The 57671-nt window shown below is 46.4% G+C and carries 54 protein-coding genes and 1 pseudogene (2 of these 55 only partly in view); all 55 read right to left on the bottom strand.

Going from position 1 to position 57671, the window contains the following annotated elements; all coding sequences use genetic code 11:
• Positions 1-350, bottom strand: partial view of an EF-P 5-aminopentanol modification-associated protein YfmH gene (gene yfmH, locus AAIH57_RS01210; RefSeq protein WP_430020275.1) — the 5' end (the start) only. 931 nt of this gene lie to the left of the window's left edge; 350 of the gene's 1281 nt are visible here — the first part of the coding sequence; its start codon is at positions 348-350; the stop codon falls past the left edge of the window.
• A 4-nt stretch (positions 351-354) separates the two neighbouring features.
• Entirely contained in the window at positions 355-1635 is a 1281-nt protein-coding gene (gene yfmF / locus AAIH57_RS01205) for an EF-P 5-aminopentanol modification-associated protein YfmF (protein ID WP_430020274.1), read from the bottom strand.
• A 130-nt stretch (positions 1636-1765) separates the two neighbouring features.
• Positions 1766-2593 carry a spore cortex-lytic enzyme gene (sleB, locus tag AAIH57_RS01200; RefSeq protein ID WP_175396019.1) on the bottom strand — a complete coding sequence of 276 codons (828 nt, stop codon included), beginning with the start codon at positions 2591-2593 and terminating at the stop codon, positions 1766-1768.
• Between the two features lie 187 nt (positions 2594-2780).
• Complete coding sequence (locus AAIH57_RS01195) at positions 2781-5510, bottom strand: DNA translocase FtsK (RefSeq protein ID WP_430020273.1); 2730 nt, start codon at positions 5508-5510, stop codon at positions 2781-2783.
• A gap of 90 nt (positions 5511-5600) precedes the next feature.
• Positions 5601-5831, bottom strand: a complete 231-nt coding sequence (locus AAIH57_RS01190) for a YlzJ-like family protein (protein ID WP_175396021.1) — start codon at positions 5829-5831, stop codon at positions 5601-5603.
• Complete coding sequence (locus tag AAIH57_RS01185) at positions 5828-6535, bottom strand: ClpP family protease (protein ID WP_246310890.1); 708 nt, start codon at positions 6533-6535, stop codon at positions 5828-5830. Before AAIH57_RS01185 ends, AAIH57_RS01190 begins: the two co-directional genes overlap by 4 nt.
• A 282-nt stretch (positions 6536-6817) precedes the next feature.
• A complete protein-coding gene (locus AAIH57_RS01180; RefSeq protein WP_175396023.1) occupies positions 6818-8497 on the bottom strand; it encodes a ribonuclease J in 1680 nt (559 codons plus the stop codon).
• A gap of 471 nt (positions 8498-8968) precedes the next feature.
• Positions 8969-9844, bottom strand: a complete 876-nt coding sequence (gene dapA / locus AAIH57_RS01175) for a 4-hydroxy-tetrahydrodipicolinate synthase (protein ID WP_430020272.1) — start codon at positions 9842-9844, stop codon at positions 8969-8971.
• A gap of 45 nt (positions 9845-9889) precedes the next feature.
• The gene (gene dapG, locus AAIH57_RS01170) at positions 9890-11107 is read right to left on the bottom strand and encodes an aspartate kinase (protein WP_430020271.1); all 1218 of its coding nucleotides are present in this window, start codon (positions 11105-11107) and stop codon (positions 9890-9892) included.
• A 233-nt stretch (positions 11108-11340) separates the two neighbouring features.
• Positions 11341-11477 (bottom strand): annotated as a pseudogene (locus AAIH57_RS01165) (Asd/ArgC dimerization domain-containing protein); the annotation flags it as partial.
• Positions 11478-11525: 48 nt separating this feature from the next.
• Positions 11526-12122: a dipicolinate synthase subunit B gene (locus AAIH57_RS01160; protein WP_175396026.1), complete on the bottom strand. Its 597-nt coding sequence runs from the start codon at positions 12120-12122 to the stop codon at positions 11526-11528.
• Entirely contained in the window at positions 12119-13018 is a 900-nt protein-coding gene (gene dpsA, locus AAIH57_RS01155) for a dipicolinate synthase subunit DpsA (RefSeq protein ID WP_175396027.1), read from the bottom strand. The genes AAIH57_RS01160 and dpsA overlap by 4 nt, the downstream gene beginning before the upstream one ends.
• A 143-nt stretch (positions 13019-13161) precedes the next feature.
• A complete protein-coding gene (dut, locus tag AAIH57_RS01150; RefSeq protein WP_175396028.1) occupies positions 13162-13608 on the bottom strand; it encodes a dUTP diphosphatase in 447 nt (148 codons plus the stop codon).
• Positions 13568-14851 carry a M16 family metallopeptidase gene (locus AAIH57_RS01145; protein ID WP_430020270.1) on the bottom strand — a complete coding sequence of 428 codons (1284 nt, stop codon included), beginning with the start codon at positions 14849-14851 and terminating at the stop codon, positions 13568-13570. The genes dut and AAIH57_RS01145 overlap by 41 nt, the downstream gene beginning before the upstream one ends.
• Positions 14852-14947: 96 nt before the next feature.
• Entirely contained in the window at positions 14948-15943 is a 996-nt protein-coding gene (locus AAIH57_RS01140; protein ID WP_430020269.1) for a polysaccharide deacetylase family protein, read from the bottom strand.
• 178 nt (positions 15944-16121) lie between these two features.
• Complete coding sequence (pnp, locus tag AAIH57_RS01135) at positions 16122-18224, bottom strand: polyribonucleotide nucleotidyltransferase (protein WP_175396031.1); 2103 nt, start codon at positions 18222-18224, stop codon at positions 16122-16124.
• A 231-nt stretch (positions 18225-18455) separates the two neighbouring features.
• Positions 18456-18725: a 30S ribosomal protein S15 gene (gene rpsO, locus AAIH57_RS01130; RefSeq protein WP_056700672.1), complete on the bottom strand. Its 270-nt coding sequence runs from the start codon at positions 18723-18725 to the stop codon at positions 18456-18458.
• 159 nt (positions 18726-18884) lie between these two features.
• The gene (locus tag AAIH57_RS01125; RefSeq protein ID WP_175396032.1) at positions 18885-19823 is read right to left on the bottom strand and encodes a bifunctional riboflavin kinase/FAD synthetase; all 939 of its coding nucleotides are present in this window, start codon (positions 19821-19823) and stop codon (positions 18885-18887) included.
• A gap of 70 nt (positions 19824-19893) precedes the next feature.
• A complete protein-coding gene (gene truB / locus AAIH57_RS01120; protein ID WP_430020268.1) occupies positions 19894-20817 on the bottom strand; it encodes a tRNA pseudouridine(55) synthase TruB in 924 nt (307 codons plus the stop codon).
• Positions 20811-21788 (bottom strand): DHH family phosphoesterase, encoded by a 978-nt coding sequence (locus AAIH57_RS01115; RefSeq protein WP_175396034.1) that lies wholly within the window; start codon positions 21786-21788, stop codon positions 20811-20813. Before AAIH57_RS01115 ends, truB begins: the two co-directional genes overlap by 7 nt.
• A gap of 19 nt (positions 21789-21807) precedes the next feature.
• Positions 21808-22167, bottom strand: coding sequence for a 30S ribosome-binding factor RbfA (rbfA, locus tag AAIH57_RS01110; protein WP_095287719.1), 360 nt, complete (start codon positions 22165-22167; stop codon positions 21808-21810).
• 25 nt (positions 22168-22192) lie between these two features.
• Complete coding sequence (infB, locus tag AAIH57_RS01105; RefSeq protein WP_175396035.1) at positions 22193-24799, bottom strand: translation initiation factor IF-2; 2607 nt, start codon at positions 24797-24799, stop codon at positions 22193-22195.
• Complete coding sequence (locus AAIH57_RS01100) at positions 24792-25121, bottom strand: YlxQ family RNA-binding protein (protein WP_029880929.1); 330 nt, start codon at positions 25119-25121, stop codon at positions 24792-24794. Before AAIH57_RS01100 ends, infB begins: the two co-directional genes overlap by 8 nt.
• Complete coding sequence (rnpM, locus tag AAIH57_RS01095) at positions 25111-25419, bottom strand: RNase P modulator RnpM (protein ID WP_095287722.1); 309 nt, start codon at positions 25417-25419, stop codon at positions 25111-25113. Before rnpM ends, AAIH57_RS01100 begins: the two co-directional genes overlap by 11 nt.
• Before the next feature lie 25 nt (positions 25420-25444).
• Positions 25445-26542, bottom strand: coding sequence for a transcription termination factor NusA (gene nusA / locus AAIH57_RS01090; protein WP_095287723.1), 1098 nt, complete (start codon positions 26540-26542; stop codon positions 25445-25447).
• Between the two features lie 123 nt (positions 26543-26665).
• Positions 26666-27127 carry a ribosome maturation factor RimP gene (rimP, locus tag AAIH57_RS01085; RefSeq protein ID WP_413033932.1) on the bottom strand — a complete coding sequence of 154 codons (462 nt, stop codon included), beginning with the start codon at positions 27125-27127 and terminating at the stop codon, positions 26666-26668.
• Between the two features lie 256 nt (positions 27128-27383).
• Positions 27384-31706: a PolC-type DNA polymerase III gene (locus AAIH57_RS01080; protein ID WP_430020267.1), complete on the bottom strand. Its 4323-nt coding sequence runs from the start codon at positions 31704-31706 to the stop codon at positions 27384-27386.
• 147 nt (positions 31707-31853) lie between these two features.
• A complete protein-coding gene (gene proS / locus AAIH57_RS01075) occupies positions 31854-33308 on the bottom strand; it encodes a proline--tRNA ligase (RefSeq protein WP_175396038.1) in 1455 nt (484 codons plus the stop codon).
• Positions 33309-33371: 63 nt separating this feature from the next.
• Positions 33372-34643 (bottom strand): RIP metalloprotease RseP, encoded by a 1272-nt coding sequence (rseP, locus tag AAIH57_RS01070; RefSeq protein WP_430020266.1) that lies wholly within the window; start codon positions 34641-34643, stop codon positions 33372-33374.
• A gap of 114 nt (positions 34644-34757) precedes the next feature.
• Positions 34758-35897: a 1-deoxy-D-xylulose-5-phosphate reductoisomerase gene (locus AAIH57_RS01065; RefSeq protein ID WP_175396040.1), complete on the bottom strand. Its 1140-nt coding sequence runs from the start codon at positions 35895-35897 to the stop codon at positions 34758-34760.
• 76 nt (positions 35898-35973) lie between these two features.
• Positions 35974-36768, bottom strand: a complete 795-nt coding sequence (locus AAIH57_RS01060) for a phosphatidate cytidylyltransferase (protein WP_175396041.1) — start codon at positions 36766-36768, stop codon at positions 35974-35976.
• A gap of 16 nt (positions 36769-36784) precedes the next feature.
• A complete protein-coding gene (locus AAIH57_RS01055; RefSeq protein WP_175396042.1) occupies positions 36785-37552 on the bottom strand; it encodes an isoprenyl transferase in 768 nt (255 codons plus the stop codon).
• Between the two features lie 89 nt (positions 37553-37641).
• Positions 37642-38196 carry a ribosome recycling factor gene (gene frr / locus AAIH57_RS01050; protein WP_175396043.1) on the bottom strand — a complete coding sequence of 185 codons (555 nt, stop codon included), beginning with the start codon at positions 38194-38196 and terminating at the stop codon, positions 37642-37644.
• On the bottom strand, positions 38196-38924 hold the full coding sequence (pyrH, locus tag AAIH57_RS01045; protein ID WP_095287801.1) for a UMP kinase: 729 nt from the start codon (positions 38922-38924) through the stop codon (positions 38196-38198). The genes frr and pyrH overlap by 1 nt, the downstream gene beginning before the upstream one ends.
• Before the next feature lie 232 nt (positions 38925-39156).
• Positions 39157-39807, bottom strand: coding sequence for a translation elongation factor Ts (gene tsf, locus AAIH57_RS01040; protein WP_175396044.1), 651 nt, complete (start codon positions 39805-39807; stop codon positions 39157-39159).
• A 113-nt stretch (positions 39808-39920) separates the two neighbouring features.
• A complete protein-coding gene (gene rpsB, locus AAIH57_RS01035) occupies positions 39921-40619 on the bottom strand; it encodes a 30S ribosomal protein S2 (RefSeq protein ID WP_047842496.1) in 699 nt (232 codons plus the stop codon).
• A 271-nt stretch (positions 40620-40890) separates the two neighbouring features.
• Entirely contained in the window at positions 40891-41520 is a 630-nt protein-coding gene (locus AAIH57_RS01030; protein WP_430020265.1) for an endolytic transglycosylase MltG, read from the bottom strand.
• A 3-nt stretch (positions 41521-41523) separates the two neighbouring features.
• Positions 41524-42093 carry a hypothetical protein gene (locus AAIH57_RS01025; protein ID WP_430020264.1) on the bottom strand — a complete coding sequence of 190 codons (570 nt, stop codon included), beginning with the start codon at positions 42091-42093 and terminating at the stop codon, positions 41524-41526.
• 66 nt (positions 42094-42159) lie between these two features.
• On the bottom strand, positions 42160-42474 hold the full coding sequence (locus tag AAIH57_RS01020; protein ID WP_430020263.1) for a hypothetical protein: 315 nt from the start codon (positions 42472-42474) through the stop codon (positions 42160-42162).
• Positions 42475-42525: 51 nt separating this feature from the next.
• Entirely contained in the window at positions 42526-43935 is a 1410-nt protein-coding gene (locus AAIH57_RS01015; RefSeq protein ID WP_430020262.1) for a DUF342 domain-containing protein, read from the bottom strand.
• Positions 43936-43995: 60 nt separating this feature from the next.
• A complete protein-coding gene (locus AAIH57_RS01010) occupies positions 43996-44784 on the bottom strand; it encodes a FliA/WhiG family RNA polymerase sigma factor (protein ID WP_175396049.1) in 789 nt (262 codons plus the stop codon).
• Positions 44785-44799: 15 nt separating this feature from the next.
• Positions 44800-45246 (bottom strand): hypothetical protein, encoded by a 447-nt coding sequence (locus tag AAIH57_RS01005; protein WP_430020261.1) that lies wholly within the window; start codon positions 45244-45246, stop codon positions 44800-44802.
• A 1-nt stretch (position 45247) separates the two neighbouring features.
• Positions 45248-45745 (bottom strand): chemotaxis protein CheD, encoded by a 498-nt coding sequence (locus AAIH57_RS01000; protein WP_175396051.1) that lies wholly within the window; start codon positions 45743-45745, stop codon positions 45248-45250.
• Positions 45738-46358, bottom strand: a complete 621-nt coding sequence (locus AAIH57_RS00995) for a chemotaxis protein CheC (RefSeq protein WP_095287977.1) — start codon at positions 46356-46358, stop codon at positions 45738-45740. The genes AAIH57_RS01000 and AAIH57_RS00995 overlap by 8 nt, the downstream gene beginning before the upstream one ends.
• A 9-nt stretch (positions 46359-46367) precedes the next feature.
• Entirely contained in the window at positions 46368-46829 is a 462-nt protein-coding gene (locus AAIH57_RS00990; RefSeq protein WP_175396052.1) for a chemotaxis protein CheW, read from the bottom strand.
• A gap of 41 nt (positions 46830-46870) precedes the next feature.
• Positions 46871-48937, bottom strand: coding sequence for a chemotaxis protein CheW (locus tag AAIH57_RS00985; protein WP_430020260.1), 2067 nt, complete (start codon positions 48935-48937; stop codon positions 46871-46873).
• 33 nt (positions 48938-48970) lie between these two features.
• Positions 48971-50383 carry a chemotaxis-specific protein-glutamate methyltransferase CheB gene (gene cheB, locus AAIH57_RS00980; protein WP_430020259.1) on the bottom strand — a complete coding sequence of 471 codons (1413 nt, stop codon included), beginning with the start codon at positions 50381-50383 and terminating at the stop codon, positions 48971-48973.
• 33 nt (positions 50384-50416) lie between these two features.
• The gene (locus AAIH57_RS00975) at positions 50417-51301 is read right to left on the bottom strand and encodes a MinD/ParA family protein (protein ID WP_175396055.1); all 885 of its coding nucleotides are present in this window, start codon (positions 51299-51301) and stop codon (positions 50417-50419) included.
• Positions 51298-52650, bottom strand: a complete 1353-nt coding sequence (gene flhF / locus AAIH57_RS00970; RefSeq protein WP_430020258.1) for a flagellar biosynthesis protein FlhF — start codon at positions 52648-52650, stop codon at positions 51298-51300. Before flhF ends, AAIH57_RS00975 begins: the two co-directional genes overlap by 4 nt.
• Positions 52647-54680, bottom strand: a complete 2034-nt coding sequence (flhA, locus tag AAIH57_RS00965) for a flagellar biosynthesis protein FlhA (RefSeq protein ID WP_430020257.1) — start codon at positions 54678-54680, stop codon at positions 52647-52649. Before flhA ends, flhF begins: the two co-directional genes overlap by 4 nt.
• Positions 54681-54704: 24 nt before the next feature.
• On the bottom strand, positions 54705-55787 hold the full coding sequence (flhB, locus tag AAIH57_RS00960) for a flagellar biosynthesis protein FlhB (RefSeq protein ID WP_175396058.1): 1083 nt from the start codon (positions 55785-55787) through the stop codon (positions 54705-54707).
• 24 nt (positions 55788-55811) lie between these two features.
• Positions 55812-56600 carry a flagellar biosynthetic protein FliR gene (fliR, locus tag AAIH57_RS00955; protein ID WP_175396059.1) on the bottom strand — a complete coding sequence of 263 codons (789 nt, stop codon included), beginning with the start codon at positions 56598-56600 and terminating at the stop codon, positions 55812-55814.
• Positions 56601-56610: 10 nt separating this feature from the next.
• Positions 56611-56880 carry a flagellar biosynthesis protein FliQ gene (gene fliQ / locus AAIH57_RS00950; protein WP_024630226.1) on the bottom strand — a complete coding sequence of 90 codons (270 nt, stop codon included), beginning with the start codon at positions 56878-56880 and terminating at the stop codon, positions 56611-56613.
• A gap of 25 nt (positions 56881-56905) precedes the next feature.
• Complete coding sequence (gene fliP, locus AAIH57_RS00945) at positions 56906-57661, bottom strand: flagellar type III secretion system pore protein FliP (protein ID WP_175396060.1); 756 nt, start codon at positions 57659-57661, stop codon at positions 56906-56908.
• Positions 57658-57671, bottom strand: partial view of a flagellar biosynthetic protein FliO gene (locus AAIH57_RS00940; RefSeq protein ID WP_413035212.1) — the 3' end only. 523 nt of this gene lie beyond the right edge of the window; the window shows 14 of its 537 coding nt (coding positions 524-537); its start codon lies beyond the right edge, outside the window — the gene reads right to left on this strand; its stop codon occupies positions 57658-57660. Before AAIH57_RS00940 ends, fliP begins: the two co-directional genes overlap by 4 nt.

Raw genomic sequence — 57671 nt, 5'->3', positions numbered from 1 at the left:
AATGTTTGTATATTTTCATTCACGTTTTCTGTGGCCGAGAACAAATAAACTGTCTGATCAAAACTGGTAAAAGCATTCGCAGATGCTCCATGAGAAGCAAAAGTTGCAAAAATATCACCAGTTGGTTCCTCGAACATTTTATGTTCCAGGAAATGAGCAATTCCGTCGGGAACCTGCACTTCTTCTTGCCCTTCGACCTGAAAATGATTGTCAACAGAGCCGTATTTGGTTGCAAACGTGGCAAAGGTTTTCTGGAATCCGGGTTTAGGCAATATATAGACATGCAGCCCATTATCCATCACTTCGTAGTACAGCGTTTCCTGCAGATGTTCATAATGTATGCTCTCCACTAGCTTATACCCCCTTCTCATCCCGCAAGAAGTAGATCGTGTCCAGACGGAATTGTTCTGCCGCCTCACGAACATTTTCTTTGCTGATTTGCTCAACCTGAGCCAGCAGCTCGTCAGCAGTTCGCTCTTTGCCTGATAATTGACGATTAAAATCGTATGCAATCATCTCGAAAGCGGAATCCTGCATTTCTTTTAGCAAATTGCGGATCATCGCCTTGGTCTGGGACATCTCCAGATCACTAATGGTTCCATTCTTCATTTCTTCTAACTGCTGCTTGATGATCGTAACGGCTTTCTCATAATTGGGAATTTCAATTCCGGATTGGATCGTAGCAATGCCTTTATGTCCGTCATACCGGGAAGAAGCATAGTATGCAAGACTCTCCTTTTCACGAACATTGACGAACAATTTGGAATGTGGGTACCCTCCCAGAATGCCGTTGTACATTAACGCTGCTGCATATTGTGGATCACCATACGTAATGGATGTGCGAAGCCCCATATTCAGCTTGCCCTGGTTAACATTCAATCGTTCAACAACCGTCTCCACTTCTTTGTCACCGAGCGTGGCTTTGTGAGTCTCATAATCAGCGGCTTTGGCACGTTCAACATGAAAATGTTTTTGCACCAGGTTTTCCACTTCTTCCAGTGTTGTGTCACCAACCACATACAGATCCATACTTGCCTGCTGCAGCCAGCTCTGATAAGCGTCAGTAAGCACATCGGGTTCAATGCCTGGCAGATCCTGACGCTCACCCAGCGGATGCAGGCGGTATGGCTCATTTTTGCACATTTCCTCAATGCAGCGCTCTGCTGCATAGCGCATTTTATCGTTAACAACGGACTCCAGCTGTTTGCGAACGGTCTCACGCTCTGCTTGTACATAGGAAGTCCGGAAATGACCCTTTTCAAGGGCAGGCCGAGTGAGCACTTCACCCAGAAATGCAAAGGAGCGATCCAACAGCTGCTCATCCCCGCCAACAAAGGAATCGTTTATGGTATCCATCCGGAATTGTACGATTTGATAGTCTCCACGTTTGTATACGTCAAACCCAAAACCAGCTCCATACAAATGCTCCAGCTGCTCACGAAACTCCGTTGTTTCCGGGTAGGACTCCGTTCCACGGCGAAGAACAAATGGCGTAAGAGCTACTTTGGTGACCGTATCTTCTTGCAGTGGGACTCCTGCATACAATGAGATAGCAAATGTCTTGAAACGTTTGGTGGGCAAAACATGGATACGAAACTCCTTTTGGTTGCCCCGTTCAAATCCTGATGTATTCAAATGTCAAAACCCCTTTACGGCGTCATTTGTTATGCAATATGTCGTTAAAGCTCAAGCGTAACAACCATTTTAACCCATGCAAAAGGCAAGAAGCAACCGAAGACACGTCTTCTGGTTGCTTCCAACATCATCACATACAAAAGATATGCTGACCGATTGTTTTCACCTGAGGACGGGTCCAAATCCATTTGGATGTAGCCGTCTTGGGATTAAAGTAATAGAGGCATCCGCCTGATGGGTCCCAGCCATTCATTGCCTGTTCAACTGCTTTACGGGCTTGGGCATTGGGTTCGAGATAGATCTGACCGTCAGCGACGGCCGTAAATGCACCGGGCTGAAAAATAACACCGGATGGAGTATTGGGAAAACTCGGAGATTTGACGCGATTCAATATGACGGCCGCTACGGCAACCTGACCTTCAAAGGGCTCTCCGCGGGATTCGCCATATACCGCATTGGCCATAATCTTAATTTCATTCTCTGACAGGCCCATCGAATTCGCAGAGCCCATATTGTCCTGTTCTTTATCGGCGTTGGTGTTTTTGTCTTTACCCCCGCCAGACGATTCTTTATGCAGCGGTGGCTCAGTTGGAGACCATTGTTTGGTTGCATTGTACAGCTTCAGCTTGGTTTTGGCCCCAACCACACCATCCGCCTTCATGCCAAATTCAGACTGAAACCATTTTACGGATTTTAATGTGCTGCTGCCAAAATTACTGTCGATTTTACCATTGTAAAATCCCAAGTACTTCAGTCTGCCTTGAAGTTCGTATACATCCTGACCATAGCTTCCATATTTCACGGCGTTGCTGCTGAAGGTGGGCATAGACTGCTCCTCCACCTGCGGTATACTTTGTTGCGAACTTTCGGTTGCCGATTTGTCAGGAAGCAAATAACGTATTCCCAATGCGGACATCAGCAAAATAGCAGTGAAAAGCCATATGTTCATTTTTCGCATCGACTGTGCTCTACCTTTCTCTTGTGGGATTAACAGAATCGCTAACGTTATTATGACAAGCCTGCTTACTTCCTATGCACCAAATCACCCGAACATTGGACAACATGGCAAACTTCAACGTCAATTGATAACAAAAAAGCCCCAACTTTATCGTTAGGGCTTCACTAGTTACGTATTCAATTTCAAATTAAGAACTTATTTTGTTTTGCTGATATTGTTCCAGCGAGATCAGTACTTCTCTAGGTTTACTGCCCTCATAAGGACCGATCACTCCACGAGCTTCCATAGAGTCAATCAGGCGTGCAGCACGGGTATACCCTACCCTCATCCGCCGCTGAAGCAACGATACGGAAGCTTGCTTCGCTTCCAAAATAATTTGCACAGCCTGTTCATACAGTTCATCCTGTACTTCATCTGCTGCTTGAACGGAATCGTCGACTTCAGGCACAATGGATTCATCGTACTGGGCTTCCCCTTGTCCACGCACATAATTCACAATATTTTCAACTTCTTCATCACTCATAAAAGCTCCCTGCACACGTACTGGCTTGGAAGCGCCCATCGGCATGAAAAGCATGTCCCCGCGGCCCAGCAATTTCTCAGCGCCACCCATGTCCAAGATTGTCCGGGAATCCACCTGTGAAGACACACCGAACGCAATCCGAGAAGGAATATTGGCTTTAATGACACCAGTAATGACATCCACGGAAGGCCGCTGTGTCGCAATAATCAGATGAATTCCGGCTGCACGTGCCATTTGGGCGAGACGGGCAATGGCATCCTCCACATCGCCTGCTGCGACCATCATCAGGTCAGCAAGCTCGTCCACAATAACTACGATGTACGGCAAAACTGCGGCCGGATTGTCCTTCATCAGGTTATTATAACCTTCGACATTACGTGTACCCGATTTGGAGAACAGCTCATATCTTTTCTCCATCTCAACCACAATTTTTTTGAGAGCCAATGAAGCTCTCTTGGGGTCGGTTACGACAGGAGCCATCAGGTGTGGGATGCCGTTGTATACATTAAGTTCGACCATTTTCGGATCGACCATCAGAAACTTCACTTCATCCGGTTTCGCTTTGTATAGGATACTTGTGATAATTCCGTTAATACAAACCGATTTACCAGAACCTGTAGCGCCTGCCACAAGCAAATGGGGCATACGGGCGAGGTTGCCGATGATGGTCTGCCCGGAAATGTCCCGTCCAAATGCAATAGTCACTTTTGATTCTGCATCCTGGAACGTTGATGTTTCCATAACCTCCCGCATCGTTACAACTGAAACTTCACCGTTAGGTACCTCAATCCCGATGGCCGACTTACCAGGAATCGGCGCCTCCATCCGAATATCCTTGGCTGCCAATGCCAGTGCAATATCGTCGGTCAAACTCACAATTCGACTAACCTTCACACCAATATCCGGCTGAATTTCATACCGTGTAACTGCTGGTCCTCTAACCACTTCAAGCACTTTCGCTCGAACACCAAAACTCTCCAATGTCGCTTCAAGCTTACGGGCTGTCTGCATATAATCTTTCTGATCCCCGCCCTTGCCTCCATTGTTTGGTTTCGCAAGAAGACGGAACGAAGGAAGCTTATATGGCTTTGGAGGCGGAGGAGGCGGTTTAACTGGCTCCTTGTCCTGGCCCTCAACATGTTCACTGTTCAACCCTGTAGGGGCACCGTTTGAGTCAGTTTGTCCGTCCGGGTTGCTTTCCACCTCATTCAGATCATCCGGGCCAACTTCAGATACTGGCCATTCCGCAGTATCCACCAGCTCATCACTAATCTTAATCGGTATATCGTCTCCTTGGGTTTGATCCGAAATATCATCAGGGAAAGGATACGCGTCATCCAAATCATCATCCTTGATGTTATCCTCCGCTCTGACATGTTCGAAGAAATCACGGATGATTGGAGCAGAACTGGCCTTGGGTTGGGAAGCTCCTCCCACTTGGCTCGGTACATCCGAAACGAACGCCGGCTCTTCATTCCATGACTCTGCAAAATGATCTGAATTCGCACGATACACAACCTCTTCTGAAGGGGTTGGCTCCTCCTGCTCCATCTCACGGGCAGACCTGGTCGATTCCCGATCCGCACCCCATTTTCCGAACAATTGAAAGAAGATAGGCGCTTTTCGTTTCGGCAGCTGCATCTCTTCCATGTCATCCTCTTCATCTTCCTCGACATCTGCAGGAACAGGAACCACCTTGCGTGCCGCACTACCTTTTTTCCCCGAAGATGTTGCAGTAGAGCGCGCAGCCGGTCTCGACTCCAGTTTTTTATAGATTGAGCTGCCTGCATCCCAAACCTTGGTCCTGAAAATGCGCACCAGATCAACATAGGACAGACTGGTAATCAGCATAAAACTGATAATGAACATCACGATCATGATCAAACGCGCACCCAAACTGCCAAACAGCCATAAAAACAGAGCAAATTGAGCAGCTCCGATGTAACCGCCACTTATGTCCTTATTTAGCATCGAATCATGCTCACCAGGCGCAGGCTGTAGCAGCTCGGTCTGCATATCATTATGTACTTGTGTAATAACCGCCCCCGGCTCAAGAGCACCAACAGGAAGAAGTTTCTGATGCATTGCAGATACGGTACTCATTAAGGTTAACGCAAACACCAGAAGTACAAGTCCTGTCTTGCGTGTTGTCCAGCCGCTTGGCCACTTTCGGTGAATCATCACCATTAACCCGTAATAGATCCCGATCAACGGAATAGCAAAATAGAATTTGCCGAGCAACAACCCGAACATTTTAGATAATGAACGTCCTACCGTTGCTTCACCGGATAAAGCGATAACTGCAAGGGTAATCAGAACAATTCCGTATATCTCATATTTTAAAACGCCGCTAAACGCAGCGCCTTTTTTCTTCTTCTTTTTTCTTCTGGCCAAAATCAGGTCACCCCCAGAAGAATATTATACCATACAAATATAATCCGTACATATGTTCTTTTCTTGCCCAATTTGTCTTTTTTCGTCGTGTTATGTTGGTCCAGCGTTACCTGAAAGTGGAACCTTGGCGCCAGGCATATTGGCTGGGTTCAGATAAGCTTCAAGCGGGCAATCAAGCAAACGTACAATGACAGCTTCACTCTCACTAACTGGTCTGACCTGCATCAATAAACCATTAACCTTGACTTCACGGGTATCCTCCCCTTCATTCCACATTCCGGACCAGAGATGCTCAGGCGGCATAACGGTATACATGGTCATTGTGTAAGCCCTCCTGCCTGCAGTGTTTGCCTCTTATCTCCCATAAGTTTATTTAACTGGGCAATTGCTTGCCCAATGCCGCCAACTGCGTCCATTAATCCATATTTGACTGCATCGGCACTTCCTACTGCTGTCCCGATATCCCGATTCAATTCCCCCGTCTTGAACATGAGTTCCTTGAACATCTCTTCCGAGATATTTGAATGTGTTGTGACAAAGCGTACGACACGTTCCTGCATTTTTTCCATGTATTCAAACGTTTGTGGTACTCCAATGACAAGCCCATTCATCCGGATGGGATGGATTGTCATCGTTGCACTTCCAGCAATTAGTGAATAGGTAGAAGCCACTGCGATAGGAACACCAATGCTATGCCCTCCCCCTATGACTACAGTAACAGTGGGTTTGCTCAGAGAAGCGATCATCTCGGCAATTGCCAAACCAGCCTCCACATCTCCGCCCACCGTATTCAAAATGATCAATATGCCCTCAATACGGGGGTTCTGCTCGGCAGCAACCAGTTGCGGGATAATATGTTCATACTTGGTCGTTTTATTTTGCGGAGGCAGAATCAAGTGTCCTTCAACCTGTCCAATAATCGTCATACAAAAAATATTTGACTCCCCTGCAGGCGATTGCGTCTGTCCAAACTGTTGAATGGCCTCTGTAACCGGAGACAATCCTTTATCATCTTGTACAGGCATGTTTGGAGTCTCTACCTCGGGTTGATTCGACTTGGAGGTCTGTTTACCGTTTATATATTCACTCATTATGTTAATCCCCTTCCCCAGAACCATTTTAATGTACTCCTTAGTATGGGGAAATTGCCAGTCTACTTATACCCGATTAGATGCCAAAAGCCTCGTAAAAGCCATGCAGTAAACCGTAAAACTAGAAAAAGCCCCTTATCTACGAGGAACCGTCCAATATTACTCGTAGATAAGAGGCGACTGTGTGCCTGAATATATGATTGTTTAATGTATTTATTAAACTTCCATGATGATTGGCAAAATCATCGGTCTACGACGAGTTTGCTCATACAGGAAGCGACCCAGTGCATCTTTTACATTGGTTTTGAGTGAAGCCCATTCGTTTACATTCTCACTCATCAACTTTTGCAGAGTGCTGCTGACAATACGGTTTGCTTCATCAAGCAATCCTTCAGATTCCCGTACGTACACAAATCCGCGGGAAATGATGTCCGGACCGGAAACAATTTTGCCATCCTGTTTGCTCAGCGTAACAACAACGACAAGAATACCATCTTGTGATAACAGTTTGCGATCACGCAATACGATGTTACCCACGTCGCCTACACCCAATCCGTCGATCAGCACGTTACCCGCTGTAACTTTACCCGCTTTGCGTGCTGCTCCACCTTGAATCTCCACCACTTCACCGATATCCGTGATGAAAATGTTATCCGGATCAATGCCTACAGATTCAGCAAGAACCGCGTGGCGGCGCTGCATACGGAATTCACCGTGAATCGGCAGGAAAAACTTCGGCTTCATCAGGTTAAGCATCAGCTTGAGCTCTTCCTGGCTACCGTGACCGGATACGTGTACACCGCTGTTTGCGCCACTGTAATGAACATTAGCTCCAAGACGGAACAGTTCATCAATGGTACGGCCTACGTACTTCTCATTACCCGGTACTGGTGTTGCCGCGATAATAACGGTGTCACCAGGGAGAATATCTACCTTGCGGTGAGTCGAACGAGCCATCCGGGTCAACGCAGACATTGGCTCTCCTTGGCTTCCTGTGCAAAGAATAACGACACGGTCAGCAGCCATTTTGCCTACTTCTTCAGGCTCAATGATCATGCCATCCGGGATTTCAAGGTATCCCAGGTCAGAAGCAATGCCTACAACATTGACCATACTGCGTCCAATGACTGCCACTTTGCGGCCCGTCACTTCAGCTGCATTGATTACCTGTTGAATCCGATGTACGTTGGAAGCAAAAGTAGCTACAACAACACGTTGGCTCGCTTTACGGAAGATATCTTCCAGAACAATCCCAACGTTTTTCTCGGAAGGCGTAAAGCCCGGTTTTTCAGCATTGGTACTGTCGGACAAAAGTGCGAGTACACCGTTTGTACCAATCTGTGCCATACGCTGAAGATCTGCATATTGACCATTAACGGGTGTGTGGTCGAATTTGAAGTCACCTGTATGCACTACAGCACCTTCTGGTGTTTCAACACATACACCGACGGAATCCGGAATACTATGGTTAGTAGCAAAGAATGTTGCTTTTAATACTGAACCGAGTTGAATCTCGGAATCAGCGTCAATCAGAATGCGCTTCGTTTCACCCAGCAAGTTGGCTTCCTTCAGCTTGTTTTCCACCAGTCCGAGTGTAAGCTTGGTTCCGTATACAGGAACATTAAGGTGTTTCAGAACATATGGCAATCCACCGATATGATCCTCGTGACCGTGAGTCAAAATAATACCTCTTACTTTGTCACGGTTCTCAGTCAGATACGAAATGTCAGGAATGACAATGTCGATCCCAAGCATATCTTCTTCCGGGAATTTAAGACCAGCATCTACGACTACAATGTCGTTAGCGTATTGGATGACGTACATATTTTTACCAATCTCGCCTACGCCGCCCAGTGCAAAAATCATCAGTTTATCGTTGTTATTTTTCTTAGACAAATGAATCTAAACCTCCTATGGTAGTTGGACGTCGTACCTTATTATTTTATTTATTGTAAGTTAGAAAAGTAGTCTCCACATTACAAACCAAAAGATAGGCATGTATGCAAAAGAACACCTTTATTCACGATATTTGGAAGAAGTTCTTCGAAGTAATTCCCCTACACCAACTAGTTGGATTGAAATGATTCCTTCTTAGCCGTTCCTTCCCTTTTCACCGCAAAGCCACATCTCGAAACGATGTCGCTTTCAATTTCAAAAAAATACCGCACCCAGTCACTTGACATCATTATACATGATTAAAAACAAAAAAAACAAGTCACTCTGTCGTTAAGCCATAGGTTTCCCTCTAACAGCGAGGATGAAACGAGCCAAAATGCGAAAAAAAAGAACCGCTTCTTCTGGTTTGAAGAGCAGTTCCTGTTCGATCTAATATGTTTAAAATTAACAAAATAACGATAATATCTGTAGTTAGTTAAACAGGTCGCGAATAAAGCTCTGCTCATCCTCAGTCGGCGCAATAAGAGGAAGACGCACTGAACCAACGTCCAATCCACGCAAGGTCAGCGCAAATTTCACCGCTACCGGGTTCGGCAAAGGCTGTGGACACTCGAATAGACCTTTGAATACCGGGAATAACTTCTGATGCAATTGGGTTGCTTTTTGAGCATCTCCCGAGACAAAGAAATCAATCATCTGTTTCATCTCGGCCCCAACCACATGACTGGCTACACTGACAATACCGTAAGCTCCCACCGCAATTGCTGGTAAGCCTGAGGCATCATCTCCCGAATATACCTTGAACTGTTCGGGTGCACCTGCAGCGACCTGTGTTACTTGCTCCAAAGAAGCACATTCCTTCGTAGCCACGATATTCGGAAGCTTAGCCAGGCGAAGTGTAGTTGAAGCAGACAGGCTTGCTGCCGTACGACCTGGTACGTTATACAGCATCACGGGCAGTTTGGTTGAGTTCGCGATGGCTTCAAAATGTCTGTATAATCCTTCTTGGCTTGGTTTGTTGTAATAAGGAACAACCAAAAGGACCCCATCCACTCCGGCACGTTCTGCTTCTTGTGTCAGATGAATCGAATGGGCGGTATTGTTAGACCCTGTTCCGGCAATGATTTTGCATCTTCCGGCAGCATGTTTCACTGCAAATTCAAAAAGTTGCACCTTTTCACTGTCACTAAGTGTAGGAGATTCACCAGTCGTTCCGGAAACCACAAGTGCTTCAGATTTTTGATCTGCAATTAGATAATCTATGAGCCTTGCCGTTTCCTCCCAATGAATCTCTCCTTGTTCGTTGAACGGAGTGACCATTGCTGTAATCAATCTTCCAAAGTCCACTTCGATTTCCTCCTTCAAAACAGGTCGGGCTCCGCTCGCTTCTAATTACAGATGAAGTTCGAATGAGGCATGAAGCGCCCTCAGGGCCTGAACCATATCTTCTTTTTTTACAAGTACCCAGATGGTTGTGTTCGAATCTGCCGATTGCAAAATCTGAATGTCAGCCAGCGTTAACGATTCAACAATTCTGGCCATAATTCCTGGCACACCATTTATGCCGCCGCCGATAACGGACACTTTGGCACAGCCAGACAGGCTATGAGGTTTAAGACCGATCTCTTGCAAAACTTGAATAGCTTTTTCAGAGTCACTGTCAAACACAGTATAGACGACTCCTGAAGGGGTAACATTAATAAAATCAACACTAATCGAATTTTCAGCCATGGTTTTGAAGACTTTCAGCTGCAGCCGATCCGCGCCTCCCGGCACGTCGACTGTGATTTGGGTTACATTGCTTACGTAAGCGATCCCGGTCACATAACGGTCTACAATGCCTGTCTGCACATCCTGGAATCCTTCCGGATGTGTAACCAAGGTTCCTTCACTATCCGCAAAAGTGGAACGCACTCGTACAGGAATTTGGGATTGCATTGCAATTTCAACTGCACGTGGGTGAATGACCTTGGCCCCCTGATGTGCCATATTACATATCTCGGCATAACTTACAACAGTCAACGGACGTGCATCTTCCACAATCCGTGGATCAGCGGTCAAAATGCCGTTTACATCCGTATAGATATCCACCATCTCCGCATGCAGAGCAGCACCTAATGCTGTTGCTGATGTGTCACTGCCTCCACGGCCAAGTGTGGTAAAGTCTCCACTCTCCGTTTGCCCTTGGAAGCCCGTAACAATGACAACACGCCCTTTTTGAAGCTGCTCCAGCACACGAACAGGACGGACATCCAAAATCCGGGCATTCCCGAAATTGTCGTCCGTCACAAAGCCCGCCTGCGCACCGGTCAGCACGGTTGTGGGGATGTTTTCGTATTCCAGCAGACTGCTAAGCGTCGTAGCGGATATGATCTCGCCACAGCATAACAATAAATCCTTTTCACGTGCAGATAGTGAATTACCATTTTGTGCTGCCCAGTCGAGTAATGTATCTGTAGCATAGGGTTCGCCTCGGCGTCCCATAGCCGACACAACAATGACCAGACTCAGTCCTGCTTCAAGCTCACGCTTAATATGACGGAGCACGTGCTCTCTTGCCTGAACCGTAGAGAGCGACGTGCCTCCGAATTTCTGTACCATGATGCGCATCTTAATTCCTCCATTTGTGTACGCAAGAAGACTGGACACGGTCAAATCAACAAATGGATCAACCTAGGGAGCGTTCCGATGCAATAAATTCAGCAATAATTACGACATTTCATGCCGTCCTTCCCCTGAAGATTGCCCTGGGCAATTCACAAAATGAAGGTCAGTTGTTACCGGATTACGACATGCATATCTCCATGAACGCATCCCGCTTGCCTGAACTTCTGGTGCAAGCAGGAATGCCCTTCAACGACAGGAACGCGTACACGGGTAGCTATTACCGCCCGATGTATCGTCCCCCATGATTTTCTTTGTTTACCTTAACCAAGTTCATTTCTTCAAGCGTATAACCGTTATCCTGGAACTTCTCCACTGCGAAATCGAGCTCTATAGCAAACCATGAAACTTGGGTCAACAAATATCAGGCCTGAGCAGAACGCTCCACAATCATCGGCTGCAATTGTTTGCCTTCCAGCGCACTCCAGCACGCCTCAGGTATAAGTTCCATTTTTGCGACTAACGAGTTCGGCTTCTTCACCGGATCATCCTGCCCGAACGGTACAAAATACATATATTTTGCTACAAGCAGTTTGGCGATGTTCGCGGCATTTAATCCCAGACCATCATTCGTGGAGATGGCAAGCACAACCGGACGCTGATTCCGCATCTGGGCTTTGGCTGCCATCAGCACTGGGCTATCGGTCATCGCATTAGCCAGCTTACTTGTTGTGTTCCCCGTGCAGGGAGCAATAACAAGTACATCAAGCAATTTGGAAGGCCCGAGCGGTTCCGCCTCAACAATTGTAGAAATAATATCATTCCCGGTTATATCTTTCAACTGTTTTTGCCAGCTTTGCGAAGTACCAAAGCGTGTGTCCGTTGTTAAAACTGAATTGGAAATAATCGGTACCACATTCGCACCCTCAGCCACAAACCGGCTAATCACCGGCATAACCTCTTCAAACGTACAATGAGATCCTGTAATAGCATAACCTACCGTTTTTCCCTGCCAGTTCATTGTTCAACCTCCCGTGCGTTTTGTTCTTCCAAAAGCAAACGGATCAACGCGTCGGCAATAATGCCGCCAGCCGTTTTGGGAGCAACAATGCCGGGGAGGCCTGGCGCAAGCAGCGCTTTAATACCGCGTTTTTCAGCATACCTGAAATCACAGCCGCCAGGGGCGGATGCGAGGTCAATAATGACTGCTTTTTGCGGCATTCTGGACAGGATTTGTGCTGTGATTATCATAGTCGGTATCGTATTAAAAAGCAAGTCAACCCCCCCGGTTTGAGCGGCCAAATCCGTTGTCATAAAAGGCTTCCAGCCCATTATGTTTGCGCGCGCCGCATCCTCTCCCCGCCTGATTCCCACCCGTACATTTGCCCCAAGACCCTGGAGCGTTTTGGCCATTGTAAATCCCGTTCTGCCCAATCCGAGCACGATACATTCCGAGCCGTGGATCGTGAAGTCCGTCTCCCGAATCGCCATAGCGACTGCTCCTTCAGCTGTCGGTATAGAGTTGTAGAGCGCGATATCATCACGATCCAGCACTTCAACTAGCCGTAAGCCGTTATCCACGCATAACTCACGCAAAAATGGCTTTGCCATTCCCGTAAAAACAATACAATGCTCTGGCAATGCCGCTATCTGTTCTTTTTTCAGGAAAATCGGCAAATCACTGAACGAGGTGCTCACTTTTCCCTGATCATCACATGCAACCACAGGAAGCACCAGCACATCCGCAGAAGCCAACACTTCTTCCTCCAGTTCATGATGTTCGATCCCCGGAATGGAACGCTCAAGCTTGTCGAAACCGACCACACTTACCGTAGCATCCAGCTCTGCGCATTTTTGAATGACTTCAAGCTGCCGCGCATCTCCGCCCAGGACTACAATCCGGACTCCGGTCAGCATCGGGACGTCACTCCTTTCACCACATGTATGCCTTATCGTATGCAAGGGCCCACAGGGGGGTGAAAACAATACATGCTTTCCTTTCTCTGAATACAAAAAAAGCCTTCCCACGTGGGAAGGCCCTCATTGTCTATAGCCATTGCTTACTTTCCGGTATGACCGAATCCACCTTCGCCGCGAACCGTTTCCGAGAGTTCATTTACTTCGGTTAGTTCAACAGCCGGCACAGTCTGGAATACGATCTGGGCAATGCGTTCACCCCGCACAATCGTGAATGGCTCCTGCCCCAGATTAACCAAAAGCACTTTAACTTCACCCCGGTAATCCGCATCAATCGTGCCCGGTGTATTCAGGCAGGTAATGCCGTGTTTAAACGCCAGGCCACTGCGCGGACGAATCTGTGCTTCGAGGCCGGCAGGCATAGCCATAGCCAATCCAGTCGGGATCAGTGTGCGTTGTCCCGGATGCAGCACAACGTCCTCCTGAAGCGCAGCAACTACATCAAAGCCTGATGCCAGCTCCGACATTTTTTGAGGCAGTTTAATATCTTCATTGCCCGGTAACTTTTGAATTTGAACGTAATGCAACAAAATCATCCCTTCTTAATCCAGCAATGGTGCGATCGGAAGCACCGACCATAGCGAGCGCAAACGGCTCCGCGAACATCAGGTCAAGTACAGCATCGATGTCATCCATCGTTACTTGTTCAATTTTGGCAATCATTTCATCCAGCGTGTGGTGTCTGCCCAGCATCAGCTCGTTTTTACCGAGGCGGTTCATCCGGCTTCCCGTGCTTTCCAAACTGAGAATCAGACTTCCCTTCAGCTGTTCTTTTCCTTTTCGCAGTTCATCTTCCGACAGACCGTTCACTGCAAGGTCATGCAGAACCTCTTTGGTCAGATCCAGCACTTCCTTCGTCTGTTTCGGTGCAGTACCTGCGTATATAGTAAACAACCCACTGTCCGCATGAGAGCTGTGGTAGGAATATACGGAATACGCCAGTCCGCGTTTTTCACGAATTTCCTGGAACAGTCTCGAGCTCATTCCGCCGCCAATGGCGTTGTTCAAAACCACCATGGCAAACTGCAGCGGATCTCCGATTTTACAGCCCGGAAACGAAATACAGATGTGATTCTGTTCCGTTTTCTTTTTGTGAAAGAGCTGCCCACTCTGGAATTTAGGAATGGTAATTTGTTCTGGCGCACCATGAACGTCAAATGATCCAAAATGCTTTTCCATCAAATCAATCACACTGTCATCAATGTTACCTGCGATACTAATGACTGTATTTTCAATTGTATAATGCTCTTTCATATATGCACGCAGATGACTGGAATCCATCGCCTTTAGGCGTTCCTCTGTACCCAGAATCGGGTAAGCCAGCGGATGTTCTCCATAGGCAGCCGTAGCCATCAGATCATGTACCATGTCATCCGGCGTATCCTCGTACATTGAAATCTCTTCCAGAATGACGTTTTTCTCCTTGATGAGCTCGCCATCATCCATTTTGGAACGGAAAAACATGTCGGACAACACATCTACGGCGATAGGCAGATGTTCATCCAATACTTTAGCATAATAGCACGTGTATTCTTTCGAAGTGAACGCGTTCACGTTACCGCCAATAGCATCAAATTCTTCCGCAATAGCCTTAGCATCATAACGATCCGTTCCCTTGAACAACATGTGCTCAATAAAATGTGATACTCCATTGTTCACAGGCTGCTCATTACGCGAACCTGTCTTGACCCATATACCAAAAGACACGGAACGACAGGTCGGAATCTGTTCCATGACTACCCTGAGGCCATTGCCCAGCTGAATTTTTTTCACGGTTGGCCCTCCTACATCTCTATAATTGCCTTGATCTCCAAGAAAAAGAAATCGACATTTGGTTCCAACTGTTTGATATTAACAAAAAAACGCCGCTCACTCAACCGTTGGAGCTTTAATACGCTCGGAAGATAACGTTTCGCTCACGGTACCAAGTACAAGCCCTTTGGACCGTATCGATTGAATCATGCCTTTCAATGCGCCGGATGAAGACGCCGTGGGATGCATCAAAATCAACGTACCGGCCTCCACCTTTGCAGCAATTTTATCTACAATCGAGGCTGAACTTGGTTTTCGCCAGTCTACCGTATCCAGTGTCCATAGGACCGTTTGCAATCCCATGCTTGACGCAATGTCCACTGTTTTCTGATTAAAATCACCTGAGGGGGGTGCAAACCAGCGATTTTCCACCCCCAGTGTTTCTTTGAGCAAATCCTCGGTTTTTCCAATCTCGAGTCTGGCCCGTTCTGCACTTAAACGGCTCATATTGGGATGGGAGTAAGCATGGTTGGATAGTTCATGCCCACGTTTTTGGATCTCTTTGGCCAATTCGGCATTTTTCTTCAGCCAGCTTCCATCCAGAAAAAAGGTAGCCTTCACCTTCTCGGCCTCGAGAATATCGAGCATCGGGATAATGTGCTCATTCCCCCAGGCCACATTGATCATAAACGAAACCATCGGTTTCGCAGGATTCCCCCGGTATATGGGATGAGCTCCCAAATCCTTAAGCTGGATTTCCGGCTCAACCTGACGGTAAACATATGAAATTTTTGTATTCAAGTTCCCACCAAGCGCCTTGCGATACGTGGCTTCCACATCAATCTCCATGCCATTATATCCTGGTATTGCTTTCCATACCCGATCTACTTTCGCATTGACCGGAGCAATTTTGGTTTCGGCCGCTTTATCCCGGATCGCCGACAACAATGCATCCTCTCCGGTCGCCTCTTTAAACATGTCAAATGCATTTTGTGTACCAGGGCCATCACGGATCTCCGTAATGTATGTACGTACACTGCCTACTTGTCCGACCAGTATGACAGCTGCCACACCTGCCAGAACTGCAACCAGCTTTTTGGATTGGTTTTTCACAGTTCCATCCTCCCGCCGTCTTTGTCCCCATCATATGAGGACAAGGGCAAGAATATGAACAAATTCAGGCGGTCTTTCGAAAACCGCAAACATTATGGAATTTTAGGCGTTAAAAAAAGAGCCAGAAATACACATTCTGTCTCTTCATTCAATCAATCTGTAGAACATACAGCAGGATTTAGGATTGTGCCGGAGCTTCAGCCGTCAATACTGCTTTGCGGGACAAGTTGATCCGGCCTTGTTGGTCAATTTCCGTCACTTTAACCGTAATGGAATCACCAATGGCTACAACATCTTCTACTTTAGCAACACGTTCTGTAGACAGTTGTGAGATGTGGACCAGACCTTCTTTGTTCGGAAGAACTTCAACAAAAGCACCGAATTTCTCAACACGTTTTACTTTGCCGACATAAATCTCGCCAACGAGCACTTCGCGTACGATTCCTTCAATAATCGATTTTGCTTTATCGTTCATATCCTGGTTGGAAGAAGCGATAAATACACGTCCATCCTGTTCAATATCAATCTTAACACCGGTTTCCTCGATGATTTTATTGATAATTTTACCACCTGCACCGATGACATCACGGATTTTATCCGGATTGATATGCATGGTTGTAATTTTAGGAGCATATTGTGACAACTGCTCACGTGGAGTTTGCATCACTTCGGTCATTTTGCCAAGGATATGCATACGACCTTCTTTGGCTTGAGCCAAAGCTTCGGACAAAATTTGACGATCAATACCATCAATTTTAATATCCATTTGAATCGCTGTTACGCCGTCTGGTGTTCCTGCAACTTTGAAGTCCATGTCTCCCAGGTGATCTTCCATGCCTTGAATATCACTTAGAATGGATACATGCTCTCCATCTTTGATCAGACCCATAGCCACACCAGCAACTGGCGCTTTAATTGGCACACCTGCGTCCATCATCGCCAGTGTACTTGCACAAATACTTGCCTGTGAAGTTGATCCGTTCGATTCAAGTACTTCTGATACCAGACGAATGGTGTACGGGAAGTCCGTTTCCGAAGGAATGACTTTAGCAAGGGCACGTTCACCCAGAGCACCATGTCCAATTTCACGACGACCCGGAGCACGCAGTGGACGAGCTTCACCTACGCTGAATGGAGGGAAGTTGTAGTGATGCATGAAACGTTTTGTTTCTTCCAGGCTAATTCCGTCCAGAATCTGAACATCACCCAGAGCACCAAGGGTACAAATGCTAAGCGCTTGTGTTTGACCACGTGTGAACAAACCGGAACCATGCGTGCGTGGCAGCAAGGATGTATCACACTCAATTGGGCGAATCTCCGCAAGTCCGCGTCCGTCTGGGCGAACCTTATCATGAGTGATCAGGCGGCGCACTTCTTCTTTAACGATATCGTGCAGCACTTCCTTCACGTCTTTGAGCAGTTCAGGCGTTTCAATGTATTTCTCTTCAAAGTGAGCAACAGTTTCGTCATTCACTACGTCAATGGCATCCTGACGAGCATGCTTCTCTGCAATCTTAACTGCTTCAACCAGGCGAGCGCTCGCAAATTCACGTACGCTGCTGTTGACTTCAGCATCCACGGCGTGCAGTTTGACAGCCATTTTTTCTTTGCCGGCCACTTGAACAAGCTGTTCAATAACAGCCACAATGTTCTTGATTTCATCATGTCCGAACATGATGGCTTCAAGCATGATTTCTTCCGGAACTTCGTTTGCTTCCGCTTCTACCATCATGATGGCATCCTTGGTCCCTGCAACTACAAGCTCAATCTCACTAACTTCAAGCTGTGCAATCGTAGGGTTAATGATGAACTCACCATCAATACGTCCAACTTTTACGCCACCAATAGGTCCGTTAAATGGTACGTCCGAGATGCTCAGTGCAGCCGATGTACCGATCATGGCAGCAATTTGCGGTTCACAGTCCTGGTCAACGCTCATAACGATATTAAGTACTTGTACATCATTCCGGAAACCTTCAGGGAACAATGGACGAATTGGACGGTCTGTCAGACGACTTGCGAGAATGGCTTTCTCACTTGGTCTTCCTTCCCGTTTAATGAATCCGCCTGGAATTTTACCTACAGCATACAATCTTTCTTCATAGTTCACCGTGAGCGGGAAAAAGTCCAAATCTTTCGGCTCGCTGGATGCTGTCACGGTACACAATACAACGGTATCTCCGTAAGTTACCTTAACGGCAGCATTAGCCTGTTTGGCCAAACGTCCTGTTTCAAGCACAAGCGTTCTTCCACCAAGCTGCATTTCAACACGCTTTTCCATGAAATCCCTCCTTCTAATCGTTCCTTACACAATGGATTCTGCATTTCATCAGTATTTCCTGCTTGTCCTGCATTCATTAACCTGCAAAACAAAAGCCCCTTGCGGAGCTATCATCTACAAATATATGGCAACATGTTCATCTACAAAACAACCCGGCTGTAAACTCCGCTTGTCCCTCTAATGAGGAATGACGGAAAACAGCCAGGTTGGTTTTGAAAACATGTACGATAATTAACGACGCAATCCGAGTTTCTCGATCAATGCGCTGTAACGTTTAACATCTTTGTTTTTCACGTAAGCCAAGAGCTTACGACGTTGACCTACCATTTTCAAAAGTCCACGACGTGAGTGGTGGTCCTTCTTATGCGTACGCAAGTGGTCTGTCAAACTTCTGATGTTTTCCGTAAGGATAGCAACTTGCACCTCAGGTGATCCAGTATCGGACTCGTGAGTTTTGTGCTCGTCGATCAGTTGTTGTTTACGTTCTTGAGTCAATGCCATCCTATTCACCTCCTTCATTATAATCGCCATTAGCCTCGTCACCGCCGGTGAGAGCATGCAACCAAGCCAAGGTTGTCTGTTGTCTAAAACGACAACGTAGTACATTATATCATAGTTGCCTAACGAAAGTAAATGTAAACATCCATTTTACCCAGAATTTCAACTTAAGAGTCGCGCAGCAGTCAGGGCATCTTCACGAATCTGACTGATCAAAGCATCAATGGAGTCAAACTTGCGTTCTGCACGGATGTAGTGAACCAGCTCCACCCTCAACTCCTGATCGTACAGATGCCCTTCAAAATCAAGCAAATGCACTTCAAACGTGGGTTTCATTCCACTATCATGGAATGTGGGCTTCACACCAAGATTCATTACCCCTCGCAGCAGCTGATCCCGATAATATACACGAACAGCATACACACCTTTTGCAGGTGCCACGTAATGATCCGTCAGTTCAAGATTAGCGGTTGGAAAACCAATTGTCCGTCCGCGTTTCTCTCCGTGAATGACTGTCCCCCTAATGCTGTATGGGCGTCCCAGCCACTGACTTGCTTCATCCATTTCTCCGCGTTTGAGCAATCCACGGATTAAAGAACTGCTGACTTTCTCACCATTGAGCAAAAATGGAGGCACAGTCTCTACAGACATTTGATCACTGCCCAGCGCCCGAAGCATCTGTTCATCCCCAGCTCCCTTATGACCAAAGCGGAAGTCAAAACCCACGACTGCTGTTCTGGTCTGAAGTGGAAGCAGCAGATCATGTACAAATTGCTCTGGTGTCAGCTGTGAGAATTCTTCATTAAATTCCACAACATATAACACATCAACGCCCATCTCTGCCAGGATATCTTCCTTATCTCTCAAAGGAGTCAGATAACCTTCGTAATCTCCTTTACGCATGACTTCCTTCGGATGCGGATGGAAGGTCATTACCGCTGCCTGCATGCCCGTTTCCCGAGCAATGCGCACAGCAGACAGAATGACGCTTGCATGTCCGAGATGCATTCCGTCAAATTGGCCGATGGCCAGCACCTGCGGCTGTCTACGCAATTCATCGGAATTTAATGTCTGCGGATACGTTAGCATTACGGTTTTCATACAATCAATCACCTGCATTTCACTTGATAGACCGAGCTTAACACCACACTAATCTAAACTCAAGGCCTCTTTATTCCGGTAAAAAAACCTTAACTGCTCGAACGGTCGGTTTAAGTTCATCCCGTTCAAAAATACCGAGAAATGTCCCGTCCTGTGCGTATAACCGCAGAAGCCCAGGCTGTTCCACGGGCGGATCCAGTAAACGTGCGGACAATTTCTGACCTTGAAGAGCCCCTTTGGTGTGTTCCTCCAGAACCTTATGTGCAGGCATGGAGTTAATGGCTTCATCTACCGGAATCAGCACTTCAGCCAGTGTACCTGCAGCCATGTGCTGTTCCACGTCCTCGAAGCGAAGGCAACGTTCTGCTGTAATCCCTGCAGAAATGGTTCGCTCCAGCTGAACCATGGTTGATGGGTAGCCCAGTTCTCGGCCGATATCCACACACAATGTCCGAATATACGTACCTTTGGAACACAATGCGCGGAAAGAAATATCTGTTGTGTCGCCCTGCGTTTCGATTCCCGTCAGTTCAAGCTCATAGATCGTAACCTCACGGCTCTTGCGCTCCACTGTTTTCCCTTCACGTGCAAGCTCATATAGACGTTTGCCATCGACTTTAACCGCAGAAAACATGGGTGGTACCTGGGAAATTGTACCGGTGAACTGCTTAAGGACCCGTAGAACCTGCTCTTCTGTAACATTCACTGCCTTTTCTGAACGCTCGACAATTTCTCCCGTCATGTCCTCTGTGTCTGTGGACAGGCCTAATCGGAGTGTTGCCAAGTACTCTTTGGGAAGTTCCTGCATGTACTCAACTACCCGGGTTGCACGTCCAAGACATAGTGGAAGTACACCCGTGACCTGCGGATCCAGCGTTCCAGTGTGTCCAATACGCTTCATTTTCAGAATGCGCCGCATTTTGGCTACAACATCATGTGAGGTGAAACCTGCAGGTTTGTATACAGGCAGAATTCCTTCAATTGGTTTTACCATTGTGAATTCACCTGCTTCAGCACTTGGGCAACAATATCATCTAAGTCACCTTCCACGCGGCACCCGGCAGCGAGTACGTGACCACCACCGCCAAACGTTTGAGCAAGTGCAGCGACATCAACTTTCCCAGCAGACCGGAGGGATACTTTTACAGCATTATCGTTGATCACTTTGAAAAAGATCCCCACTTCCACGCCTTGGATATTTCGCGGATAGTTTACGACACCCTCCAGATCTTCATTGGCTGCACCACAAGCGATCATATCTTCCGGTGTAATGACCACCCAGGCAATTTTGCCATCCTCGGTCATTTTCAGACTTGAAAGAGCCTGATTCAAGATACGGACTTGGGGAAGAGTAACCTGTTCGAGCAAAATTTGCGCGAGGAAAGGTCCATTCACGCCATGTTCAAGCAGTTTGGATGCCGTAGTCATTACATTAGGACTGGTATTTGCATAACGGAAACCGCCTGTATCCGTCAGCAAACCTGTATAAATAGCCGTTGCAGCATCTTTATTTATCGTCACCGGGAACAAGTTTACAAAATCAAACAAAATTTCCGCGGTAGCAGCTGCATCCGGTTTAATGATATTTACCGTTCCATAAGCATCATTGGTTGGATGATGATCAATATTTAATATAACAGCATCTTCTTCGAAATAATGACGAGTTAAGCCAACTCTTGCAAAGTCTGCACAGTCCACACAAATCACTGCTTTATATTTACGCTGCGGTGGTTGTTCGGTCATGTTCACGATTGAGTCGGCTTCCCACAAAAAACGCATACGCTGCGGGATTTCACCTTCATTTATCATCGTGAATGTCTTCCCCAGACATGACAGCAGCCAGCCCACTGTTACCGTCGAGCTGACTGCGTCACCGTCCGGCTGTACATGCGACACGACCAGGTAATCATCATGCTCCAGCAGAAATTGCTTTCCCGCCTGAAGCGCCTGTTCATAAGTGTGCATTGCCGTCTCCTTTATGCTGTTACTGGGATTCGTTCTTGTCGGTACCGATGTCACCAAGCAGCTTCTCAATCCGGCTGCCATAAGCGATCGATTCGTCAATCTTGAATATCAATTCGGGAACATGGCGAAGTCTGATCCGCTTGCCCAGCTCGGAGCGCAAAAATCCATTTGCTTTCTCGAGTGCTTTAAGCGAATTGTCCTTTTGCTCCTGTTCACCGAAGACACTCAGATAAACTTTGGCTTGCGACAAGTCGTTAGTCACGTCGACACCTGTTACGGTAATGAAGCCGATACGTGGATCTTTCAGTTCAGACTGGATGAGCACGCTCAATTCTTTCTTGATCTGCTCGCCCACTCTACCTGTACGAATCTTGGCCATAGTTGTTCACCTCATGCTTCCTTGCTTATCGTTGTACCGTCTCCATAACAAAGGCTTCGATAACGTCGCCTTCTTTGAGATCGTTGTAGTTATCAAGAGTAATACCGCATTCGTAGCCCTGTGCTACTTCTTTGGCATCGTCTTTGTAACGTTTCAGTGAATCAAGCTTACCTTCGTAAAGGACAATGCCGTCACGAATCAGGCGCGCTTCAGCTGAACGTGTAATTTTACCTGAGGTAACCATACATCCAGCAATGGTACCCACTTTACTGATTTTGAACGTGCTGCGAACTTCAGCGTGACCAATCACATTTTCTTTGTAGATCGGATCAAGCATCCCTTTCATCGCTTGTTCAATTTCTTCGATAACACTATAAATGACACGGTGGAGACGGATATCTACTTGCTCTTGATCTGCAGTTGTTTTCGCCTGATTGTCAGGACGAACGTTGAAACCAATCACGATGGCATTCGATGCAGCCGCCAAAATGATGTCGGATTCGGTGATGGCACCAGCACCGCTGTGAATGATCTTCACGCGTACACCTTCAACCTCTATTTTTGCAAGTGAACCCTTCAATGCTTCAACCGAACCTTGAACGTCACCTTTAATAATGACATTCAGATCTTTGATTTCGCCGTCTTTGATGTGTTGGAACAGATCGTCCAATGTTACACGTGTATTTGTACCCAAATCGGATTCACGTTGCGTGATCGCACGTTTGTCAGCGATAGAGCGAGCTTTACGCTCATCTTCAAATACCATGAACGGATCTCCCGCACCTGGAACTTCAGTCAAACCTGTGATTTCTACAGGTGTTGAAGGTCCAGCTTCTTTCAGACGACGACCTTTGTCATTGACCATCGCACGTACGCGACCGAAGCAGTTACCTGCAACAAAGGCATCTCCGACTTTCAAAGTACCGTGCTGAACCAAAATACGGGCAACTGGGCCGCGTCCTTTATCCAGCTCGGCTTCGATTACTGTACCACGGGCACGTTTGTCCGGGTTCGCTTTGTACTCGTTCACTTCAGCAACGAGCAGGATCATTTCGAGCAGACCTTCCAGACCCATTCTTTGTTTCGCCGAAACGTTAACAAAGATGGTGTCACCGCCCCATTCCTCAGGAACGAGTTCATAGTTAGTCAATTCCTGTTTTACTCTGTCCGGATCAGCACCTGGCTTATCGATTTTGTTAACCGCTACGATAATTGGAAGACCCGCTGCTTTTGCGTGGTTAATGGCCTCAACGGTCTGTGGCATAACGCCGTCATCCGCAGCAACAACGATGATCGTAATATCCGTTACTTGAGCACCACGAGCACGCATGGCTGTAAACGCTTCGTGACCCGGTGTATCCAGGAACGTAATTTTTTTGTTGTTGATTTCAACTTGGTAAGCACCGATGTGCTGTGTAATTCCGCCAGCTTCGCCGCCTGTTACATTCGTTGAACGAATGGCATCAAGCAATGTTGTTTTACCATGGTCAACGTGACCCATAATCGTTACAACCGGAGGACGGGATTGCAGATCCGCAGGATCATCATTCTCTTCCACCGTTTCGAAACGGTCGTCTTCAACCACAATTTTCACTTCAACCTCAACACCGAATTCACCTGCGAGCAGAAGAATGGTATCAATATCGAGCTCTTGGTTAATTGTAGCCATAACACCCATACCAATGAGTTTTTTGATAACTTCGGAAGCATCTTTGTGAAGCAGCTTCGCTGTTTCACCTACAGTCATATCACCGCGTACGATGATTTTCTTAGGTGTATTATCAATTTTCTCACGTTGTTGGTACTGTTGTTGATTTCTGTTACGGTTGTTCTTGCCACCGCGGTTGCCACGGAAGTTGCCGCCACGGTTGTCGTCATAACGACGTCCGCCGCCGCCACTGTTTGAACGGTTGCCGTTGTTGCTGTTATTACCGGAACTGCCTTGGCCGCCTCTACGTTGGCCTTGACCTTGGCTCTGTCCTTGGCCACCGCTACGGTTGCCGCCATTGCCAGTGTTGCTTGGTCCAGCGCTTCTCACTTGGCCGCCGCCACTGTTGTTCGGACGTTGTCCTGAACCTTGTGGACGTGAAGCTGTGCTGCTTGTTCCGCCTTGTGGACGTGAAGCTGTACTGCTTTGTCCGCCTTGCGAAGGTCTGGAACGATTACCTGTTTGTCCGCCCTGGCTGGAGCCTTGGGAAGAGTTTGTTCTGTTGCGGCTATCTTGGCCGCTGGGTCTTTGGGAGCCGTTGTTATTGTTTGAATTTGGTCTATTGTTCATACCTACCTGCTTTTCCTGTTGTATTTTTGTTTGTACGGGACTACCGGATGTATTACTGTTGTTCGGCGTGTTCGCTCCGCCGGCCGGCTTACTGCTGTCCACTGTTTTTTCACTGCGCACCGACGAAGTAGCGACTGGTTTTGCTTCGCTGCCTTGTTTGGATGCTGCAGTGGATTTTATATCTTTAAAAAATTGTTCCACCTTACCCACTGAACCATTCTCCATGACACTCATATGATTGTTTACGGGGATATCCAGTTTTTTAAGAATGGTTATAATTTCTTTGCTGCTCATATTAAGGGACTTCGCATATTCATAAACTCGCAATTTATCCTTGTTTTCCTGTTTACTCAATATACTCCACCTCCGACATTATACCGACTTGCTTGGAGATCATTTTTGCAAACCCTCGATCCGTTACTGCAAGAACAACCCGCGTTTCTTTACCGATACTTGAACCCAGACTATCCCGGTCAAATCCGATCACCAGAGGAACCTTGTATGTTCCACATTTGTCGCGAAATTTCTTTTGTGTATTGGCCGAGGCGTCACCCGCAACAATAACCATTTTAGCTTCGGAAGAACGGATCGCCTTAAGCACGATTTCTTCACCCGTCACCAGCTTGCCTGCACGCATAGAGAGTCCCAGATAAGACAACGTTTTGTTATTCATCATGATCACGCTCCTGCGCTGCGATGAAATCATCTTCAACAGAAGCGAAGTCAGCAGCCAATTGCTCGTAAATTTCAGGTGAAACCTTGCCTTTCAGCGCACGATCCAAAGACCGGTTTTTGAGTGCAAGTTTAAAACAGGATTCCTTGCCGCATAAATAAGCGCCACGTCCGGATTTTTTGCCAGTCAAATCGATCAGCACTTCATCCTCTGGCGTTTTAACGATACGGATCAGCTGCTTTTTGGGCATCATTTCTTGGCACGCCACACATTTGCGCAGCGGCACTTTTTTCTGTTTCATACGTTAGCGCCCCCCGTGCTTTACTTTAATCGACGGAGACGGAATCTTGATGCATTTCCGAAGAAGAATCTTTTTCTCTGCCGAATTCCTGTTCCGCCTGGCTCTCGCTCTTGATGTCGATCTTCCAGCCGGTCAGCTTCGCTGCCAATCGGGCATTTTGGCCTTTGATGCCAATGGCAAGGGACAGTTGATAGTCCGGAACGATGACCCGGGCCATCTTTTCTTCTTCAAACACTTGAACCTCCAATACTTTGGAAGGACTCAATGCATTAGCCACATATTCGTCTACCTGTTCGGAATAACGAACGATGTCAATCTTTTCACCGCGCAGCTCACCCACAATGGTCTGCACGCGCATTCCTTTGGGGCCTACACAGGATCCAACCGGATCAACTTCCTCATTGCGGGAATGAACGGCAATTTTGGAGCGAAAACCCGCTTCACGTGCAACAGAACGAATCTCAACCACTCCATCAAAAATCTCGGGAACTTCCAGTTCAAAGAGACGTTTCAACAGACCCGGATGTGTACGGGACAGAATGATTTGCGGCCCTTTGGTCGTATTCTCGACCTTGGTGATGTATGCCTTAATACGGTCACCATGAACAAATTTTTCGTTCGGCATCAATTCGGTTAACGGCAGAGCCGCTTCGATTTTGCCCAGATCGATGTAGATATTGCGCAAATCCTGACGCTGCACCACTCCCGTAACGATATCCTCTTCCTTGTCAACGAAAGCGTTGTAGATCAGGCCGCGTTCGGCTTCACGAATCCGCTGGGTCACTACCTGTTTGGCAGTCTGTGCGGCGATACGTCCGAAATCGCGCGGCGTAACCTCGATCTCCGCAATATCTTCCAGCTGGAAGTGTGGGTTAATTTCGCGTGCTGCAGGCAATGAAATTTCGGTGCGTGAGTCCAGGACTTCCTCCACGATTAACTTGCGAGCATATACCCGAATAACTCCAGTGTTACGATTCATGTCAACACGCACGTTCTGAGCGGTGTTGAAATTGCGTTTATAGCTGGAGATTAATGCCGCCTCAATCGCTTCAAACAGCACATCCTTGCTGATCCCTTTTTCCCGCTCCAATTCATTCATTGCTTCAATAAAATCCATACTCATGAATGTTGATCCCCCTTTCAAACATGGCATCTCATACGTAAAACGGCGAAAGGCTCAGAACTCATGAGCACCTTGCCGTTATCGTGAGATGTGTCTTTTTCATTAATAAAGTGAACAAGGCACTTAAAACAGAATGGCCAAGCGCGCACTAGCAACCTTATCGTAAGGAACCGCGTACTGCTTCTTGCCTGCTTCGATCACAAGCTCCCCGTTATCAAAGGAAAGCAGTTTGCCTTCAAATTCCTTCAATCCATTCACCGTTTCGTAGGTTGTAACAAAGACGTTTTTACCTACGGATTTCGCAACATCCTCCGCTTTTTTCAGTGGACGTTCAGCTCCCGGAGAAGACACTTCAAGGAAATAGACGGTTGGAATCGGATCGTTCTCATCCAGCTTGGCGCTCAGCTGTTCGCTGATCAAGACGCAATCGTCGATGTCGATGCCACCCTCTTTGTCGACATACACCCGTAAAAACCAGTTGCTGCCTTCTTTGACGTAATCGATGTCAACCAGCTCGAAACCTTGTTCATTCAAGTAGGGTTGGATCATTTCTTCCACGGTAGATTTAATCTTCGTTGTGCTCAAAACCGATAACCTCCAACTTAGGTTACACCGGCATATTAGGCCGGCAATTTCTTCATACCCAAGATTCTTGTATACCAAAGACTAAAGAGTGGGTTTCCCCACTCTTTAGAAATTCGTACTATCTCGTTCACTTCAGAAATTATAACATAGTCTGGTAATAGTGACAAGTAAGCGATCTTTCAGGGCATTTACGTACTAATGAAGAAAAAATTACGCATTCCTCTGAAAGGCAATCCTTTGACTAATTATGCATCCATTAAAAAAGGGAAAGCTGATTGCTCTCCGGCAAACCACGGAAACAACCCATGCCTGACAATAGTTCGACAATCGTTTTACTCGCCTTGGATTTTTGCTGGAAATCTTCAATGGAAAGGAATTCACCATGTTCTCTAGCAGCTGCAATATTACGCGCTGCATTATCACCAATACCAGCCAAGGCTGAGAACGGAGGAATCAGCGTTTTTCCGTCAACGATAAACTTCGTAGCTTCAGAACGGTACAGGTCAATCGGTTTGAGTGAGAATCCGCGAGCTGTCATTTCCAGCGCCATCTCAAGGACTGGCAGCATGTTTTTTTCTTTTGGCGGCGCCTGGAAACCCAACTGTTCAATTTCAACAATCTTCCGATAGATGGCATCGTATCCCTGACATACCAGCTCGATGTCAAACTCATCCGCACGAACGGTAAAATAAGTCGCATAGTACTCAATTGGATGATACAGCTTGAAGAAAGCAGTACGTACTGCCGAAATAACATATGCGGCTGCGTGGGCCTTTGGAAACATGTACTGGATTTTGAGACAAGAGTCAATGTACCACTGCGGTACTTTGCATTTTTTCATCTCGTCAATCCATTCCTGTGGCAAGCCGCGGCCTTTACGAACACTCTCTGTAATCTTAAAGGCCAGACTTGCATCCATACCCGCCTTGTATATAAGGAATAACATGATGTCATCCCGGCAGCCAATTACCGTTTTAATGTTACATGTACCATTCTTGATCAGTTCTTGCGCGTTGCCAAGCCATACTCCTGTTCCATGAGACAGTCCCGAAATCTGAAGTAGATCGGCAAATGACGTAGGCTGGGATTCGATAAGCATTTGACGCACAAACTTCGTTCCCATCTCGGGTACACCAAAGGTTGCAACAGGAGAACGAATCTGTTCAGGAGTTACTCCAAGGGCATCCGTGGAGTTGAACATGCTCATGACTTTCGGATCATTCATCGGGATAGTGGTCGGATCGATTCCTGTCAAATCCTGCAGCATCCGCATCATGGTCGGATCATCATGTCCCAGTATATCCAGTTTCAACAGATTTTCTTCAAAGGCATGATAATCAAAGTGGGTCGTTTTCCATTCTGCATTAACATCATCCGCAGGATATTGAACAGGAGTAACGTCTTCCACTTCAATATAATCCGGCACCACGACAATTCCACCCGGATGCTGTCCCGTGCTGCGCTTCACCCCGGTACAACCGGAAGCCAGACGATTCAGCTCTGCCCCGCGCCATTTCTTATGATGCTCTTCCTCATATTTCTTGGCAAAACCGAAGGCTGTTTTCTCGGCAACGGTACCTATGGTCCCTGCTCGGAATACACTCTTCTCGCTAAATAGCACTTTCGTGTAGTTGTGAGCATGTGGTTGATAATCGCCTGAGAAGTTCAAGTCGATATCGGGGACCTTATCCCCTTTGAAACCAAGAAACGTCTCAAACGGAATATCCTGTCCTTCACCTTTCAGTCTGCCACCGCAATTAGGACACTCCTTCTCCGGAAGGTCAAATCCACTTGGCACACTCCCGTCCAGGAACCATTCGCTGTGCTTGCACTCCGGGTTTACGCAGATGTAGTGTGCAGGCAGCGGATTAACTTCGGAAATGCCGAGGAATGTAGCTACAACAGAAGAACCAACCGATCCCCGGGAGCCGACAAGATACCCATCCTGATTCGATTTTTTCACCAGCCGCTCCGAGATCAGATAGTTGGCTGAGAAACCGTACTTGATAATCGGCTGCAGCTCTTTCTCAAGGCGTGCCACAATAACTTCAGGCAGGTCTTCACCATATATCGACTTTGCCGTATTATAGCAGGTGTTCCGGATCTCTTCGTCCGCACCCTCCAGAATTGGCGTAAACAGCTTGTCCGGGAACAGCTTAATTTCCTCAAAACGGTCTGCAAGTTCAATCGTATTGGTGACGACAACCTCATAGGCTTTATCCTGACCGAGGAACTGGAATTCTTCCAACATTTCTGCTGTGGTTCTAAAATGAGCATCCGGCTTGCGCTGGTCTTTAAGCGGACTGAAACCGGTAATCCCGTGGATGGTAATGTCACGATAGATTTTGTCCCTCGGCTCCAGATAGTGCACATTGCCTGTAGCAATAACTGGTTTGTTCAATTTGGCTCCGATATCAACCACTTTGCGTACTGCAAGTTTCAATTCCTCTGGTGTGGCAACAAGCCCCTTGTCCACCAGATGCATATACATCGTCAGGGGTTGAATCTCCAGAATGTCGTAAAACTCGGCGATTTCTTCGGCCTCTTCCAGTGATTTATTGAGGACAGCCTCGAAAAACTCTCCTTTTTCACAGCCGGATATAATGACCAGTCCTTCGCGCAAGCTTACCAGTTTAGATTTCGGAATACATGCGACACGCTTGAAATATTCCGTATGAGACAGGGACACCAGCTTATACAGATTCTTCTTACCCACATCATTTAATGCATAGATCCCGCAGTGGAAGGGACGTGTATTCGACAGGTCAACCCCGACGTAATCGTTTAATCGGTCCAGCATGGTTAATCCTTTTAATTGGGCTGCATCATTCACAAGACCATTTAATATACCTGCGAGTGCAATCGTATCATCAATCGCCCGGTGATGGCTTTCCAGCGCGACTTTGTATTTGTCAGCAAGTGTGTTCAATCGGTGATTTTTCATTTTTGGATACAAAAGCCGCGCCAGTTCCAGCGTATCCAGTACAGGGTTTGGCAGCTCTGGCATGCCCAAATTTTTAAGCGTGGCCTGAATAAAGCCCATATCGAATCGGGCATTGTGTGCGACCAGCACCCCATCCCCCGCAAATGCAACAAAGTCGCGAATGACGGGTTCAAGCTCCGGTGCGTCTTTGACCATCTCATCCGTGATGTTCGTCAATTGCTGAATATTGTACGGGATCCGTTCATGCGGGTTTACAAATGTGGCAAACCGGTCGATCTCTTTGCCATCCTGCACTTTAACCGCGGCAATCTCTATGATTTTGTTCTGGGTGACGGACAGACCCGTCGTCTCGATATCGAATACGATATAGGTGGCTGTTTTCAGCTCAATTGGCTGTGGTGCCATGACAACAGCAACAGAATCATTCACTACGTTGGCCTCGAGGCCGTATATCATTTTTATGCCGTTTTTCTTCGCTGCTTTGGCTGCCTCCGGATAGACCTGTACACCGCCATGATCTGTTACGGCAATGGCCTTATGTCCCCACTCTGCTGCCGTTTTCACGTATTTATCAATGGCTGTTACAGCATCCATCGTGCTCATGGTGGAGTGCAGATGGAATTCCACCCGTTTTTCCTGTGCTGTATCTTTTCGTGATGGAGGTGCTTTAATTTCGGTCAGATCCGAAGGAATCATGGCCAGTTCAGGTATTTGCATAAACCGGTCATACTCTACTCGTCCGCGGACCTTGACCCATTTTCCATTAGCCAGCAAGCTGAGGATTTTGACATCCTCTTTTGTTTTCGCAAACATCTTCATTTGCATGGAATCCGTAAAGTCGGTCAGGTAGAAGGTAAAGAGCGTATTTCCGTTTCGCAGCTCCTTGCGGTCCAGACCAAAGATCGATCCCTGAAGCGTGATCTTCTTCTCTTCATCCTGAACTTCCTGCATCGGTACAGCCGGCTCTTTGATCTCATAGCCCATCTGCAAACGAACATCACCCTGATCCTCGTCCTCCGGAGCTTCCATCTCGGTGACTTCGCTCATCATCTGTTCGATGACCTGCCGTTCCTCGACCTTCTTCTGAGCCTGGAACTGCTCCATCGCTTCCTTATTACTTCCCACTTCACCAACTTGTAGTTTAATCCGCAACGGCAGGTGGAAATACTTTTCATAGAAAGTCGTAATCGCCTGGTCAATCTGCTTCTTGCGCGCCAGTTCCATCGATGTGGAATCACTCATGGTCAATTGCAGCAAGTCTGCTTCACATTCAAAGGTAGCCCGGTTCATCCAGCCGTTTACGGATGGAATCTCGCGAGTGACCCACTCCAGAAACAGGTTCCAGTATTCGCTGACGATATCACCTGCCTGCACCTGCTCTGTATATTTAAAACCAAATGTAATTTTGGCGATATGATTCATTTTTTCCTGAATATGCAGGCTGAACGTACGATAGATCGGTGCAGGGACCAACGTATCCTTACAGATCAGGATATGCCATTCCCGGTTGCTGCGATTCGTCTCTACCCGTTCAATCCATCCATCCAAAAAATAGGGATCGGTCAGACCTGCCGGAAGCTCTGCCTGTTTCATCAACAATTCAAACCGTTTTCGTTTCTCCTCGAATCCACTCATCGTGTTCCTCCTTGTACCCCCTTAAAACATGAAAAGCTTCTGCAATCAAAAATGTCCCCGATCCGAACCCGCACCGACTCATTTTATCCGACAGAAGCCTTTCATTACTTACTCATACGGTGAATAGTGCTGGTCGTCCGTGATGACCTAGTAGGCTCTTGCAAACACTACCGTGTTCTTCGCCTTTTCACCACAAGCCAGACACGTATGCTTTTCTTCCGCAGGCTGGAACGGAATGTTCCGGCTTGTTGCACCTGTTACTTCTCTTACTTTATCTTCGCATGCTTCTGAGCCGCACCAGCCGGCCAGCGTAAAGCCTCGTTTGTTTTCCATCAATTCCTTCATCTCATCAAGCGTGTCTACAGAGTAGAAGTTGTCCGTCATAAACGTGCGTGCACGCTCAAGCATATCAGATTGAACCTCTGTCAGCATATTCTGAATTTCTTCCACCAGGTTTGCCTGTTCTACTACCTTTTTCTCGCCTGTAATTCGTGACACGAGCACACATACTCCATTTTCCATGTCACGTGGACCAATTTCAAGACGGATCGGAACCCCACGCATTTCATATTCATTGAATTTCCAGCCTGGACGAACATCGCTGCGATCATCCATTTTAACACGAATGCCTGCTTTTTTCAGTTCAGCGAATAACTCATCCGCACGACCTACAACAGCATCACGAGTTTTTGGCGGTCCAATTGGAATCATCACGACTTGCGTTGGTGCAACTTTTGGAGGCAGTACCAGACCACGGTCATCGCCATGCACCATAATCAGTGCCCCGATCAAACGTGTACTTACACCCCATGAGGTTGTATAAGCATGCTCAAGCACATTTTCCCGGCTGAGGTACTGAATTTCAAATGCTTTCGCAAAGTTCGTACCCATAAAGTGAGATGTTCCGGCTTGAACAGCACGTCCATCCTTCATCATCGCTTCAATGGAGTAGGTATCCACCGCTCCTGCAAACTTCTCTGAAGGCGTTTTTTGACCACTGATAACCGGAATTGCCAAGTACTCTTCCACAACTTCACGGTAGATTTCAAGCATGCGCATGGTTTCTTCACGTGCTTCTTCTTCCGTCTCATGAGCCGTATGACCTTCCTGCCAGAGGAATTCACTTGTACGCAGGAAAGGCAGCGTTCTTTTCTCCCAACGCACAACGTTCGCCCACTGATTGATCAGAACAGGCAAATCGCGATAGGATTGAATCCATTTGGAGTACATGTGACCAATAATCGTTTCGGAAGTAGGTCGAATTGCCAGACGTTCTTCCAGCTTTTCTCCGCCCGCTTCTGTTACCCAAGGCAACTCGGGATTAAAGCCTTCAACATGCTCTTTTTCTTTTTGGAAAAAGCTTTCTGGAATGAACATTGGGAAGTAGGCATTACGGTGACCCGTTTCACGGAAACGACGATCGAGCTCATCCTTGATATGTTCCCAGATTTCATATCCATCCGGTTTGAATACAATACAACCCCGCACCGGAGAGTAATCCATCAGATCGGCTTTTTTAATAACATCAATGTACCAGCGGGAGAAATCCTCGCCCTGTGGTGTGATTTCAGTCACGAATTGTTTATCATTTTCCTTTGACATAAGACTCCAGCGTCCTCCCATAACGACCATCTCTGCAAAATACAGAACATGATCAAACCATAATTATCCGTTAATTAAACGTAGTATATCATTATATGTTACAGCCAGCATCAGTACAAACAGCATAGCGAACCCTATAAAATGAACCATACCTTCGCGGTTAGGGTCAACCGGCCGGCCTCTGAGTGCTTCAATTCCAAGGAATACAAGTCGGCTGCCGTCCAGTGCAGGAATTGGCAACAGGTTGAAAATCCCCAAATACAAGCTCAAAATAGCCGCCCATCTCGTTAACTGCTCAATTCCCTGTTTGGCGATTTGACCTGTTACTTCGAATGTACGCACCGGTCCACCAATGTCGTCCATGTTAAATTGATTAATGAGATGCTTGAAACCTTCAAAGATAACTTTGGTTGTATCTACCATCGCTACACCGGAAACTTTAAAGGTCTCCACAAATCCGACAGATCGAGTTGGCAGCGTAGGTACAATTCCTACCTTACCTCCCTCTTGTCCTTCTACTGTACGAGGCGTTATCGTTATGTTAAACGTTTCTTCTCCCCGACGCAGTGTCCACTCCATCGGCTTGTCTTTGGACTCGGCAATCATGGTCACCATTTTTTGCGAATCCGTACCTATTGCAGTACCATTGATCGTCTCAATGATATCTCCCTCTTGCAAGTTTGCCTGATCGGCAGCTCCGCCTTCGAGTACCTCACCAATTTGCAGATTTTTCGGATTTTCAACCGGAACTCCCGCCATTTGCGCATATACTGCAAACAATACAAAAGCCAAGATAAAGTTCATCAATGGTCCTGCAAAAATCGCCATTGCCCGCTGTCCAACTGTCTTACTGCCAAATTGACGGTCTTTGGGTGCAATTTGAGTTTGTTTGCCGCGACTCACGAGCATCGCCTGTGGATGTATACGGTATTGTTGTACCTCTCCATCGACGTCCAATTGCAGCTTTAACGCATTCTCCATATCAATGGAGATCACTTCACCACGTATTACATTTTTACGATTATCCAATTGGTCCAAATAAATCATTTTCACTTGGTCATCCACCGGTCTAACCGCTATGGTCTGACCCTCCTGAATTTCAACAAGCTCAGGGTCTTCCCCTGCCATACGTGCATATCCGCCAAATGGAAGCAGGCGCAGCGTAAACTGGGTCTCGTTTCTTTTATATGAGAACAATTTGGGACCAAAACCGATCGCAAATTCCCTTACAAGAATACCGGCGCGTTTGGCAAAATAGTAATGCCCCCATTCATGAACCGTCACGATGACAAAGAACATGAGCACCGTTAAAAATACAACTTGTATGGTTTCCAATCCCTATCCATCCTCCTTCACGGCACGAACCGAAGTCTGTCCCTTTAGATTATCATTATTCCAAGGTGCCGCACAAGAGAATCACTTCTTCCATATTTGTGATGAAAAAAGGGATTACAGATTGAATGCGTGTTTACGACTTTCCCGGTCACATCTTGCGATTTCTTCCAGATCAGGTTTGTCCACATTACGGTGTGCCTCCAGCACTGAAGCAATAATATCCTCTATTTTAAGGAACGATATCTCTTTGCGCAAGAAGCGTGCTACAGCAACTTCATTCGCGGCATTAAAAGCCGTAGTTGCAGTCCCCCCCATTTTACCACACTCATAAGCCAGCCTTAAACAAGGGAACCGTTCCATATCCATCTCGCGGAATTGCAGCTTGCCTGCTTGAGCCAGAGATAAACGCTGTGCCGGAGAAGGCAGCCGATCCGGATAAGTCAGCGCATATTGAATTGGAACACGCATATCCGGGTTACCAAGCTGTGCGATAATGCTTGTATCCTCGAATTCAACATAAGAGTGAATGATACTTTCAGGGTGAAGCAGCACGTCAATCTGATCATACGTCAGCCCGAATAACCAATGCGCCTCAATAACCTCTAACCCTTTGTTCACCATTGTTGCAGAGTCGATTGTTATTTTGGAACCCATCGACCAATTCGGATGCTTAAGGGCATCTTCAACAGTAACTTCCCGCAGCTGTTCACGTGTCAAATCGCGGAAGGATCCTCCTGATGCCGTAAGAGTAATTCCTGAAACACGTTTGAGGTTTTCTCCATTCAAACATTGAAATATGGCCGAGTGCTCACTATCAATGGGTAACAAAGAGACACCTTTTGCCGCAGCACTTGCAGTAACAATATGTCCTGCCGTCACCAATGTCTCCTTGTTGGCGAGTCCAATCTGCTTCCCAGCCTCTATGGCAGCAAGCGTTGATTCGAGCCCTACACTCCCCATGACAGCCGTAATCACAGTATCAGCATCTGTCCCGGCTGCGACTTCCACCAAGCCCTCTTTTCCGTAGAAGAGCTGCGTACCTGAAGGCAGGTGAGGAGCGACCGTCTCAGCCAGTTCTTTGGAGCCAACCGACACCTTTTTCGGACGATATCGCTTGGTTTGTTCAATGATAAGTTCAGTATTTCCTCCGGCTGCCAGTCCCTCCACCTGAAAAAGTTCAGGATGCATATCGACTACATCCAATGTTTGCGTTCCAATAGAACCGGTAGACCCGAGAATCGCTATTTTCTTCATGCTGCACCTCATCTTCATTAATCCATTGCGTGTATAATACAAATCCGTTCATTACACACGTCTTGTGTTCAAAACATTAGTAGGGCAGAAGCATTAATATATGTACGAATGGAAACACCACTATCCAGCTGTCGCACCGATCAAGAATACCCCCGTGCCCCGGAAGAAGGTTGCCAGAATCCTTGATATTGTACACACGTTTGTATGCGGATTGGATTAGGTCACCCATCTGGCCCACTACAGCACATGCGACTCCAATCAGTATAGCTCTCTGCCAAGACAGAAGGCCATCTGATAACATGGAAAATACCACTGATGTTACAATGGCAATCACAATACCGCCAAGCGCACCCTCCACTGTTTTGTTGGGACTAATCGATGGCCAAAGTTTGTTTTTCCCCATAAGTTTTCCCACAAAGTAGGCACCAGCATCACTGGCCCATATGGAACCTAACAGTAGGAATGTCCAAAAAAGCCCGTGATGCAGATGTCTGGATTCGGCGATGTAATAAAATCCGATCCCAATGTACAGCACACCCAAAAAAAGCATGGCAACCGTGTTCACAGGAATCCTGTTTTTGGTTATCACTGAGGCCGTCATTAAAACAAGCATAACCAGCCAACTGATTTGGAACAATGTCAGCGGTCTGCCATCCCACACCATTTCCCATGGGAAGACAAGTGCAAAAACACCTGCATATCCAATTAGGGCTACACCAGAAAAAGGCTGTACCCCCGTCATTTTCACAAATTCATAATAACCGATGAGAGCCATGAGCAGTACCAGGCCATGATACCAAGGTCCGCCCAGCATGCAAAAACCCAAAAACAACACACCTGCTACTATCCCTGTCGTTAATCGCTGTTTCAACGGCTTCATCCTCCATCTATTTCAAACCGCCGTAACGCCTTGTTCTGCGCTGATATTCGGCTACTGCTTCAAGCAGATGCTGTTTGCCAAATTCGGGCCAGTATATATCCGTAAACCATAGCTCGCTATACGCAAGCTGCCAAAGCATAAAATTACTGAGCCTTAGTTCTCCACTCGTCCGAATCAACAAATCCGGATCGGGCATATCCACAGTCAACATATGTTGGTCTATGAGCTCAGGTGTAATATCCTCTGCCGAGAGTTCCCCCGACTGAACCTGTAACGCAATTTGCTTCACACAGTCCGTCATTTCTCTTCGACTTCCATAATTCATTGCGAAGTTCAATACAAGCCCCGTATTATGTTCCGTAAGACGAATCGCTTCACGCAAGGCATTAACGGTATGTGAAGGTAATTTCTCTTCCTGCCCCATCATGCGTATGCGAACATTCTTTTCTATAAGTTCATCCAACTCTATCGCCAGAAATTCTTGTGGCAGTCGCATCAGAAAATCCACTTCTTCTTTTGGACGCGTCCAGTTTTCTGTCGAAAAAGCATACATCGTCAGATATTTGATGCCCAGTTCATCCGCCGCGATGGTTGCACGTTTGACTGCCTTCATGCCATTTTGGTGCCCAGCTATACGCGGCAAACCCAGACGTTTGGCCCATCGCCCATTTCCGTCCATAATAATAGCAACGTGCTGCGGGATATTATCCTCGGATATAGTCAGCGTTTCCTGCTTTTCAGCCCCATTCCACCACGACCGAACCCGTTTGATCATTCCTGTTCCTCCAAAATCCCTGAAGTTTCTTCACCTGAAGACTAGAAAAAGAGACAAAACCCCACCGTATCGGAGGGGCTGCGCTTGTCTTACACTTCCATGATTTCTTTTTCTTTGGCAGCGAGTACCTTATCGACTTCAGCGATAAACTTATCGGTCGATTTTTGGATATCGTCCTGATGTCTCCGGGACTCATCCTCGGAAATCTCTGACTTCTCCATTTTTTTAATATCATCATTCGCATCACGGCGAATGTTACGAATCGCTACTTTGCCTTCTTCGCCGAACTTTTTCGTAAGTTTCACGAGTTCTGTTCTGCGTTCCTCCGTAAGTGGCGGAATGGACAGACGAATCATGTTACCATCATTGGCTGGTGTTAGTCCCAGATCCGACTTCATGATCGCACGCTCGATTTCGCCCATAGAAGATTTGTCCCATGGCTGAATCATCAGTGTACGGGAATCCGGTGTGCTAATATTCGCGAGCTGATTAAGTGGTGTCATCGCTCCGTAGTACTCTACCTGAACCCGGTCCAGAAGAGCCGGAGTTGCACGTCCTGCACGCAAAGTGGCAAGATCACGACGTAACGCTTGAATTGCTTTATCCATACGTTCTTCGGCATGCTTTTTAACCGCTTGTGGCATTAGTCTACACTCCCTTTAACGATTGTCCCGATGCGTTCACCGAGAACTACACGTTTGATGTTACCTTGTTCCGTAATGGCAAATACGATCAACGGGATGTTGTTGTCCATACAGAGTGAGGATGCTGTAGAATCCATCACACCAAGGTTTTTGTTAAGTACATCCAGGTAAGTCAATTGTTCATATTTCTCAGCTGTACTGTCTTTGAATGGATCTGCCGAGTATACACCATCAACTTTGTTTTTAGCCATCAAGATGACTTCTGCTTCAATCTCCGCTGCGCGCAGTGCTGCTGTTGTATCGGTGGAGAAGAACGGGTTACCTGTACCTGCTGCAAAAATAACGACCCGGCCTTTCTCCAGATGACGAATAGCTCTACGACGAATATAAGGTTCTGCAATTTGCTGCATGGCAATCGATGTCTGTACACGTGTAGGCACTTCGATCTGCTCCAATGCATCTTGCAGTGCTAGCGAGTTCATTACAGTTGCTAGCATTCCCATATAATCGGCTGTTGCCCGGTCGATGCCGTTCTCGCTACCAGCGATTCCGCGCCAGATGTTTCCGCCACCACATACGATAGCAACCTGCACACCAAGTTCAACAACTTCTTTTACCTGCTGGGCAATCGACGAGATCGTCTCTGCATCAATACCATAGCCGTTTTGACCGGAAAGGGACTCTCCACTAACCTTTAAGACAACACGTTTGAATACTGGCTGTTCCAATTGTTCACCCTCCACTTTAAACTTGAGCACCCTCGGTGTTCAATCAACAAAACTTCTCGCGCATGGCCTCCTGCTTAAAAAGAAAGGAACACGGCTGTGTTCCACTCTTTTAGGAAAAACGATCAACCGGTAAGGCATTGTTTTCCTGAGATATAAGGGAGCTCTGCTTCGAAGTTTTATCATTCTTATATCTTCGAAAACCATTTGTTGCTTGCCGGTATATAAAACCGTCTTATTTGTTCACTTGGGACATAACTTCTTCTACGAAGTTATCCACTTTTTTCTCCAGACCTTCACCAAGTTCGTAACGAACGAAACGACGGATCGAGATGTTCTCACCGATTTGGCTGATTTTTTCATTCAGCAATTGGGAGATTGTTTTGTCTGGATCTTTAACGAAAGTTTGTTCCATCAAGCAATACTCTTCGTAGTATTTGCTGATACGGCCTTCAACCATTTTTTCAACGATTTTTTCTGGTTTGCCTTCGTTCAGTGCTTGAGCTTTCAAGATTTCTTTCTCTTTTTCCAGCTCATCAGCAGGAACTTCTTCACGAGTAACGTACTTAGGACTAGCTGCAGCAATTTGCATAGCGATGTCTTTAACGAACTCTTTGAATTGGTCTGTTTTACCTACGAAGTCTGTCTCGCAGTTAACTTCTACCAGTACACCAATACGGCCACCAGCGTGGATATAAGATTCTACAGTACCTTCAGTCGCTGCGCGACCTGCTTTGTTTGCAGCTGCAGACAGACCTTTTTCACGCAGCAATTCAGCTGCTTTCGTGATGTCACCATTTGCTTCTTCCAATGCTTTTTTGCAATCGAGCATACCAGCGCCCGTTTTTTCACGAAGTTCTTTTACTGCACTCGCGTTAACTGCCATTATTAATTCCCTCCAAATAAGTATTGTACGTACACTCTAAAAAAAGGGCAGTGAGAGGTTATCCACCTACCAACCACCCTTTTCATTTAGTTCATTCGTTATGTTCGAATCTATTAAGCGGAAGTTTCTTCGCCTTGGTTAGCTTCGATCACGGCATCAGCCATTTTACCTGTCAACAGCTTAACAGCGCGGATTGCATCGTCGTTACCTGGGATAACATAATCGATTTCGTCCGGATCGCAGTTTGTATCAACGATACCCACAATTGGAATACCCAATTTGCGAGCTTCAGCAACAGCGATACGCTCTTTGCGTGGATCGATGATGAACAGGGCGCTTGGCAGGCCTTTCATATTTTTAATACCGCCGAGGAATTTCTCCAGACGATCTTTTTCTTTGCGAAGCAAGATAACTTCTTTTTTAGGCAATACAGCGAATGTACCGTCTTCTTCCCAAGCTTCCAGTTGTTTCAAACGATCAATACGTTTTTGAATAGTTTGGAAGTTAGTCAGGGTACCGCCCAACCAGCGTTGGTTAATGTAGAACTGACCAGCGCGTTCAGCTTCTTCTTTAACGGAATCTTGAGCTTGTTTCTTAGTACCCACGAAAAGAATTGTACCATTCTCTCCTGCGATTCCTTTAACGAAGTTGTAAGCCTCTTCGACTTTTTTCACTGTCTTTTGCAAGTCAATGATATAAATTCCGTTTCTTTCAGTGAAGATATAACGATCCATTTTTGGGTTCCAACGACGTGTTTGGTGACCGAAGTGTACCCCAGCTTCGAGAAGCTGCTTCATGGAGATTACTGCCATCTTCACACACCTCCTAGTGGTTTTTTATTGTGTCCTCCGCCGGCATCATTTTTCGCCAAGACTCTCCATCAGGAAAGCACCCTCAACAAAATTAGCACATGCGTGTGTTTTAACACCGTTATCTAATATAGCATAACTGCTTAGCTGATGCAACACTCTTTCAGTTCCAAAAAGCATCGGACACAGCATAATAATGTTTATGTGAACTTTTCAAACTTTGAGTACTTGTCAAACCCTGCAATAAACAAAAAAACCGCCTTGCCTGAAGTAATCAGCTTGACGGTTCCTTTGTAATTTTGGCGATGATCGATTCAAAACTCTCACCTTTTTCAAGCGCGTATGTACCCACTCGAATTTTGGTATTGATTCGCTCGGCCTTTCCCGCTTTAATAAAGGCTTGTGCGTCATCCACTATACCGGCTTTTTCAAGATTCCCAGCGACAATCGCCAAAGTGTTTCCTGAATGCACTCTAAAAGTTACCTTTGTGGCTTGAGGTGCGTTCGGTGACGTTGGCTCTGTTGATTTGGGTTCGCTCACTGTATTTTGTTTCTTATCTTCACTTGAAGCTGGTTGCTGAGGGGCCTTGGGTTCTTCTGGAGTGTTCGTATCCTCTGCTTTTTCAGGCGCAGTTGCTACGTCCCCTTGCATCTCACTGCTCTTCTGTTTCTTCTTAGCCACCCACTCGGCTTCGGTATAAAGTTCGTCATCCTTTCCGACAAGCTTCATATCCAGTCCCTTGGCAGCCGTCTCCAATTGTTCCTTCGTCAGTTCAGCTGCAGCTGTACCCGTTTCCAAATTGCTATCTGATAAAGCATTTTGCCCTACTGTGGCAAGCTGAAGCAGCACTGCTCCGATAATCATGCCCGTTCCGATTCCAATCCATAGGGAGCGCTTATCCATCACTCAGCCCTCCTCCCGTTCTGCCAACTGAAGAATCAGCTGCACTTCTCCACGTTGTATGCCTGTCTGTTTCGCGATTGCATCCACTGATCTGCCTTCATTATATAAATGAAACAATTCTGAGTATCGGTCCTTGATGGACTCTCGCTCATTAACAGGCTCTTGTTCAAGTTGTGGCGGCTCGCTTTCTGAACCCTGTTTAGATGCGTCTTCTCTCACACTATCTACAAGAGCCTGTGCCTGTAATCCGTTTAAATGATCCACTGAAGCAGGCGGCACCCGATTCGTTTCAGCAGCTTTATTTTTTTCGAGTTCGTTCAAACGCTGTTGCAATTCTTCAAGCTGAATTTGCATACGTTGATCTGCAGCTGCCGCCTCACCCTTCATTTCAGCAACACGCTGAATGAGAGCCTCATTATCGCTTTCGATTTCAGCCATATAATGTTCAAGCGTGGATTCCATCTCTTGCACCAATTGATGCCCTGGTTCCTGCGCTTTATTTTTCTTGGGCATGATGAATGCATATGCAATGGCACAGGCACCTAATATGACAATAATGACCCATGGTGACAAATTGGTTCCTCTCCTTTGGATATGGCCTTCAAAGCTCAAGTCTTCATCTTCGTAAGAAGCAGCGGGTTACAACGACAGATCCACATGCTTTCCTTTGTACGGATGCTCGGCAGGTTTGAGGTGTTCTTGCTCCTGGGCAGCCTCCTGCTCCTGAGAAGCACCGTGGTGATCTCCGCCATTGGAATGACCGTCCCGTACACCTGTATGTGCAGTTTCCTCCATTGCCTCACTGCGCTGTCTTGCCTCTTCTGCTTCCTTGGCCGTTTGTACTGCCAGCAAATTTTGATCTGTGACCGGCCGCTGCTGATATTCACTCTGATACCGACCGGCTTCACTGGTTCTTGGTACCGCAATCTGCAACTCTACTGCCTTAAAACTCATACGCTCACCTCACGGTTTCGAATGGTTTTCTCCATGTGCCTGATGCTGTACTTAAACGTATGGGGCCATCGTAATATCCCCGTCATGATAATAAAATGAAATTCTGCTTAACGGATCTTTAATAAATTTAGTGTATCTGCCGATAACTATTTTAGAGCCTCCGTAAATCATCTTAAGAATATCCACTCGAGCTCTGCTTGTATCTTCCAGTACCTTTTCAATTTCAAAAATTCGCATCTTCGTATCTTCGTTAAGTCGAAGTGCAGACTTCTGTGTAGCCGTAAGCTTAATCCGCATTGACATTTTGTCTGGACTCAGTTGACCGGCGGCAGCTAGTTGATCCAGTAATATCAGGGCTTTCTTCGTTTTGTCCAAGGAATCCATCTGTTCCCTAAGTCCCTTGCGCAAGTCACTCAGTTCATTACGGAGTTTGGGAAGGACACCAACTTCGATTGAAGTTACGGTTGACATACTGTTACCGATAATACGAGCTGACACATTTTCGCCAGCTTGAATGGATCCACCAACAATAAGTCCCTTGGTACCTGCGCAGATCACTGCCCTGCCTGCACGAATGTTGGAATGCATAATGCTTTGGGAGACGAGTACATCTTCACCTGCATCTACGTTACCTTCTTGGATAAAGGTACATTTAACATTATGGCCTGCTTGAACAAGTCCTTTGTTATATCCGATAATGCCACCGGTAATCTCGACAGATCCGCCTGCTTCAAGCTCAGCACCTTCGACACCGCCGACTACGCGTATATCGCCCGCTGCTCTTATTTTGAAGCCGGTAAGAACATTGCCACGTATGACAACTGTGCCTACGAAATCAATATTACCGACATTGTAATCTACATCACCATTGATTTCGTATACCGGAAATACATTCAGCTTGTTGCCTTCCGTCTTGGTAACCAATCCATCCAAGGCAGCATACATCGCAGAACCATCCGGATTAATGACGACATTCTTCCCAATTTTGAATCGGGCGTCCTTCCCTGGACGAAACGGAATCTCCTCACCTGTAACGGCTCGGCCCACTGTGCCCTCAACAGGCGGGATACGTTCGGCAATGATTTGACCTGATTTTACATTGTTTAATCGAGTTACTTCCTTGTAGTCTACCTTGCCATCTTCTGCTTCCAAAGGTCGACGTTCATCCGAATCATCCATCCCTACCAGTACTTTGATATAACCATCGGTTCCTGGGACAGCAGGGATACCTTCAGCAATTTTGCATTGCGAATTTATAAATGTTTCAGGTTGGTTCACAAAAACAAGCAATGCCTCGCGCAGCACACCATACTTAATGCCCTGACCGGCAATATATTGTTCCAGTTCATCCAATGTGCAGGCGAAACCTTCTTCCTGTTTGGAAAATTCAAGGTAGGCCGTACTTTTATCTTCCGATAAAACAACGCTTAGGCATTGTTCCAAAGCAATTCGCTGTGTCAATGCAATTCTTCCCCCTTTTAGACTTTCCACTCCCCGAAATCCGTATAATCAAGCTCTCTTTTAATCTTTGCGCATCAACAAATCCTTCTGTTTCTCCAGCGTTCCACGGAGTCTTAATATGGCTTTGGAATGCAGCTGGGATATACGTGATGGAGAAAGAGACATTACTTCAGCGATCTCACTAAGTGACAAATCTTCGTAATACAAGAGGGAGACGACCGTTCTCTCTTTTACCGTCAGCTTGTCGAGTCCCTGAACCAAGGCATCCTTCAGATAAAACTCATTTACTTTGTAATCCGGGTTTTTGGCCTTTTCATCCACCATCAAGGAAAGACGAGTCTCTGATTCTTCTTCCCGAATCGGATCTTCAAGGGAACAAAGTGACATTACGGCCACTTCCTGAAGCATATGTTGAAAATCTTTTGTAGACACATCAAGGAATTGACTCATTTCCTCATCGCTTACTGACCGTAAATAGGTTTGCTCCAACTGTTGATATGCATCCTCGATTCGTTTAGCTTTCTCCCGTACTGAACGAGGAACCCAGTCCCCTTGACGCAAACCGTCCAGGATTGCGCCTCGAACACGCCATGAGGCATACGTCTCAAATTGAAGGCCTCGTTCATAGTCAAATTTCTCAAGAGCATCGATTAATCCCATGACACCATTGCTCTCAAGATCATCTTTCGGGACATTTTTGGGTAATCCAACTGCCAAACGTCCGGATACATAATTAACAATGTGAAGATACTTTTCAATCAATGCTTTCTTGGCTTCCAGATCTCCGTGCTCTTTCCACTTTTCCCACAGATCAGCATGATTCAAATGTGAAGCTTTACGCTCGTCCAATTGCTTTCACCCTCCTTATTTGTCTGTCAGGTGACGAACGGCCTGCGCCAATTCTTCCGGATCTTTGGTCCGTACCAGTTTAGGCGGATCCAATGGGGCGAAACCCGTTGGAGCTTTCGTCTCGGATGGCGGAATTTCTTCCCCAGAGGAGGCGTTCTGTCCATTCTTGAGCAAGTCGTTCAGCTCTTGTCCATCGTCTTCGAGTTTAATGTCCACCTGTGAACCTCTTACTTCCGGACCGTTTGGGGGATCATAATCGAATCCCTTACTCCCTGCGGATGAGGTCAGCAGCAGCCCTAGCCCCCAGCGCAAACCAAAAGCAAGGGCATACCAGGCTACGAATCCGATTAATCCGCGAATTAAACTGGTCATCAACAAATTGCTGCTGTATGCTACAAAAAAAGTCAGAATAAATCCGACTATGCCTGCTCCAAGATTAATGCGGTAGTTTCCTATCATCATTTTATAATTCCTTTACACCCATTTGTACACTTCTAATATTTAAAATACCTGTTTCACAGTCCATTTCAATGGTTCGGCCGTAATTACCACCGGTATCTTCAGCAAGAAGAGGTATATCAAGCTTTTGTAACCATTCCCGGCATGACTCAGCATTTCTCGGCCCAATGCGCATGGTATCTCCAGCGCCCGAAAAGGCAAACATCTGGGCACCTCCTGCCATCTTGGACACAATTCGTGAGCGAGATGCACCGAGTTTCAACATCTTTTCTAGCAGCTCAGGCAATGCCGTGTCCGCATATTTAGCAGTGTTCAATTTTCCTTCTCTAGCAATCTCTGATGAAGGAAGCATGACATGCGCCATTCCAGCCAGTTTCAAATGCGGATCATACATCGTTAATCCTACACAAGAACCAAGACCAGTCGTGCGGATTATGCCAGGAAGGTGAGCAATGTTCAAATCCGCCATACCGACTTTAACGACGCTTTTTTCTTCAATCATGATCCAGCGGCACCCCTAAAGATTCAAATATCTTGGCAAATGACAACGGATCGGGAATCAGGAAAAATTGACCTTCAACCTGATCTTCACCTTCGAAGAACGAAGTGTCAATCAGTAGTGCGTCGTCTCCCATTTCACCGAACTGCAGCAAGCCGTAACTGAGTATTGCTCCTGCCATATCAATCGCTAGCCCAGGAACCGTAGGATACATCGACAGTTTTGTGAAATCTGCAAGTGATGAGAGATACGATCCGGCCAGGATATTACCGATTTCGGATAATGCAGACTGTTCCATGTCCGTAAACATGAGACCTTCCTTCAGATCAAATCCGGCAAGTCGGTTCAGCAGCATTTTGGCAGCCTCTGGAGTCATCATGAAAAACAGATTCCCCGGTGCCTCGCCTTCAACACGCAAAAAGACAGTAACCACGATTCGTTCGTCCCCGCCCACTTTTTCTGCAACTTCCTCAAAAGGGAGCATTTGTACTGTTGGCACACCCATGTCAATCGGTCTATTCAGAAGCTGAGACAACGCCGTTGCGGCGTTGCCTGCTCCAATGTTACCGACCTCTTTGAGCACATCCATTTGGAATCCCTCAAATCGGTTGAACATCTCCACGTGTTAGCCCTCGACACTTTCCAGCTGTACAACCTCGCTTTTGTTCAATACTTCGTGCAGATTCAGCATGATCAGCAAACGCTCATTTTCCAATTTGGCCACACCGCGCAGATATCGTGCTTTGACTCCACCAACCACTTCCGGAGGACTATCGATTGCACTGCTCTTAATATCAATTACATCATTGGCCGCGTCAACGATAAATCCGACCTGCATGTCACCTACTGCTACGATAACAATGCGTGTTTGATCCGTATATTCCGTTTCAGGCAGGGAAAAGCGACCACGCAAGTCAATAACCGGGATTACAACCCCACGTAAATTAATAACCCCTTTTACGAAGGAAAATGTCTTAGGGACACGAGTAATCGGCATCATGCGCTCAATTGTCTGAACCTTCTCGACCTCAATACCGTACTCTTCAGAACCTAATTTAAAGACGATGACTTTCAATTCTTCTTCCATGGATAAAACCTCCCTATTAAGTGTAAGGCTTACGTAAATGTTTATTTAATAAATGCGTTAGGATCAACGATCAGAGCAACTTGACCATCTCCCAGGATGGTTGCTCCGGAGATTCCTTCAATGGAAGGAAGATAGCTTCCCATCGATTTGAGTACAATCTCGCTCTGTCCAATGAATTCTTCGACGGAAACCGCTGCGAGGCGATCACCTTTACGGATGACGACGATTTCTGTCTCCGACTCATCTTCATCATTGAAGTCAGGCACCCCGAACACTTCATTTAGTGACAAGTACGGAATGAGCGATTCACGGAAAGTGATCATTTTGTTGCCATGAATATTCCGAACCTGCTCACGCTGCACAATTGCCGTCTCCACGATGGAGGACAAAGGAATCGCATATTTCTCTGAACCCACTCGTACAAGCATTGCAGCGATAATGGACAACGTTAATGGCAGTTGAACCGAGAAATTAGTACCTTTGCCAGGTGTGGAATGAATGGTCACATTACCGCCTAAGGAAGTGATCTTGGATTTTACAACATCCAATCCGACTCCACGTCCGGAGATATCCGAGATTTTGTCAGCTGTACTGAAACCCGGGGCAAACAGCAACTGATTGACTTCATCATCACTCATTTTGGCACCCTGTTCTTCCGTTACAACCCCGCGTTTGATGGCTGTTTGCAAAAGCTTCTCACGATAAATCCCCTTGCCATCGTCTTCAATCTCAATAAAAACATGATTTCCACTGTGGAAAGCACGAAGGTTAACTGTGCCCATTTCCGGTTTCCCGGCCGCAATACGTTCAGCGATCGACTCTACACCGTGGTCAACAGCGTTACGCAGCAAATGCACCAGTGGGTCACCAATCTCATCAATGACGGTACGGTCCAATTCAGTTTCAGCACCGGTAATGACCAGATCGATTTTTTTATCCAGCGTCTTGGCCAGGTCACGAATCATCCGCGGGAAACGGTTAAATACGGTATCCACAGGTACCATCCGCAGTTTAAGTACGATATTTTGTAGGTCTGAGCTAACTCTGCTAAGATGGGCAACCGTATCGGATAGATCATTATTACCCGTTTCGCTCGCCAACTGCTCCAGACGAGAACGATCAATCAGCAATTCACTGAACAAATTCATAAGCACATCCAAACGCTCGATATCCACTCGGATCGTGCGCGAAGGTGCAGCTGCCTGTTTAGCTGGTGCAGCAGGTTTGGCTGCTGGCTTTTGTTCCGTTTTCACGGCAGGTGCAACCTCTTGTGATACAGCTGTAGCTATGGCGACAGTTTCAGCTTCAACCGCTGCTGCAGCCTGGTTGGTCATTTGCTGAAGAGTTTCCTGATCCAGCTGAATCACTTTGGCACTTTCTATCTCTGAAATGCTTAATATACTTTTTTCCAGTTCCTGCGCTTCCTTGGTTGTTATGTAATACAACGAGAAACTGCGCTCAAACTTCTCCTGCTCAATATCTTGAACGGTTGGGAAAGACTTCACGACTTCACCGGAACGTTCCAAGAGATCAAATACCATGTAGGCACGTACGCCTTTCAGCTGGCTATCCTCACTAACAAGCACATCGATGTAAAAGACACGATGCCCTTCAGCGATGGACTGGTCCAGCACGGAGTATTGGAACTCGTCCAAATCAACAGCAGAGGAAATGGACTCTACCGGCTTACTTGTTTCTGCAGCTGCTGGAGATTCACCACCTGTCCATTCCCCGCTTTCAATGGCTTGAAGGGAAGCTACAATGGCAGAAACGTCCGCCTTACCCTCTCCGCCACCAGTAATGTCCTGAACCATGGTTTCAAGCGCATCCAAACTCTTAAACAGGGTATCAAAAATATAATCCTTCATTTTCAATTTCTCATTACGTACCAGATCTAACACATTCTCCATTTTATGTGTCAATGATGCCAAATCCTCAAAACCCATCGTAGCGGCCATACCTTTCAAAGTATGAGCAGAGCGGAAGATGACCTGAACGATGCTAAGGTCCTCCGGATTGCCTTCGAGTTGAAGCATATTGTCGTTAAGGGATTGCAGATGATCATTAGACTCATCAATAAACATGGATAAATATTGGTTCATGTCCATTGTGAGGCACCTCCTCCATGAGTTACACTCCGTTTATTTCACTGCTTGAACAAGTTTTGGGGCGATCTCCTGCAAAGGCAGAAGATGGCGAACGCACTGCAGCTCTACAGCAGAACGCGGCATTCCATACACAACACAAGTCTCTTCATTTTCCGCAAAGGTGGATGTGACACCAGCTTCATACAGTTTCTTCATCATGCGAGCTCCATCACTACCCATGCCCGTCAGCAAAACCAAATGTCGCTGAAGTGATGTGAACGGCAATAACGACTCAAACATCGTATCCACCGAAGGCCTATGACCATTCACCGGATGCTCCTCAGTAAGCTTCAAAATAAACTTTCCATCTGCCGTGTTGCTTACTATGATGTGATATCCGCCAGGAGCGATATATGCAGATCCTTTTTTTAGGACCATACCATCTTCAGCCTCAACCACATGCAGCGGACTGAATGTATTCAAGCGTTGTGCCAAAGAACGGGTAAAGTTCGGTGGCATGTGCTGCACGATAATGACAGGTGCAGGCAAATCAGCAGGCAGTTCCTCAAGCAATGTTTTTAGGGCTCTTGGACCTCCTGTGGAGCAACCAATCGCGACAATCTTGTTAAAAGCTCCTTCAGTACCCGCTACTGCTTTTGGAATTGGGCGACTTGAGGCTGCAGCGACCTGATCCACTGCCGATCGTAATGGTTCAGAGTTCCGAATCTCCTTTGGTGTAGGGACGGGCTTAACAGGTTTCCGCGTTTTAGCTTCTCTTACGTCAGGAAGACGATCGGGACTCTTTGGAGCCTCTGCCTTTTTGTCTGACCGCTCTTTTTTCTGATCCCCCAGTGGTGCGTTTCGCTTCAGGGATTGGGATTGGAAACGTTCGCTTTGTTCGCTGGTTGGGCGTGTGACCGGCTGAACCGGGTCAATCCGTTTTTGTGCTGGTTCTCTGTGAACTTGGGCAGGCGTTTCTCGCTGTACCCGCTGAGATTGACGCAAGACGTCTTCCTGAATCTCTTTCCTCTTTTGCAAGGATGCCTCGCGGTCCGCTTTTCGCTTGATTTCATTCATGGCCGCCCGCATTCTCTCAACGAGGGCCTTACCTACCTGAGCAATATCCTGATCATGTGAAATGGAAGGCTTTCGGATAAAATCGAACGCTCCTGCTTCAAGCGCCATAATGGTTTCTTTCATCCCTTGTTCATTGATACCAGATAGCATGATGACAGGAACAGATGATTGCTGCATTATTGATTTTAGTGCATCCAATCCATTCATCTCAGGCATTTCAACATCCATTGTAATAATATCAGGCTTTACATCCACTGCTTTTTGTATTGCTTCCTTGCCGGTTGAAGCAGTCGCCGCAACTTTGAATTCCGGGTCCGCTTCAATTAAATCCGTGACAATTTTGCGCATAAAAGCGGAATCATCGACAACCAATACTTGATACACCGCCATGTTTTGTCCACCTCTGTTTCCTTTTTTCAGAAATCATGTTGTCTTCCTAAGCCACTTTTTCATAAATCCCCTGATTCCTGTCAAGGTTCCGGACTGGTTAACCGCAGGTTCAGCCAGATAGCGAAGGGCGAGTCGCTGTATATCTCTGGAAGCTTTTGATTGGGGATAGGCCAGACTATAAGGCACCTGTCTCTTCACCGCTTTTACGACATTCGGATCTTCAGAAACATACCCGAGCAAGGGGATATCGGTCTGCAAAAAACGTTTAGCTACCCCAGCTATTTTATCGGCCACCCGTTCCGATTCCTGTTCATTTTCAACGCGGTTAACGATCATCCGAAAAGGTGTAGCATTTTCCTGACCATGCATCACTTTGACCAGAGCATATGCATCTGTTATGGAAGTTGGTTCAGGTGTGGTTATAATCATACATTCGTCAGCTGCACCGATGAACTTCATATTCTCTCTAGAGAGCCCCGCACCGGTATCAAAAATGACATAGTCCATTTCTTGTGCAATCATTTCCACTTGCTCTGCAAAAAACTCCAAATCACGATCCGACAAAGAAAATAATTCTTTCATGCCCGATCCACCAGCTATATAGGGCAAGCCGTTCGCACCAAGCTGAATGATTTCCTGTATGGACTTTTGCCGATACAATAAATGATACAAATTATAGGGAGATGTTGTCCCCATAAGGACATCAATATTGGCCATCCCGATATCTGCATCAAACACAAGTACCTTCCGCCCCAGAGTTTGTAATGCAAGTGCAAAATTTAAAGTGAAGTTGGACTTTCCTACTCCGCCTTTTCCACTTGCAATGGTTAAGATCTTGGAAGAACGGCTGCGCTCCATACCGTCCTCTTCTCTGGGTGCTGACACCATACTTCGAAGTGAGGCTGCCTGGTCTCTCATTGTGCAAGTTCTCCCAGTAGTTGTTTAGTTAGGGACCCTGGATCAGGTTTTAACAAATCATCAGGAACGTTCTGTCCATTAGTCACATAGGCAAGTTTTAGCGGAAAACGATGCAAAAGATTAATCATCGGACCACACGTGCCGGTTTCGTCCATCTTGGTGAAGATGATTTTATCCAAACCATACTTACTGAAATGTTCAGTAATTTCGAACATATCCGTATTTTTGGATGTCATGCTCATGACCAGGAATGTTTCACTATTCTCTACAGGAGCCAGCAAGCTTTGTAACTCAGATACCAGCAGTTCGTTTCTGTAGTTTCTTCCTGCGGTATCCATAAAGATCAGATCACAATCCTGCAGGCGGGATATCGCTCGCTGTGTATCTCCGGGAGACTGCACAACCTCAAGCGGAACATTCAAAATGGAAGCGTAAGTTCTAAGCTGTTCCACTGCTGAAATACGGTATGTGTCCGAAGTGATAAACCCGACTTTGCGATGATGTTTAAACATCTGCTCAGCAGCTAGTTTGGCAATAGTTGTTGTCTTACCCACTCCTGTAGGTCCAGCAACATAGACAATTCGAGTCCCGGGTAATATGCCGGCATCAATACGTTCCTCTAGAAACTGTAAAATCTGTTGCTGAACTGACTGGACAATATCTTTTTCTTCCAGCACATTTGCATTTAACTGCGTCTCAGCCGCTTCAAACCATGACTCGAATACTTCTGCCGAAACTTCTTGTCCAATCAGCTGTTCTCGTAGAGAATGAAACTCTTCAGGTAAAGGGTCAGCCAAAGCACTCTGCTTGGATAATTGAGTCATCATTCTTTTGAGGTCTTTCAGTTCAGACATCAATTCAACTTGCTGCCCCTGTTTTTCTTCCTTCAGCAGGGGAGAAGATGCTGAACCGGAAAAATCCGCTCCTTCCGGTCGCGGTTTATAATCCATGCTTGAATCAAATTTACCGATCCCAAAGGCTGATTCGATGTTACTCGATCCAGACTTGGCAGCGGTCTCCTTGTGTTGTTCATTCATATCCTGATCTGCAACATTGGCAGGAGATTCATTAGCTTCGTTTGCAAATGAACGAGCCGTTTGCCGATACGCTTCAGGAACAAATGCACGCGGTACTGGTGTAAATGGATTCTGCACTTGCTTTTTTGCTTCTTTTTTCTCTTCTTCTTCAACTGCCGCCACAACTTCAATTCTTTTTTTGCGAAACATTCCCATCATTCCGCCCACCTTGATTTCTTTGGTGGACAGAATGACAGCGTCACTTCCCAGGTCTTTCCGAATTTGAAGCATCGCTTCGGGCATGGTCTCAACAATATATTGTTTTACTCTCATAAGTTCACCACTCCGACACTTTGGATTTCAACATTCGGTTCCAACTCACTATAGGAAAGTACCGGTATGTCCTGCATGGTACGTTCAATGACTTGACGCAGATACATACGAATGGTTGGAGAAGTTAATACAACAGGTTGTTGACCTGATTGGATCAGTCGATTGACCTGTTCGGTCAATTTTTGATATACACTCTGTGTTGAAGCAGGGTCCAATGCAAGATAACTACCCTGATCGGATTGCTGCACACTCTCGGCAATTTTCTTCTCCAGTCCAGGTCCAACCGTAATCACTCTGAGCGTTTCACCTTTTTGGGAGAACTGTTGAGTGATTTGACGGGAGAGCGATTGTCTTACGTACTCTGTCAGAACATCCGGGTCTTTCGTATACGTCCCGTAATCTGCCAGTGTCTCGAAGATCGTGACCATATCTCGAATCGAGATCTTCTCACGCAGAAGTTTAGCCAACACTTTTTGTACATCCCCAATGGCCAAAACCGAAGGAATCAGCTCATCCACAAGTGCAGCATAGTTCTCTCTGAGATTATCCACAAGCGCTTTCGTCTCTTGTCTGCCAAGCAACTCATGCGCATGTTTCTTGATCAGTTCCGTCAGATGGGTTGCAACAACGGAAGGAGGATCCACAACCGTGTAACCTGCAAGCTCAGCGCGATCTTTGGTCACTTCGTCGATCCAGAGGGCAGGAAGACCAAAAGCCGGTTCCGTCGTTTCAATACCAGTGACAGACTCTTCTTCATAACCTGGACTCATAGCCAGATAATGGTTAAGCAGCAATTCACCGCCTCCAACCACATTACCCTTGATCTTAATGACATACTCATTAGGCCTTAATTGAATGTTATCTCGAATCCGTATCACCGGAACCACGAGTCCCAATTCAAGTGCACATTGTCTACGTATCATAATAATCCGATCCAATAGATCTCCGCCCTGCTGATTATCAGCGAGAGGGATCAAACCGTATCCAAATTCGAATTCGATCGGATCCACCTGAAGCAAATTAATTACGCTTTCTGGACTTCTAACCTCTTCAATCTGCTGCTCTTCCTCCATCTGTTCTTCTGCCTCCTGTTTGGATTTCAGATTATTCTGCATCCTCCAAGCGGCAAATGCCAATATACCCGCCAAAGGTATTGTCGTTATGGCATGAATCGGAGTGAAGAAACCAAGCATTGCGATTACAAAAGCTACAATATAAATGAGCGTCGGGTATGTAAACAACTGCCCCGTAATATCATCTGCCAAATTTCCTTCGGATGACGCTCTTGTGACGATAAGTCCCGCTGCTGTTGAAATCAATAGAGCAGGAATCTGACTTACCAATCCATCCCCGATTGTTAATACAGAGTACGTGGATAATGCATCTGCAAACGAGAGGCCATGCACGGTCATACCGATGATAAACCCACCAATGAGATTGATCAGCAAGATGATAATACTTGCGATGGCGTCTCCTTTTACGAATTTACTCGCCCCGTCCATTGCTCCGTAGAAATCAGCTTCTCTCTCAATTTTGGAACGACGCTCACGCGCCTGTTGCTCATTGATCAAGCCTGCATTTAAATCCGCATCAATACTCATCTGTTTACCAGGCATCGCATCGAGTGTAAAACGAGCTGCAACTTCTGCTACACGTTCTGACCCCTTGGTGATAACGATAAACTGAACAACGACCAGTATAAGAAAGACGATAAAACCAATAGCAATCTGACCGCCTGCGATCCAGCTACCAAACGTTGCTACGACAGATCCCGCGTCTCCATTTCCGAGAATCAGCTTCGTTGTTGAAATATTTAAAGCTAATCGAAACAGTGTCGTAATCAACAGCAGTGCCGGAAAGATGGAGAATTGCAACGCTTCCTTGCTGTTCATTGCAACGAGCAGTATCATCAATGCAAGTGAAATGTTGACAACAAGCAGCATATCCAACAACCAGGTTGGGATCGGGAGAATCATCATCAACACAATGCCGATGATACCCGCAAGGACAGCAATATCTTTAGTTTTCAATGAATGTACGGCCTCCGATCCCTTTTATTTCGTTCTGCCCTTTAATTTATATACATAAGCCAGCACTTCGGCTACCGCTTGAAACAAATCAGCCGGTATGGCGTCGCCAATCTCGGCCCTCTGGAACAATGCCCGTGCCAGCGGCTTGTTTTCCATTGTAATGACACCGTGCTCTTTGGCAATTTCCCTAATGCGCAAGGCGACGTAATCCTGACCTTTGGCAACAATCTGAGGTGCTTCCATCTCGGAACCTTCATACTTTAGCGCAACCGCAAAGTGCGTCGGGTTCGTGATGATCACATCTGCATTGGGAACTTCTTGCATCATGCGCTGTACAGCCATACGACGCTGTCGTTCCCTGATTTTACCTTTGATCAGCGGGTCACCTTCCATTTTTTTGTACTCATCCTTGATGTCCTGCTTGGACATCCGAATGTTTTTCTCGTAATCATATTTCTGATACATGTAGTCGAATACTGCAAGTACCATTAAGGCAACAGCAATCTTGACACCCAGATTCAGGGTGATTGAAGCTGAAAAATGTAAAATGGCATCCAGAGAATAATGAGAAAGCGATGCAATTTCCGATTGGTAACTTATAATCGTACTGTAAACAAGGTATCCGATAATCAACATTTTCAAAATGGATTTTGCAAACTCCACCAACGAGCGGAGTGAGAAAATGTTTTTGAATCCTTTGATTGGATCTAGCTTTTCAAGCTTTGGCTTCAATCCTTCTCCTACAAGGAGAAAACCAACCTGCATATAATTGACTATCAATCCGACAAGTGCAGCACCAAGCAGTACGGGGGCAAGCAGCAGCATCACTTCAATGCCATAACGCATCATAAGGGCCATTACATTCTCGCCGGTGATCTCCAAGCTCAGTCGATTCATAAAGATATCCGTGAATAACCGGACGATGCGTTCTTTGTAAAAGTTACTAAATACCATCATGATTAAAAAGGTGAACAGGAGAATGGATGCCCCAGAGATCTCCATACTTTTGACAACCTGTCCCTTTTTGCGCGTATCCTGCCTTTTTTTCGGGGTGGCTTTCTCTGTCTTCTCCCCTGCGAATAACTGAAGGTCCAGTTGAAATTTCATTTTAAATCCTGTCCTCCGTTTCCTTTAACCTGGCCTCTGTCCGATCGTCCCAAGCAATTTTTCCATAGATCTAAACATTGCTTCGAACAATTGGCCAAATACAAAGGCGAAGCTCGGAACCATCAAAAGCAATATGGCGATCCCCACCAGGACCTTTAACGGCATACCGACAGCAAACACATTGAATTGAGGAGCAGTTTTAGCCAGAAAGCCCAGTCCCACATCCGTCAAAAACAAAGCCACTACAATAGGTGCCGACATTTGAAAGGCAAGCATAAAGGCCTCCCCTAACGTATGAACGAGAAACTCAGCAATACTCCCATCGGCCAATCGTATGAAAAAGGCATTGGATAACGGTATCCAGCGATAGCTGTAAACTATGGCATCCAGAAGATAGTGGTGACCATTCATCGTCAGGAAAAGCAGCATAGCAAAAGCGTATTTGAAATTACCTGTCAGCGGTGCGGAAGCCCCCGTCATCGGGTCAAAAACATTCGCCATACCAAAGCCAATCTGAAGATCAATAAATGTTCCAGCGGTCTGCACAGCTGTCATGATCAAATAGGCTACAAACCCTAGCAGCAAACCTATTAGTATCTCTCGGATAATCAATAGGATGTAACTCAGATCGGTAGGCACTTCCTGATTCATGCCATAAACGACATAAACCGTTAATGTCACAAATGCCGATAAACCCACCTTAATGGAATTCGGGACATTTCGAGCTGAAAACACTGGTGCAGTTACAAAAAATGATGCAATTCGACAAAACATAAGCAGAGCGACAGGAAAACTTTGCAGCAATGTCTCCATCGGCGAAAGCCTACCCTATATATCTGTATAAATTATCAAGAATGTTATACGTGAAATCTACCAAAATATTTAAAATCCATGGCCCAAATAAGAGCACTGCCAAAAGTACGGCAATAATTTTAGGAACAAAGGCTAATGTCTGCTCCTGAATTTGGGTTGTTGCCTGAAATACACTGATAATGAGACCCACAACTAGAGCCAGTATAAGCATGGGTGCGCTGGCCAGCAGTGACGTATATACTGCTTTCCCGGCCAGACCTATAATAAATTCTGAAGTCATGACCGTCCTCCTTTAACTTTCCTGCTCATGTGTTAAAGCTCAGCAACAGTGACTTCACTACAAGATACCAGCCATCGACAAGGACAAATAACAATATCTTAAATGGTAATGAGATCATGACCGGTGGAAGCATCATCATCCCCATAGCCATTAGCGTACTTGCAACCACGATGTCTATGACCAGGAATGGTATGAATATCATAAATCCCATCTGGAATGCTGTCTTCAATTCACTTATTGCATACGCTGGCACCATGACAGTGATCGGTATGTCTTGATAAGTTTCCGGTTGTTCGGTCTGATTATATTTCATAAATAGCAGTAAATCCTTCTCCCTGGTATGGGAGAACATAAATTTCTTTATGGGATCCTGAGCCTTTTCAAGCGCTTCCGTTTGCGTGATGTCTCCTTTGAGATAGGGTTGAAGTGCTACCTGATTAATAGAAGACAGTGTCGGTGACATGATAAACAGTGTCAGGAAGAGCGCTAAACCGACAAGCACCTGATTGGGCGGCATTTGTTGCGTTCCCAAGGATGTCCGTATAAAACCGAGAACGATAACAATTCGGGTGAAACTGGTCATTAACACCAGTATTGCAGGCGCTATACTTAGCACCGTAATTAAGAGAATAATGGACAGAGAACTCGTACTAGGTGTTCCCCCATCTCCGCTTCCGATTTGAATATCGATGTTCGGTATCGGTTCGGCAAAGGCGACCGTCACAGATGCCAGGCTGATAAGCCCCATCAAACAACATGCTAGCCAAATCTTTTTCTTCATGAATCCCTCG

The sequence above is a fragment of the Paenibacillus sp. MABNR03 genome (genome assembly GCF_050455445.1).
GTDB classification, from domain to species: domain Bacteria; phylum Bacillota; class Bacilli; order Paenibacillales; family Paenibacillaceae; genus Paenibacillus; species Paenibacillus xylanilyticus.
The sequence above is the reverse complement of the archived record's forward strand: the minus strand, read 5'-3'. Positions and strand labels throughout refer to the sequence as shown.

Excerpts from the sequence above, each read along its gene's own strand:
- sleB (WP_175396019.1), bottom strand. The coding sequence starts at position 2,593 with ATGCGAAAAATGAACATATGGCTTTTCACTGCTATTTTGCTGATGTCC.
- AAIH57_RS01190 (WP_175396021.1), bottom strand. The coding sequence starts at position 5,831 with ATGACCATGTATACCGTTATGCCGCCTGAGCATCTCTGGTCCGGAATG.
- AAIH57_RS01185 (WP_246310890.1), bottom strand. The coding sequence starts at position 6,535 with ATGCCTGTACAAGATGATAAAGGATTGTCTCCGGTTACAGAGGCCATT.
- dapG (WP_430020271.1), bottom strand. The coding sequence starts at position 11,107 with ATGCGCATCATGGTACAGAAATTCGGAGGCACGTCGCTCTCTACGGTT.
- AAIH57_RS01160 (WP_175396026.1), bottom strand. The coding sequence starts at position 12,122 with ATGAACTGGCAGGGAAAAACGGTAGGTTATGCTATTACAGGATCTCAT.
- dpsA (WP_175396027.1), bottom strand. The coding sequence starts at position 13,018 with ATGCTGACCGGAGTCCGGATTGTAGTCCTGGGCGGAGATGCGCGGCAG.
- pnp (WP_175396031.1), bottom strand. The coding sequence starts at position 18,224 with ATGGAAAAGCGTGTTGAAATGCAGCTTGGTGGAAGAACGCTTGTGCTT.
- rpsO (WP_056700672.1), bottom strand. The coding sequence starts at position 18,725 with ATGGCATTGACTCAAGAACGTAAACAACAACTGATCGACGAGCACAAA.
- AAIH57_RS01125 (WP_175396032.1), bottom strand. The coding sequence starts at position 19,823 with ATGAAAACCGTAATGCTAACGTATCCGCAGACATTAAATTCCGATGAA.
- truB (WP_430020268.1), bottom strand. The coding sequence starts at position 20,817 with ATGGTAAAACCAATTGAAGGAATTCTGCCTGTATACAAACCTGCAGGT.
- AAIH57_RS01115 (WP_175396034.1), bottom strand. The coding sequence starts at position 21,788 with ATGCACACTTATGAACAGGCGCTTCAGGCGGGAAAGCAATTTCTGCTG.
- rbfA (WP_095287719.1), bottom strand. The coding sequence starts at position 22,167 with ATGGCCAAGATTCGTACAGGTAGAGTGGGCGAGCAGATCAAGAAAGAA.
- AAIH57_RS01100 (WP_029880929.1), bottom strand. The coding sequence starts at position 25,121 with ATGATGAATAACAAAACGTTGTCTTATCTGGGACTCTCTATGCGTGCA.
- rnpM (WP_095287722.1), bottom strand. The coding sequence starts at position 25,419 with ATGAAACAGAAAAAAGTGCCGCTGCGCAAATGTGTGGCGTGCCAAGAA.
- nusA (WP_095287723.1), bottom strand. The coding sequence starts at position 26,542 with ATGAGTATGGATTTTATTGAAGCAATGAATGAATTGGAGCGGGAAAAA.
- AAIH57_RS01080 (WP_430020267.1), bottom strand. The coding sequence starts at position 31,706 with ATGAGTGGATTCGAGGAGAAACGAAAACGGTTTGAATTGTTGATGAAA.
- proS (WP_175396038.1), bottom strand. The coding sequence starts at position 33,308 with ATGTCAAAGGAAAATGATAAACAATTCGTGACTGAAATCACACCACAG.
- AAIH57_RS01065 (WP_175396040.1), bottom strand. The coding sequence starts at position 35,897 with ATGAAGAAAATAGCGATTCTCGGGTCTACCGGTTCTATTGGAACGCAA.
- AAIH57_RS01055 (WP_175396042.1), bottom strand. The coding sequence starts at position 37,552 with ATGATCAAACGGGTTCGGTCGTGGTGGAATGGGGCTGAAAAGCAGGAA.
- frr (WP_175396043.1), bottom strand. The coding sequence starts at position 38,196 with ATGCCACAAGCGGTTAAAAAGCATGCCGAAGAACGTATGGATAAAGCA.
- tsf (WP_175396044.1), bottom strand. The coding sequence starts at position 39,807 with ATGGCAGTTAACGCGAGTGCAGTAAAAGAACTTCGTGAAAAAACGGGC.
- rpsB (WP_047842496.1), bottom strand. The coding sequence starts at position 40,619 with ATGGCAGTAATCTCCATGAAGCAGCTTCTCGAAGCTGGGGTACACTTC.
- AAIH57_RS01030 (WP_430020265.1), bottom strand. The coding sequence starts at position 41,520 with ATGGATAAGCGCTCCCTATGGATTGGAATCGGAACGGGCATGATTATC.
- AAIH57_RS01020 (WP_430020263.1), bottom strand. The coding sequence starts at position 42,474 with ATGAGTTTTAAGGCAGTAGAGTTGCAGATTGCGGTACCAAGAACCAGT.
- AAIH57_RS01005 (WP_430020261.1), bottom strand. The coding sequence starts at position 45,246 with ATGATGATAGGAAACTACCGCATTAATCTTGGAGCAGGCATAGTCGGA.
- AAIH57_RS01000 (WP_175396051.1), bottom strand. The coding sequence starts at position 45,745 with ATGATTGAAGAAAAAAGCGTCGTTAAAGTCGGTATGGCGGATTTGAAC.
- AAIH57_RS00995 (WP_095287977.1), bottom strand. The coding sequence starts at position 46,358 with ATGTTCAACCGATTTGAGGGATTCCAAATGGATGTGCTCAAAGAGGTC.
- AAIH57_RS00990 (WP_175396052.1), bottom strand. The coding sequence starts at position 46,829 with ATGGAAGAAGAATTGAAAGTCATCGTCTTTAAATTAGGTTCTGAAGAG.
- AAIH57_RS00985 (WP_430020260.1), bottom strand. The coding sequence starts at position 48,937 with ATGGACATGAACCAATATTTATCCATGTTTATTGATGAGTCTAATGAT.
- cheB (WP_430020259.1), bottom strand. The coding sequence starts at position 50,383 with ATGGCGGTGTATCAAGTATTGGTTGTCGATGATTCCGCTTTTATGCGC.
- AAIH57_RS00975 (WP_175396055.1), bottom strand. The coding sequence starts at position 51,301 with ATGAGAGACCAGGCAGCCTCACTTCGAAGTATGGTGTCAGCACCCAGA.
- flhF (WP_430020258.1), bottom strand. The coding sequence starts at position 52,650 with ATGAGAGTAAAACAATATATTGTTGAGACCATGCCCGAAGCGATGCTT.
- flhB (WP_175396058.1), bottom strand. The coding sequence starts at position 55,787 with ATGAAATTTCAACTGGACCTTCAGTTATTCGCAGGGGAGAAGACAGAG.
- fliR (WP_175396059.1), bottom strand. The coding sequence starts at position 56,600 with ATGGAGACATTGCTGCAAAGTTTTCCTGTCGCTCTGCTTATGTTTTGT.
- fliQ (WP_024630226.1), bottom strand. The coding sequence starts at position 56,880 with ATGACTTCAGAATTTATTATAGGTCTGGCCGGGAAAGCAGTATATACG.
- fliP (WP_175396060.1), bottom strand. The coding sequence starts at position 57,661 with ATGAAGAAAAAGATTTGGCTAGCATGTTGTTTGATGGGGCTTATCAGC.